The organism is Enterococcus sp. AZ077 (assembly GCF_051714965.1).
Lineage (GTDB): Bacteria > Bacillota > Bacilli > Lactobacillales > Enterococcaceae > Enterococcus_B > Enterococcus_B hirae.
The window spans coordinates 288357-345000 of sequence record NZ_JBIOSX010000001.1 but is presented as its reverse complement, the minus strand read 5'-3'; the positions used below and the strand labels follow the sequence as shown (position 1 = coordinate 345000).

Here is a 56644-nt window from a genome sequence, read left to right as displayed (position 1 = left end):
GCGGGACTTAACCCAACATCTCACGACACGAGCTGACGACAACCATGCACCACCTGTCACTTTGCCCCCGAAGGGGAAGCTCTATCTCTAGAGTGGTCAAAGGATGTCAAGACCTGGTAAGGTTCTTCGCGTTGCTTCGAATTAAACCACATGCTCCACCGCTTGTGCGGGCCCCCGTCAATTCCTTTGAGTTTCAACCTTGCGGTCGTACTCCCCAGGCGGAGTGCTTAATGCGTTAGCTGCAGCACTGAAGGGCGGAAACCCTCCAACACTTAGCACTCATCGTTTACGGCGTGGACTACCAGGGTATCTAATCCTGTTTGCTCCCCACGCTTTCGAGCCTCAGCGTCAGTTACAGACCAGAGAGCCGCCTTCGCCACTGGTGTTCCTCCATATATCTACGCATTTCACCGCTACACATGGAATTCCACTCTCCTCTTCTGCACTCAAGTCTCCCAGTTTCCAATGACCCTCCCCGGTTGAGCCGGGGGCTTTCACATCAGACTTAAGAAACCGCCTGCGCTCGCTTTACGCCCAATAAATCCGGACAACGCTTGCCACCTACGTATTACCGCGGCTGCTGGCACGTAGTTAGCCGTGGCTTTCTGGTTAGATACCGTCAAGGGATGAACAGTTACTCTCATCCTTGTTCTTCTCTAACAACAGAGTTTTACGATCCGAAAACCTTCTTCACTCACGCGGCGTTGCTCGGTCAGACTTTCGTCCATTGCCGAAGATTCCCTACTGCTGCCTCCCGTAGGAGTTTGGGCCGTGTCTCAGTCCCAATGTGGCCGATCACCCTCTCAGGTCGGCTATGCATCGTCGCCTTGGTGAGCCGTTACCTCACCAACTAGCTAATGCACCGCGGGTCCATCCATCAGCGACACCCGAAAGCGCCTTTCAAATCAAAACCATGCGGTTTCGATTGTTATACGGTATTAGCACCTGTTTCCAAGTGTTATCCCCTTCTGATGGGCAGGTTACCCACGTGTTACTCACCCGTTCGCCACTCCTCTTTTTCCGGTGGAGCAAGCTCCGGTGGAAAAAGAAGCGTTCGACTTGCATGTATTAGGCACGCCGCCAGCGTTCGTCCTGAGCCAGGATCAAACTCTCATAAAAAGTTCGAACAATCTTGCGATTGTTAAGCTCAATTGTTTGCTAGCATATTGCTTGCTTGTTAAAAATGTTTGTTGTCTTGAATCAATCAAGACGCCCTACACATTTGGTTTGTCTTTGCTTTGTTCAGTTTTCAAAGGTCTACTTGATTAATGCTACTTGAATGCTACTTGATTTAAAGTTGAAACTTCTTAACGAGCTAGCGATTAATCATTCGATATTGCCGTAGCAACTTTTATATCATAACAGATCGACATTTGTTTGTCAACTATTTTTTAAAAGTTTTTTTCACTTCGTTTTTCAGAAACGCTTCAGCAACTCATTTATCATAACTCATCGTTTGTTATTTGTCAACAACTTTTTTGAAGTTTTTTTCGATGAAATCAAGCTTCATAAGCTGTCGGTTTTTAACGACTCAGTTATCTTATCATGTGATAACTCACACGTCAAGAACTTTTTGAATCTTTTTTATTACTTCATTTTTTTAAAACGAGTAACTAAAAACAACAAAAAAGAATATACCATGTAATTTTACACATGTCAATAAGTATTTAAACCTTTGGTATAGGTTATACTTCAAGTTTCAGCTTTTCTATATTAAATAAGCCATAGTCATTCTACTGATTCTGGCTATCCAGATAATCGAACTGTAAGACTTCTTTCAGCTGTTGTCCATTTATGACATCTTTGGTTACTCCACACGGTTGCCCCATTGATGAACGTTCATCGTTTTTCCGTTGATCAATGAGGTTGTGAAAAGAGTGTCTTGACCTAAGCGTTAAGGATGAAAATCTCGAAACAGCTCCTCATGTTTTGAGATTTTTTGACTTATCGCCGAAGGTCAGCTCTTTGAACACCGTGAATCAGAGGTCGTGAAAACATCGGGTAGCTCTGTTGACAATAAGAAAGAATTTTTTGAAACAGCTTCTCATGTTTTGAAAAATTCAGGCTTATTTCAAGGAGCTGATGTTTGAACACCGTTTAGCAAGAGGCTGTGAAAGAAGCGTTCAGCTCCGAGCGATTAAGAGAGAATTTTTTTAAATAGCTCCTCATGTTTTGAGATTTTTTGACTTATCGCCGAAGGTCAGCTCTTTGAACACCGTTTATTCGTTTTTAGAGATACTAGAAGAGACCGAGACAAGTTTCTTTTAGAAAAGATCACTCACAAAAAAAGGAAATGAATAGCCATCCATCTCCTCTAACCGACTATTTCGTTTTTTTGCCACTGAGGTCATCCTGTATTTATTGGCTTGCAATTAATTTCTCCATTAATTCCTCATTAAACCCAACAAATAAAACATTATCAAAAATAATCAGCGGACGTCTGATTAGTTCTCCATGTGTTCTACACAAAACAATCAATTGTTGTTCATTAATAGTAGATAAATCAATTTCCAGATTTTTGAAACCTTGTGACCAAGTGGCGAACAGTCGTTCCGCGTGAACATTCTCAAACCCACACAATTCTTTTGCTTCCTTAACGGTTAGCTCTCTCTGATCTAAATCAATAAACTGATAAGAGAGATGATGTTCTTCTAACCACTGCTTTGCTTTTAGACACGTCACACAATGCGCCGACCCGTATACCTTCACAAGATTCCTCCTTTTTTAAATTTAACTGAAGATACTGTTTTGCATATAAATCATTCTTCTTGCAACTGAACGAATTTCTCTTGGAACAAACGAACGAATTTCATCTTCATTAAAACCGATCAATATTCTTTTTTCATCAATTAAGATCGGACGTCTTAGTAAAGAAGGATATTGTTTAAAAAGGACGATCATTTGCTTTAATGTGAGCTCGTTGAAGTCAATAGCTAATTTTTCGTATATTTTTGAGCGAGTAGAGATAATGTCTTCAACGCCTCCGTTAGTGGCTGCTAAAATTTCACGTATTTCATTTTCTGATATCGGCTCTGCAAAAATATTTTTTTCTTCAAAATCTAAACGATTTTCTTGCAACCATGCTCTTGCCTTTCTACAAGAAGTACAGCTAGGGGAAGTATATACTTTTATCATTCTCTCACTCCTTTTTAATTATAATCCCATTCTAACTGAAAGTTATAAAAAACACCAATTATTAGCTATTAAAATTCAGAAAATTTATTCTTCTTTGCTATTAAACCCTTTTAATCCTGTGTTTATATGAAAAAAATTAATTTATTTTGTATAAAAAAAAGAAGAAAAATACATAAAAAAAACGATATTATTAGTATTTTTTACCTAATAATATCGTTTTTTATGTGATCAAACATGTATTTTTTTAATTTTACAACCTGTTTCTCTAATAAATCTAGAAGTTTTCAATTTTCTCGTCCCCTTCATCAAAGGTATACACAAATAGAGACGATTCCTTGCTCGGGTCATTGCTACATAAAAAAGACGGCGTTCTTCTTCGACTGTTGTCACATGCTCTGCCTTGACCTTATCCAAACTAATGGCTGCTTTATCAGAGGCACCATTGTAAGGAATAGCTCCTTCATTACAACCAACTAAAAAAACATTGCGATAGCTTAAGCCTTTACTTCTATGAATACTTTGAATGCATAAAGCATCAAGTTTTCCTTGCCGGTAAGCGATTAAACGAGTTTTTAGTTGTTTCGCAACTGCTTGGATGTCTTTTTCTAAATGGTTGATTTTTTCTAATGTTGGAAATTGTTTGAGCGTTCCTAACAACCATTCACGCTCACTACCGTCTATTTCTTTAGTTGGTCGACTTAATTTAAGGTAGCTTTGAATTAAACGATCAAAACCTTTTCCGCCATTTTTATCAAAAGTATGAAGGTCCTTTACAAACCGATGAATCTCTTTTTCTTTTGTTTTTAAATGCGGCTTTACAGAAAGGATATATTCCACAATATCTGTTACTTTATTTCGTTGGGAAAAATAGTCCTCACATTCAGCCTTCTTGAAATAGCAATTAATCATTAACTGATAGAGTACTTGTTGATAACCCTGTGTCTTTTTTTGATAAGTAGTTGCATTTTGCCAGTAAAGGATCCTTTGATAGAACTGTTGAAATAGTTTTATCCCAAATATCCCTTCGTATGGGCCATCTGCTTCTAGTACAAAGGGGATATCCGTCTGTAACAAGTCTTGGACTAATTGCTGGGTTTGCGTTAACGACCGATATAAAACGATTGATTCTTTGTATTTTCCTTTATGTTTAATCAATGTTTTGATTTGCTCAATGATCCAGCGACTTTCAGCTTGTATGTCATCAAAAGCTAGCGCCTGCATGATCCCCGCCTCTTTCTTAGCTGGAATCATTGCTTTTTGGATACGATCATTTTTATTAAAAGTAATTAAGCGATTCGCTCCTTGAACAATGGTGGCACGTGAACGATAGTTGGTTAATAAAAAAAGCGTCTTCGTTGCGTACTCTTGGTCAAAATTTTTAATATAAGAAGGTTCCGAACCTCGAAACCCATAGATACTTTGATCATCGTCACCGACCACAATAAGTTTCATTGGTGTTTCCTTCGTGATCAGGCGAACAATTTCCCACTGTAAAGGATTCGTGTCTTGAAATTCATCAATAAATAAATAATCATATTTTTGTCCCACGAAGTTTCTGATTTCTTCGTTCTGCAAGGCTTGTTTTAAATTACTTAGAACATCATTGAATTCAAAAAGATGTTGCTCTTTCTTTTGTGCTTGCAGTTCTCGCATGAAGTGGGTCATTCTTTCGGAAATCGGCATAGTTGCATTCGGTTCAATAAAGTCAAAGTTTTCTTTTATCAACACTCGCGTTTCTTCTATTGATAAGTTCATATTCTGCCAATAATCAAGACGTGCCGCCAAATTTTTTTCTCCATATTGATCAAAAGCATATAAATTATACTTACGAATAAGTTGTTGTATTAGTCCACTGACTTTGTATGAGGTCTCTTTTGAAAATTCTCCCTGTATCCCTTCAGTGACTACTTCTGGGAATTGGCGACAAATATCATTGTACAAACGAAAAAAGATACTATGAAAAGTTCCTATATGAACATTGGTCTTTCGTTGGCTAAAATTATCTACTCGCTTTTTCAATTCATTCGCAGCATTTCTCGTAAAAGTGATCATCAATATCCGTTGCTCATCTACCTGATTTTCAGTCATTAAATAGACAGCTTTTGCACAAATTGTTTGGGTCTTCCCACTTCCCGCTCCTGCAATGATCCTTAGATTTTTTTCCATATTGTAAGTAATCGCTGCTTTTTGCTCGTAATTAAAACGATTGTAGGAGCGCTTTTCCATCATATCGAAAAATGAATGACTATTATTCGTTTCTTTTTCTTCCTCAATCAGCCCAGGTGCTTCACCATAAGCTGCTTCATAGCTTGCAATGATCTCTTCTTGCATCCGGAAAATTTGTTGGAGCTTCTCATATCTTTTTTCCCAATGACTGATTTCTCTTTGTAAGCGAAGTATTTCTTTTTCATTCCCTTGATTGATTGTTTTCACATCTTTCTATATATAAATGGTCAATATTTTTCTTTTATACTAACAGACCTTTCTAAAAATTAAAATGACTTTAGCAAACACTGACCTTTTCTGAAAATTATCTATAAAATATCAAAAACATATAACCAATATGATAGAATAAAAAAGACAAATATATTAATTTGAAGGTGAATATAAATGAGTACTTCATTTCATGAAGGACGGACAATCGGACTTTTATTATCCTTTATCGGTGGCGCAATGGACAGTTATACATATATTCAATATAACGCATTTGCTTCAGCACAAACGGGTAATATTATCTTAGCAATCATCCAAGCTTTCGATGGTGAATGGATTAGCGTTGGAAAAAAAATACTTTCTACTGTCTTCTTTTTTTTAGGGATTTTACTGACAAAATTTTTGATTGATTATTTCAAAAAGAAAGAAAAACACTATTGGCGTTTGTATGTTCTTTACTACGAAGCAATTATCTTTTTCTTAGTCAGTCTGACTCCAATCAGTATCCACCCAGCCATCGTAACCATCATGATTGCATTTACAGCAGCTATTCAATGGGTCGCTTTTGATAAAATCGATGGACGAGCTTATACTAATCTTTTTACTACGGGGAATCTAAAAGGAGTTGCTACTAACTTATACGATTCACTTGTCACAAAAGAAAAAGCAGCGTTCGATCGTTTTTTCCATTTTCTGACAGTTGTTCTGGCTTTCATCAGTGGTGCAGGCGTTCTCGTTTTTTGCCACCATTTATTTGGGCATTTTGCTATTTTATTAGTGGCTGTTTTATTTTTAATCATAGCAATTGTTCAAAGCATTCAAGTATGGAAATTTTACCAACGTCATATAGTCTTATCCAAAAAATAAGGACAAGCGTGTTCACTTTAATGACCAACTAAAAAAATCACTATACTAAAACACAACAAATAGACTGATTTACAGGATACTCGGACAGTACCTCAGCCTATTTGTTGTGTTTATGTTTATTTTTATTCATTCCATTATCGCACTTGATTTTCGAACAACAAGCTGCCAATGCAAACTGTCGGCAGTTTCATTATCTTCTACTGCACATTTGATGACCCGGATCATCACGCTGTTTTCATAAACTTTTTCAATTTCTCCTTTGATAGGTGCTTCAAATAAATCTGAAACAAAAGCACCTGTTTCACCAACTTCAAATAATTGCTCATCCATTTTCTCCATTACTTGTTCATTCCCCATGATAGTTCCTCCAATATTTTTTAAGTCAATCAATTTTTAACACACTTCTAGGCAGAGAACACATAAAAATCATAAAAAGCCCTTTTCATGTCAAAACCGTTCACTTTTTTTATCTGCCATTTATAAAATACTCAAAAAAGAAAGATCTAACTGAATTTTTTGATCTTTTTTTTACGGTTTTGATGTCAAAACAACCTTTTATGAATCGAAACACTATTTTTAACAAATTTAGAATAAAATCGTTATTGGAGGTACGTTGGATGAAAAATAAAGTTGTAAATAGAATATTAGACACATTATTCAGTGGTGAAAAAATAGAAGATGAAATGGTTTATCTCCAAGTAAAATTTGCCCTTGATGTATTAATGAATAACCTTGGCAAATTGGCCGTTGTTTTAGTATTTTCTTTAATAACCGGTTCTTGGGTCGAAACAGGATTGACCTTTCTTTCTTATATTTGTATCCGTCGCTATGCTTACGGACTTCATTCTGATTCTGAATTTGTTTGTTTACTATGGACTTTGCTTTATTTGTGGGGCGTTCCCCTCTTAATGAAACACTTTGATGTGACCATCTCTTCCCCACTGAAGGTCATTTCATTGATCATCTGTTTCTTATTGTTGCTTCGCTATGGATCAAAAGGTACAGCAATCAATCCCATTGAACCTGAAAAACGCCCACCACTGTTAAAAAAAGCAATTTTCATGTTTCTTCTATTTGCAATAACTATTTTATTTTTCGCTAATTCTTACTTTTCTACTTACTTGCTTCTCGGGATTATTTTAGAAATAGCTACGCTGCTTCCAATTACGAATTATATAATGAATCTTGGAGGAATTTTCTATGAAAAAAACAATCATTAAACAACTTACTAATTTGTCTGACTTCTTTGTGTCTGGATGCTGCTTTGGTATGAGTTCAGAGTTTAAAATCCCTGAAAAATTAAAAAAATAATTCAATAAATATGCTATAATTTGGTAAAAATCAATGGGAGCTGTACTTTATGTTTTTGTGGTCCATAGCCTTGCAATATTTAATTTACACAATTTGTGTATTACTCATTGAACACCAAATTAAAAAGAAATACTTATTCGTTACCACTATTTTAATCTCTTGTGTCTTGTTAGGTTTTATGTATCCTTTATTTGGGATATTTACTGCTTTATTTGCTATAGGTATGCTGATGCTAACATTCTTCTTCTTTTCTACTTCCCCGCAAAAACTGGTTTATGCTCTTCCTTGGGGATTGCTTACTTCGCTTTTAGGAGACCATTTGACGAGCATCAGCGATTTTTTTATTTTGAAATCTGCTGTCATTGAACCAGGAGATTCCTTGCAGTATATTCATATCGTCATTTCTGCGACGTTATCGATCTTACTTGCTTTAGCTTTTAAAAAAGCCTTAGAAAATTTCCATGGGTTGGATCGCCGAATGATTGGAACCGTTGGCGCGTTGATGTTATTTACCTATTATATCGTTATCTTTTATACACGTTTTTCTGGCGAGACTCCCCAAATTTTAACTATCAACACTGGCTTTTTCATTCTTTATCTCTGTGGCGGGCTGTTTATCCTCATTTATTATTGGAAAATTTCAAAGAGAAAAATGGCAGACCAATTGTTAGAACAGCGTATGCAAATGCAACAAGATTACATCCGTGATCTAGAAAAAAACTATCAAGACCTTAGAGAATTCAAGCATGATTATCAAAACTTGCTTTTTTCAATGAATAGTTATCTTGCTGAAGGTGACCTGGAGGGATTACGTAAGTACTACAATCAAAATATCTTACCCACTCGTCAAATGATGGATCTTTTCCCAGCAAACCTTAGTCTGTTAGATAACATAAAAATTCCTGAAATAAGAAGCTTATTGTCTTTGAAATTAATGATGGCACAAGAAAAAGGATTATCCGTGCATCTTGTTATTCCAGAAGAGATCACTTTAAAGAAAAAACACACAGTAAACATCGTCCGAATGTTAGGTATTATTTTAGATAATGCGATTGAAGGAGCTTTAATTACTAAAAAGAAGAAAATTGAACTCTTTGTTTTAAAAAAGAAAAACTCAGTGATTATTCGTGTCATCAATACAACGATGAATACACTTCCGTTAAATCAATTAAAACAAAAAGGTTTTTCAACAAAAAAAGATCCTAAAAACGAAGGACTCGGTTTATTCATTTTGGATGAGCTGTCAAAGGCCAATCCTTATATCTTTTTAGAGACATCTATTGAGAATCAACGTTTTTCTCAGACAATCTATATACAAACAAAATAAAGGAGTATTCGTATGATTCCAATTTATATTTGCGAAGATGACACGAAACAGTTGGAAGTAATTTCAGCAGTGATCAAAAATCGAATTATGATTGAGAATTTGGATAGTTATGTCCATATCGCCACTTCTGATCCAATTGAACTTCTTCAAGCAGCTAGAGTACGAACCTCATCTTTTGGTATTTATTTTTTAGACATTGAATTAAAAGATAGCGATCTAGATGGTATTATGATCGGAAAACGTGTAAGAGATCTAGATCCTTTAGGAAAAATTATTTATGTTACTTCTCATACGGATCTTTCAATGTCTATCTTAAAGAGTAATATTGAACCGACTGATTATATTATCAAAGAAGATATTTTTGATTTAAAAGAAAATGTGGAACGTATTTTAAGTAAGATCTTTGAAGATGTCAAAGCGACTCCTTTACAAAAAGATATTTTTAAAATCGAATTTAACGATGAAATAAAATTTCTTCCGATCAAAGATATCCAGTATTTCTCTACTTCCCCAGGAACGCCACATAAATTAGAGGTTCATTTGACTCATGCGCAAATGCAGTTCTATGATAAAATCAAAGAAATAGAGAAAATGAACCGTCATTTTATCCGCTGCCATAAATCATACGTGATCAATACTCAAAATGTCCGTACGATCAACAAAAAAACTCGTGAAATCACGTTAGCAAATGGCGAAGTGATTCCGGCTTCTGTACGTGGTTTAAAAAAATTGATCTCGTAAATCTCAGACTTCTCCCCAAAAACAAACAAAAAAATGAGCAAAACTCGTCTGTTTGTTTTGCTCATTTTTTCTTATTTATCTTTTCTTGTTCCTATTTTGTAGTTTAATGTAACAGCATTTCTTGCGCAATTTCTTGCCCACTCATCTCCACTGGATAAAAAGTTGGCCAATGATCCATTTCTGCCAGTAAACTTTCTTGACTTTCATTCCCTAAATAGATATGAAAATGTTCCGAATCTGTTGGTGCAATCGAATGATCACTGAATTGTACATATCGATAAGCGCCACTTTCTGGCTCTACTGCTTCAAATAAGTAGCGTACGCCTCGATTTCCTGCAGCGTAATTCAAAACTCTTTTACCTGCATATCGGTAAGATGATTGCTTCGTCTCACCATTTTTAAAAGTAAATGCCATTCGATCTCCGTCAATCTTGATCTTTTCGACATCCGTCTGGTATCCGACGGTATAATAATCCTTGTACTCTTTTGCTGATTTTTTTGGATCGATTTTTGCCTTATACTCAAATACGGGATCTAAGGTTCCATCAGCTAAATAGTTATCGACCGTTTGCCATTGCCCTTTCCAATCGGACAATTTGCGGTCTTTCACAGCTGAATCTTCAAAGTAACCATTATATACATTTTTTTCTTTTTCTGGTTTCAGTGTGGCTTCCAGTGGATTCACTGTATCTGTCGTTTTTTGTAACGACTTGAGGTTTTCTTTCATTATGGTTACGTAGTTTTCACCATTTGCAAGTTGTTCTTTCGTTAAACCTTCTAGAGGATTCAAGACAGCCAAAGAAACGCCGGCTTCATTTGCTAGAGTTCTAGCGATACTGTCTTTAGCATTTTCTTCGAAATAAATATATTTGATCCCATGATCTTTTACAAACTGTTTTAATTCAGCAATTCTTGCGGCTGAAGGCTCCTCACTTGAGGATAAGCCAGCTATTGACACTTGATTCAGTCCATACTCTAATGCCAAATAGTTGAATGCGGCATGTTGGGTAACAAAAGATTTTTGTTTTGCTTTACTTAAGGTATCCTGATAACTCTGATGAAGTTCTTGTAATTTTTCTAAATAATTCTCCGCATTTTTAGTAAAGGCTTCTTTTTTATCGGGGTATTTTGTGATCAGTTGATCCCTTATACTTTTTACTTGTTTCATTGCTAAACTTGGAGCTAACCAAACATGCGGGTCCAATTCATGAGAATGCCCTGCTTCGCCATGACTATGGTCATGTCCTTCTTCACTACCTGGTAACAACAACATCCCTTCAGTCGCTTTGACTGCTAACACATTCCCCTCTTTCAATGTGTTTTGGATTGCTGGTACCCAGGTTTCCATATTTTCGTTGTTATAGACAAAGACATCCGCATTTTGAATTTTTGCCATATCTTTTGCTGACGGCTCATAGTCGTGTGAATCTGTCCCAGCAGGAATCAATAACTCAACTTCTCCTTCATCTCCCACTACTTCTTTCGTGAAATCATACATTGGATAAAAAGTCGTCATCACCTGCAATTTTTCTTTTTTGTTCGCGGCTTCTTGTTGATTGCCACAACTGGCAAGTATACAAACAGTAACTACTATCCCTAATAAATAAACCAAACGCTTCATTTGACGACACTCCTTCATCTTCTTTCATTTTACGATTAAAGTTACCAAATCGTAATCTTTACGTTTTAGCAACAGGATTTAATTTATCATATCGCTAAATAAATAGTCAAGCGTTTTCTTAAAACTATTTCTTTTTATTTTCTAGCCATTTCTGAACAGTATCATTTTCTTTTTGTCACTAGTTCCGACTATAATAAGATAAATCAGCTTGACGTTCCCGATAGGTAAAAAACAATTTCCTTTTACTTTTATCTTGAACTTAGAGCGATTTAGTACATTGAAAGGAGTAACAAATTGAAGAATAATTCTAAAGATCAGTCACGTCTGATACGTTTTCTAGGAGGAACGACTTCTTATTATGTATTAGGGTTGTTGATTATGTTAGCTTTAGTGATCTACTTTTTTCAGCAGATCGGTTTTATTTTTAAACCATTTTTTGTGATTTTTGCGACGACACTCGCCCCAGTACTATTTGCGTTAGTTTTATATTATTTACTAGATCCGTTGATCAAACGTTTGAGCCGAAAACTATCTAGAAATTTATCTGTTACTATCGTTTATGTCATTATTTTATTTTTGATCGGCTTAGGGAGTGTTTGGTTAGTTCCTTTCTTGGAGCAACAAGCCAAAACACTAATGACTAGTTTTCCTGATTTGTTCAACGATTTTATACAAACTTTGAAAAACTTCCTAGCGCAAACACCTTTTGCGGACACATTCGATCAATTCTTTTCATCGATTGATGATTGGACGTCTAATTTTGCCTCGTTTATTGGCGATTATTGGGAAAGTGGCGCACAAAGTATCGGGAATATCTTTTCAGCAGTAACATCTACCTTTATTACATTGTTTACTGGTCCAATCATTGCGTTCTTCTTATTAAGAGATCCTCAGAAATTTTATCAAGCTGTGTTAGGGATCGTACCACCCAAGTTCCGTACAGATTTTCGGACATTGACTAAAATCGCCAATCAACAATTAGGTGATTTCTTAAAAGGGCAAATCATTGCTTCTTTCATCTTAGGGGCTGTTTATTGGGTCACATTTTTATTGATCGGCTTAGAATTTGCAAGCATACTAGCAATCGCAGCTGGGATTTTATGTATCATTCCTTACATTGGACCATTTATTGCCTTCTTTCCTGGATTGTTTATTGCTTTCCAAGATTCGACATTCATGGCAATTAAGTTTGTTTTGGTCTGGTTCATCGTCCAATTACTTCATGGGGACTTAGTTATCCCTCGAGTTATGGGCAATCGCCTTCAAGTCCATCCAATCACTATTTTGATTGTTTTATTAGTGATGGGTGATTTACTAGGACTCATGGGTGTAATTTTTGGGATCCCCATCTACACATTGATCAAATTATTGGTTGTCTTTACTTTTAAAAAGTTCAAACAACGCTACAACAAGTATTATGGCGATCAGGGTGTCTACCAAAAAGCAGAATTTTCGGAAAAAGACTACTTTGAAAAAGAGTAAAGAAAGTCTGGAACATCTCTCAAAAAACGAGGGACTAGGACGATCAAGTTTATTTTTCTTACTGAAGAAGACTATTGTCCCAGTCTCTACTAAACAGACCTTTGTTCCTGTTTCTATGTAAAACAACAAGAGCTGCAATCCACATTTAGGAGTGCAGCTCTTCTTTTGTATGCTCATCAATCGCATAAAATGATTGGGGTTTTTAATTTATATCGATTCAATGACTAAGTGATTCCGTTTATTGAAGTGACCTGTTACTGAAATAGTATAATTGCCTTCTTCCAAAATAAGCAATTTATCCGTTATTTCTATATTGACCACTGATTGATTGGTTCAGGGCTCATTGGTAATATAAATCGCACAAGCAATGGCTGTGTCTTGATTTCCTGAATTTTACCGAGTAAAACAATAGATTATTCCATCACGATCACCTCGCTAAAATTATAGAAAAAACAACTAAAATCGAGAATTTTTAATCGATTTTAGATATGCTAATAATAATCAAGACAGTAAAGTTTGTGACGGTGGCTATCCGATTGAAAGTGAGGTGGTGCGTATGTGCGTACTTCCAAAATCTTACAGAAAGGAGAAGCCTTTTGCCTGTTGAAACGGCGTTAGGATTAATGATTGGTTTCGGTTCTTTAATCGCAACAATCATTTTTGGAATCTTGGCAGTTGTAAATAACAATCAAAAAAAATAACCGTCAGCTTTAGCCGGTCGACGATTATTTTTCAAAAATAATATTAAACTGGTCACCGTCTTAAACGGTGCTGTTAAGGGAGTTGTTAGCGCAACTCCTCTTTTCGTATTCATTATATCAACTTTATTGATCTTTTACAATCAGAATGGGAAATCATCATTGCTAATATCATTGTCCATCAAATGGATTTTGTGAAGCGTTAAATCCATTGTTATTAGTCATCGTTGTTTCATGTTGTTCAAAGGTGGTTGTGATTGGACTCGTGGCAGGTTGATTAGTGTAATTACTACACAACACTAAGTAACACATAATTTTACATCATATTTATTTTTAGATATTAATGTCCAGAAAATGGAGATTTGATCGACACAATGACAATAGATATTTTTAAACTAAAAAGTAAGAATAGAAAGGGAAAAGATAGCTAAGTTCACAAGTTAAAAAAAGAAGAAACCCCTGATATAATGTATTTTTTGTATGTCACTTTTCTTTTGAAATGGCATAAATTTTTAATTTTATTTGACACAAAATATAAACCTCTGTACACATTACGGTATTCATCATTTAGCTCAACCTGTTTGAATTTTGAGCGTATCTTAAATCAAGAAAACTGAGACATTGATCAGATTTTTTCTAATCAATGCCCCAGTTTTTAGACTTACATAAATTTATTTTTCCTTAGTTTACAGAAACTGTTTGGTTTTCAGCCAATAAGTTGCCACTGCCATCATAGAAATTCATTGTTACTTGATCATCAGCTTTGATTAGGTCTGGCTTCACATAATAACTGATTGCCCCATCCTTAAAGCTCCCACCTTTACTGATCAGTTTACCATTGACAAACAAGTGTCCTTGGTGAACCTGGGTATCAGAACCATAGGCTCCTTTGATCGTTTGTGTGCCGATTTTATAAGTCAATTCGTTGATTTCAGCTGTTGGTGTTTGAATAGTGACATCAATCTCTGATCCTGGAATTTGCTGTCCTCGATTGTTGGCACCCATCAAGACTACTTGATCATCTTCTGACACTTTAAGGTTTCCTACATAATAACTGAACTTGCCATCTTTGAAGCTGCCGCCTTGACTAACTTTTTCGCCATTGACCAACAAGATTCCTTGGTAAACATCGCCTGTGTAGTTTCCTTCGATCACTGTACTGATTCCCACACGATGGGCTTCTGTTAATTGACCCAGTTGTTCTCCTATAGTCACTGGTTGTGGGTCCCCTAGTGGTGTATCGAATTTATCATAGCCTTGAATCGTTGCTTGATCCCCTGCTTTGATAATTTGAGAGTTCACATAATAGCTAAACTTACCATCTTTATAGGTTCCGCCCCAGCTGATTACTTCCCCATTCACTACTAGTTTTCCTTTATGGATATCCCCCATATAAGTTCCAGTAATGGTTGAATCACCTAGCTTATAAGTGTCCACCTGATCAATTGATCCTGAAGATTCGGAAATCACTTCAATCTCTTTGGAATCTATCAATTCCTTCTCTTTGTTGTAGCCATCTAATACGACTTTGTCGCCGACTTTTAATTTGCCAGCACCGACATAATAGCTGAATTGACCATCTTTGAAGCTACCGCCCCAGCTAACAACTTTGCCATTAACGGTTAATCGGCCGAGAGACATATCCCCTGTGTAGGTTCCAGTAATATTGACATCTCCTACATGATATTCTTGTGGTTTCAACTCACTTTTCACTAGTTCTGCCACATAAGTTCCTGCCGTTAAATCCCCAGTTCCGTAATTTGTCATAAAGTCAGCAGGTGAATAGCCTTTGGACTGACCATCTTCACGAATCCAATTTCCTGTCAGCTGATCTCCATCGTTCAGTGCTTTCGGTGCTGATAAACCAGTGTCTCCAATCGCCTTAAAGTGATCGCCTAGTGTTAATTTAGCAAGAGGTGTATTCTTAAACATACTTCTCATCGTTGTTACTTTGCTAGTGTCAAAGCTACTTACATCTAGACTTGTTACGCTGCTTATATTGTAAAACATATTCTCCATAGTTGTTACATTACTGGTATCAAAACCACTTACATCTAAACTTGTTACGCTACTCAGACCATAAAACATAGATTGCATAGCTGTTACGTTGCTGGTATCCAGTTGACTTAACCCTTCGATTTCAGTTACATTCATAAGGTTACCTTTACTGATACTTCCAGTAAATAATAAATTAGCATTTTCTGGAGCAACTACTTTTCCAGACAAGACAATTTTCTTGATGGCTTTAATATCTACTTTGTCGCTGTTCCATGGTGATTCTTCATAGCCACTTAACTCACCTGCTTCGATCGTCAATACTCCTGTGTTTTCATCAAACGTATACGGACTGGTACCCCACGTGCCTGTTTCAACGGAAACATACGTGCCCGCAGTCAAGTCACCAGTGCCATAGTTTTTCATGAAATCTGCTGCTGAATAAAACGTCCCTGTGCCATCTTCTCTCATCCACGCAGAAGTAAGACTTGCGTTTTTTCCATCTGTTTCTACAAATTTAAATGTATCTCCTAGAATTAATTTCTTAAGTGGAGTACCAGCAAACATATTACCCATATCTGTTACTTTGCTAGTGTCAAAGCTGCTTACATCTAGACTTGTTACGCTACTCATATTGCGAAACATATTACTCATATCTTTTACGTTACTGGTATCAAAGCCACTTACATCTAGACTTGTTACACTACTTAGTCCGCAAAACATCCAACTCATATTTTTTACTTTACTGGTATCCAGTTGACTTAACCCTTCGATTTCAGTTACATTTGTAAGTTCATGATTAGTGTCATTTCCACTAAATAAGATTAAAGACTCTTCTGGAGCAACTACTTTTCCAGACAAGACAATTTTCTTGATGGCTTCACTATCTACTTTATTACTGCTCCATGGCGATTCTTTATAGCCACTTAACTCACCTGCTCCGATTGTTAACGTTCCTGTATCTTCATCAAACATATACGGACTAGTACCCCACGTGTCTGTTTCAACGGAAACATACGTGCCAGCAGTCAAATCACCAGTGCCATAGTTGTTCATGAAATCTGCTGCTGAATAAAACGTCCCTGTGCCATCTTCTCTCATCCACGCAGAAGTAAGAGCTCCTTGTCCTCCTACAAATTTAAAGGTATCTCCTAGAATTAATTTCTTAAGTGGAGTCTTATAAAACATATTACTCATAGATGTTACTTTGCTAGTGTCAAAATTGCTTAAATCTAGACTTGTTACGCTACTCAGACCGTAAAATGCAGCATTCATATTTGTTACGTTACTGGTATCCAGTTGACTTAACCCTTCAATTTCAGTTACATTCGTAAGGTCCTTACCAACGGTATTTGTAGTAAATAAGTATTTAGAATTTTCTGGAGCAACTACTTTTCCCGACAAGACAATTTTTTTGATTACTTCAAGACCCACTGTTCCGCTGTTCCATGGTGATTCTTCATAGCCACTTAACTCACCTGCTTCGATCGTCAATGTCCCTGTGTTTTTATCAAAATTATACGGACTGGTGCCCCACCATCCTGTAGCAGAAACATACGCGCCAGCAGTCAAATCACCGGTGCCATAGTTTTTTATGAAATCATCTGCTGTATAAGCCTTTCCTTTGCCATCTTCTCTCTTCCAAGCAGAAGTAAGAGCTCCAGTTCCATTTACAAATTTAAATGTATCTCCTAGAATTAATTTCTTAAGTGGAGTATCAGCAAACATATAAGACATAGATGTTACTTTTCTAGTGTCAAAATTGCTTACATCTAGACTTGTTACGCTACCCATACCTCTAAACATATAACCCATATCTTTTACTTTACTGGTATCAAAGCCACTTACATCTAAACTTGTTACACTGCTCATATTACGAAACATATAACCCATATCTGTAGCTTTACTAGTATCAAAGCTACTTACATCTAAACTTGTTACACTGCTCATACCATAAAACATATACCTCATAGTTGTTACGTTACTGGTATCCAGTTGACTTAACCCTTCAATTTCAGTTACATTCGTAAGGTCCTTACCAGGGGTACTTGTACTAAATAAGTATCTAGAATCTTCCGGAGCAACTACTTTTCCAGACAAAACAATTTTCTTGATTGCTTCAAGATCCACTGTTCCGCTGTTCCAAGGTGATTCTTCATAGCCACTTAACTCACCTGCTCCGATCGTCAACGTTCCTGTGTTTTCATCAAAATTATACGGACTGGTACCCCACCATCCTGTAGCAGAAACATACGTGCCAGCAGTCAAGTCACCAGTGCCATAGTTGTTCATGAAATCTGCTGCTGAATAAAACGTCCCTTTGCCATCTTCTCTCATCCACGCAGAAGTAAGGCCTGCTGGTCCGTTGGCTGATTTTACAAATTTAAAGGTATCTCCTAGAATTAATTTCTTAAGTGGAGTATCACCAAACATATTCCACCTATCTGTTACTTTGCTAGTGTCAAAGTTGCTTAAATCTAGACTTGTTACGCTACTCAGACCGTTAAACATATAAATCATAGTTGTTACGTTACTGGTATCAAAGCCACTTACATCTAAACTTGTTACGCTGCTCATACCCCAAAACATATCATTCATATTTGTTACGTTACTGGTATCAAATCCACTTACATCTAAACTTGTTATGCTACTCAAAGCTCTAAACATATTCCCCATAGTTGTTACTTTACTGGTATCCAGTTGACTTAACCCTTCGATTTCAGTTACATTCTGCAATTGACTACCACCAAATAAGGCCCAAGAATTTTCCGGAGCAACTACTTTTCCAGATAAGACAATTTTCTTGATTGCTTCCGCTGATACTTTTTTGCTATTCCATGGGGATTCTGTATATCCACTTAACTCACCTGCTCCGATCGTCAATACCCCTGTATCTTCATCAAACGTATACGAGCTGGTACCCCATGTTCCTGTTATCTCGGAGGCAGCTACCACGTTCGCTTTTTGCGCTACTTTTGGCGCTTCCGCTGTTGGATTAGTTGCATCCCCTTCACTTTCGGCAGTCGCTGCTGTTGCTTGTTCTTGTTCTGTTGCTTGGTCTTGGGTGTCATCCGTTGTTTCATCAGTTTGTGCTAATGAATCACTAGTTGTAGTGGTTGAATCCGTTGGGTTTACTAACGGCTCTGTGACGTTTTGTATCGTTTGATCGATGGCTTCTTTTGCTTCATTCGCCTGTGTTTGTTCAGTAGCAGTTTCAGCTGTTGGTGTCAAAGTATCCGCTAATGCCATCGTTGGTGCGATCCCGGTATTTCCCATCACACCAGCCACCGCAAACATCGTTAATAGCTGTTTTTTACGTTTTGCTGTTAATTTTTTCTTACTCATATTTACTCCTTTTTTGCTCTTATTTTTGATCATTATTTTCTCGTCAATACCACTTCATCAGCTTTAGGTGTTTCCCCTGTTTTCAATTGATGTCTCTTTCCAATGTCCATTTTGTTACCGAAGCTGACAAAATCGTATGGATCATCTCCCCTGCAACATTTATTTTACTTGTTCTAATTAAGCATAAACGCTCAATATTCCCAATTAATATTCTTGAATTTTGAGCGTTTACCATAACGTTTATATATATTTCTTTCATTGATCGAGGAAATCAATCAAGCTTCTTCTACTACTTATCATCTGAAGAAATATTTCACCTACATGTTACGCTTTATGTAAAAGTTAATGGGTAAAAGAAAAAGAGAGTGGGACAATAGTCAGAAAAAAATCTGATTATTGCTCTACTCTCTTTTTTATTACATTTTTAAAGCTACTTTCAAATGTTGTTTGCTATAATTAAAAAAAGGTCTTTAAGGAGAACTAAATAATGCTTTTAATTAAATTTATGTTTACTTTAATATATTATGGTAGTTTTATTTATACAGTCTACAAAGTCAGGCAGATCCAACAGGAGTATTCAGATATCATGGCTCTATATAAACAAGAAAGAGAGCGTACTTTTCCAAACCTAACTGAACAAGAACAAAAGAAACGAAAAAAAGCAATCTCACAACATTATGAAAAAAAGGACCCTTCTTTTGCTCTAAAAAGAAAATTTTCATTTATCATTTATGTTATTGTCTTTTTTATTTTGGAACGTGTTATTCGCTGCTTTTTCCCTATTGAAGACGTTCCTAAAAATTTGAATTATATAATTCCCTATTTAGGAATAGCCCTTACTATCAGTGCTGTTACAGGTTTTTACTTAATTAAATCCAAAAAAAAGGAACGCGAAATATTTAAACAGTATTTAATAGACCATCCCAAAAACGAATTACAATTTGTTTGGGTTTCAGAAAAACTTCAGGCAAGTTTTATGCAAAATACAAATAAAAGATTTATAGTCCATCTTACACTAGGTCTATTAATGATATTGTATCCTCTTTTTTCTTAGATGAGAGCATACATTAAATGGTTATTGCTTCCATCATATTCTTTGATTTGCGATACTCAATTTTATCATTACTCAATCGATTTTTTCATGATTCTTTCTTCTTATCTCACATTTGTTTTTAGACAAAATAAAAACGACCTTAATCCAATAACTCATGGATTAAGCGTCGAATGTTTTACCACCAGCTGATGGTTCATTAAAAATACAATTTTCTTTCGAAATATCTCGTGTAAAATTTTATCTGCAACCGATTCATCGTTTACCAATTTTTTGCTCTTGATCTTTTATTTACTGGATCAACAGGGCGATCGCTTGATAAGGCCTTAGGGTCAATTCCTCTTGAATAAGAGTATTGGCATAATTGCTGATAAGCGGTTGGGCACTAGCAAATTCTTCTGGGATCGTTATGGTCGTTTCATTTTCGTAAAAATTAGTTAAAACCAATAATTTTTGTCCGTCTAATTGTCTTAAATAACCGTATACTTGAGGATGATCGGGTTCATAAGCTTGATAGTCCCCTGATGCGATTACAGGATATTGTTTTCGCAATTGAATCAATTTTTTGTAGTATGCGAAAATCGATTGTTCAGATGTACGTTCTTGTTCTACATTGATGACCTCATGATTTGCTGCTAAACCTAACCAAGGTGTTCCTGTGGTAAAGCCAGCTGTTTCATCGCTTGTCCATTGCATCGGTGTCCGAGCGTTATCTCTGGATTTCGCCTTGATTCGCCGAAAAGCTTCTTCTTCCGAGAAGGATTGGTTCAGCATTTCTTGGTAAGCATTTAAACTTTCTACATCGACGTAATCATCGATATGCTGAAAGTCTGGATCGATCATCCCAATTTCTTCCCCCATATAAATATAAGGCGTCCCACGATTCAAATGGATCATCGTCGCTAACATTTTAGCCCCTTCTGTGCGGTATTTATCAATTGCTACAAAGCGGTTGAGGGCTCTTGGCTGGTCGTGGTTATTTAAGAACAACGCATTCCAGCCATTTCCTTTACTCATCGCTTCGCCCCATGTATGGAACAGACTTTTTAAAGCTTCAAAATCAAAAGGTGGCGTACTCCATTTGTTTCCATTTTCGTAATCAACCTTCAAATGATGAAAATTGAACACCATCGAAAGCTCATTCCGACTTGGTTCCGTATACAAAATACAATTTTCAATCGTCGTTGAACTCATTTCTCCAACTGTGATGATTTCTGGATCTTGACCAAAAGTTTCCCGATTTAATCGTTGAAGATACGTATGAGTAATCGGCTTGTCAGTATATTCTGCTTTTCCTTGGTTCTCTGCATTATTTTTGAGTTCTTCATCTTTCCCGATCACGTTGATCACATCAAAGCGAAAGCCTTTGACCCCTTTAGACATCCAAAAACGAACAACTTTGAACAACTCTGTTTGCACTGCTTCATTTCGCCAATTTAAATCTGCTTGTGTTTGATCATAGAGATGTAAATAATACTTACCCGTATCTCCAAAAGGCGCCCATGCATTACCACCAAATTTAGATACCCAATCGGTTGGCTCATCTCTTAGAATAAAAAAATCTTGGTAAAAACGATCGCCAGCTAAAGCTTTTTTAAACCATTCGTGTTCTATTGAGACATGGTTTAAAACCATATCAAGCATAATCTCTATATTATAGCTCTTTGCTTGTGTGACTAGTTCTTCAAATTCTTCCATCGTTCCAAATAGTGGATCAATCGCTACATAATCAGAAATATCATAGCCATTATCTTTTTGTGGACTCGGATAAATGGGGTTCAACCAAATCATATCGACCCCTAGTTCATGCAGATAAGGTAATTTTTCTTTGATCCCTTTTAAATCTCCAATCCCGTCACCATTACTATCACGATAAGATTTAGGATAAATTTGATAAACTACTTTCTCATTAAACGACATCCTCATTCGCCTCCAATCAGCTATTATTCCAACTTATATATACAAGTTTACAAATCCTATTATAAAGGAAAAGGAAGCGTTTATCAAGGACAGAGCTAAGTCCTCTAATAGGAAGACCTCACCCATTATAAACTGTCGCACATCCAACAAATTGGCATAACAAAACCTGCGTATCATTTTCCCTACACCAAATTTTCTTTTCATCAACCAGTTACCTAATAAAAAAACTTCTTGCAAAAGTCTACTCAACTTTTAACAAGAAGCTTTTTTTATTCGTTTGATTTCAAAGCATCAATCATATTGATATTTTTCAGCTTGAAGTGGGTCGCTATCATAACGATAACTGTAAATTCAATAGTCAAAACAGCAGAAAGAGCATATGCTTTCCAAGTGATCACTAAGGGGAAGATCACCGTCTCCATTGAAGCCTGTTGTAAAATAAAGTCAGTTAGGACGTAGCCGATGCCAAATCCACCTACAATACCAACTAAAGTAAAAATAATATTCTCCCTCACAATATACATCGTTACTTCTTTATCAAAAAAGCCTAGTACTTTGATCGTTGATAATTCCCGCACTCGTTCAGAAATATTGATATTGGTTAAATTATACAACACGATAAACGCTAACAGCCCTGATAAAACGACAAAAATCACAACGATTGAATCGAGGTTCGCAAGTGATTCTTCTTGGGTTTCCATTTGTTTCGAAACAAATGATGTATTTGTTACTGCATTGGTTCCCAATAGCTTTTCTGACAAAGCATTCTCTTGTTTTTTAGACATTGGGTCAGCTTGAACTAAATAAGCATTTGTAGAAGCTTCGTTTCCTGATACTTTTTGATAATAGGCAGGGCTCATATAAACAAAGTTTCCTAAATAGTTTTGAGCAATGGCTTTCACCGTAACCGATAACTCTTTTTGGTCATCCGTGTACAATGAAAGGCGGTCTCCTTCAGATACATCAAACAGTTCGGCAGCTTTTTGTGTGAGGACGATTCCTGAATCATTCAACTCCATGTTACGTCCTTTTAATGAGATCAAGTGAATAAACGGTGATAGACCTTTTGACGTTTCCGGTATGATCATCGTAACGCTTTGAGTCGCTTGTCCTTGTTGCCGAAGCTCGATCGTTTGCATGTTTACTGCTAGCAAATCAGTAATTTTCGGATCGGATTCTAACTGTTCCTTTGCTTTTGTTTCACTGTTTTCTGTTTCTCCATCTAAAGTGACAATTGCTTGGTAATTCGTAATTGGGCCAAATTGTTTATCAGAAACAGAGCTTAAAGAGTCTTTCAATCCTACGCCTGCTACCATTAAACCAGCACAACCAGCAATCCCAACGATTGCCATAAACATTCTGGATTTATAACGGAACAGATTTCGATAACTGATTTTCTGATTAAAGCTTAATCTTGACCACAGTGGTGTGATATATTCCAATAATATTCTTTTGCCTGGTTTTGGCGCTTTGGGTTGTAATAAAGCTGCCGGTCTTTCTCTTAAATCTTTGAATAAGACAATCATCGCTGCACCAAATGCAGCGATAAAAAACGCCACTGCCGCTTGTAAAATCGGAGACCAATCATAAAAAATGACTGCTGATCCGATATCATAGCGTTCATTCGATAGTTCAAAAATAATTCTTGGTAATAGATTGGTTCCTAAGACGGTTCCTAAAATAATTCCTAGACCAGAAGCTAAACTTGCATAAATAGCATATTTTTTTGCAATTTCAAATTTAGTATAGCCTAATGCTTTCAACGTACCGATTTCTCGTCGGTTTTCTTCGACCATCCGTGTCATCGTCGTAAAAGTGATCAATGCTGCAATAAAGAAGAAGAAAACAGGAAAAACATTAGCAATGGCTGCGATCCGTTCAGCTAAATCACCAAATTCTTGAAAGCCCACATTATCGGAACGCTCTTGGAAACGATAGGTTGGTTTTTCCAAACGATTGATCTTTTCTTCATTTTCGGTAATTTGGGCCTGTGCATCATTCAGTTTTTCTTGTTGTTCAGCGACTCGCTTTTCTTGCTCAGCTAGCTGTGCTTCTTGCGTAGCTAGTTCATTAGTTGCTACTGTTCGTTGTACTTCAGGCAATTGTTCGAGCATTGAACGTTGTTGCTCTAGTTGGGCTCTGGCAGCTGCCAATTGACTTTGTGCCAGACTAATTTGTTCTTGACCAGCACTCACCTTTTCTTTTTCTGGTTGTAAAGACTCCTTAGCTTGTTCCCTTAGTTCAGTTAAACGTGCAGCTGGTCGATCTTGAAAAAGTTTCTCCACGCTTTTTTGGTTTTGTGCCATTTTGTCCCGATATTCTTTACTATAAGTATCAAAGGATGAAACATTTTTAAACGTTAAGTAAATAACCGATTGAATGTCTGTGTTAAATTCTGTTTCAGGTAAATAAACAAAATAATCGATCGTGCCGTTCCCGACATTGGCAAAACCACGTTCTAAATTATTGATGAAAAGTGGCGATCGTACAAATCCAACAATTTGATAGTCTTTCTTTTTCACGTTGTCAGAATCGATCGTATACGTTTCGCCTATTTTATAGCCTAGACTTTTTGCTTTTTCATCTAGTACGAGTTCGTCTTTATTCTTTGGTAAATGCCCATCTACTACTTCTAAAAGGTTTTGTTTATTTGATTTTTTATAAGAAAAAACTTGCACAACTTCGTTTTTACTTGAGCTGGAATAATAAAATTGTTTTCCCGTTTCCAGTTGTGCATCAGGGATTTTTTCGGCTCTAGTTACGTCTTGTTCCGTTAAACCACCAGTTGAAATGATTTGTAAATCCGATAGATTGCCTTTTTCAACATAGTGATCCATCGTTTTTTGCATAACCGGCCCCGCCGTTTTAACGCCTACGAATAACAAGGTCCCTAGCAAAATGATCAATACAATGGCAATAAATCTGCCTTTCGATTGTTTGATTTCTCTAGCACTTGCTTTAAGATATGTTTTTGTTTTCATAGCCCCTCCTTACCACACAATCTCATCAATGGTTGAAGGATGATCGTTTGTTTCAATCGAACGGACTTTCGCATCGTTGATATGGATGACACGATCAGCAATCGGTGCTAAGGCAGAATTATGAGTAATGATCAACACCGTATTTCCATGTTCTCTACTCGCATTTTGTAATAACTTCAACACCTGTTTCCCTGTTTCAAAATCCAACGCACCTGTTGGTTCATCACATAGAAGTAATTTCGGATTTTTTGCTAATGCTCGAGCAATGGAAACACGCTGCTGTTCTCCTCCTGAAAGCTGTGAAGGAAAATTGTCCAGCCGATGTGCCAGACCTACTTGTGTCAATACCTCCACTGGATCTAACGCATCTGGTGAAACTTCTGTTGCCAACTCGACATTTTCTTTTGCTGTTAAATTCGGTACCAAATTATAAAATTGAAATACAAATCCGACATCTGTTCGACGATAGGCGGTCAATTGTTTATCGTTGAACTGAGCGATGTCTGTCTGATCAATGATGATTTGCCCTTCATCTGGCTTATCCATCCCGCCTAATATATTAAGAACAGTTGACTTCCCTGCACCACTTGGACCAAGTATAATGACTAGTTCTCCTTTTTTGATCGCAAATGAAATATTATCATTTGCGGTAATCGTTGTTTCTCCCATTTTGTACCGTTTACATTCGTTGATTACTTCTACATAGCTCATCCTTCTTCTCTCATCTCCATCTCTTTACGAATAAAGTCGCTACTTTTTATTTTACCATTGAAATGAATCAGACTAAAGATTTGATAGACGATTCATTGACAAATACAGAAATTATGTTTTACTTACATGGAAAACGATCTATTTATTGAAAGAAGGAAAACCCATGACTACTACAAAATCACCTATTCCACTCGAATTAGCAAAAACAGCTTTTTTACCGATCGATCTCCAAAAAGGAATTGTGAATTCTGGGCAATTATTCCCTTATGATGCAACCACCATCCTCTCAAACAATCAACTGATTGCTGAGCAGTTAAAGCATACACCTGCTTGGAATATACTAGTCAATGTCGATATTACCAGCTTTCAGTATTTGAGTGCTAAAAATGACCGAGCACAAGCAGGTTCTTTTTATACCCCCCCTAAAGAATTTACTGATTTATTACTTGAACCTACCACCAAAGGAACACAAAACACACTCACGATCACTAAACATAATCCAAGTGCTTTTTTTGGAACGTCTTTAGATGCCCAACTTCGTCGAAGAAAGATCGATACGCTCATTCTTTCAGGTGTAGCAACTTCAAACGGTGTCTATGCCACCGCTTTAGATGCTTTTCAACATGGTTACCATGTTATTGTTATCGAAGATGGTTGTAGTGATCGAGATCTAGAACTTCATACGCTCTTTTTTGAAAAAATGTTTCCAAAAACAGCACGGGTGCGTACAACCAAAGAAATCCTTCAAGCAATCGAAGAAGCCAGATAAAGGAACCAAACACGCCTTGTTTTTCATTTACATTGCTGGTTTTCCATGGGAAAATAAAAGTAACCGTTAGATAGGAGTATCAGAATGAAGAAAAAGAAAATAACGATTAAAGACGTGGCAAAACATTCTGGTGTTTCCATTGCCACTGTTTCATTGATTTTAAATGGTAATGAAGAAAAATTCAGCGCTAAAACAGTTGAAAAAGTGCTTGCTTCAAAAGACATTCTCGGCTATCAACCTGACTATGTCGCTCGCCAAATGATTACGAAAGAAACAAAAACGATCGGTGTCCTCGTGCCGGATATCACCAACCCTTTTTTTAATACGCTAATGCGTGGAATTGAAGATGTGTTATACAAACAAAACTTCGTGACGATTTTATGTAACGCTGATTCTGACCATCAAAAAGAAATTGAGTATTTAGCCGAATTAGCACGACGAGGCGTCGATGGGTTTATCATAGCTACTTCCGCTGTTTCGACTACAGCAATCAATGAAAATCTCAAGAAACAAAATCGACCTTTTATTGTGTTGGATCAAAAAAAGGCTGAAGGATTTAGTGATGCGATCAGCACAGATGATTTTCGTGGAGGATACTTGGCTGGTACACACTTACTTCATTTAGGTCACCAATCCATTGCGCTCGTTTATCCACAAAATCCCCCTGAAAACGTCTATCGTAGGATCGAGGGTTTTAAACATGCACTAGATTTTTATCAGCTCTCGCACGACAATTTATTGTTACTACCTACTCATTTTTCTAAAAATGGTGGGTACCAGGTCGTTCCAACGATTCTTAATTCCTCTGCGACCGCAATCTTTGCCTTAAACGACGAGCTCGCTTTTGGTATTTATCGTGGGTTGGAAGAACATGGAAAGAAAATCCCCGAAGATTATAGTGTGATTGGATACGATAATGTGGATATGTGTGAATATGTCAAACCAAAATTAACGACGATCGCTCAACCAATTTTTGAATTAGGTCAATCTGCTGCTCAATTATTATTAGCCCGTATCCAGTCGCCTGAAAAAGAATGGAGCGAAAAATTATTACCAGTAGAATTGAAAAAAAGAGCTTCAACTAAGCGTGTAAGTAGCATTTGTGAATAAATTATGAAGAAAAAAATAAAACATGATGAAGTATTTTTGTGTTTTATTTTTTTTTGTTTTTTACGGTCGTTATTTTTACAAATATTTTGTAGAAATCTATCTCCTTTGGTACAATTTAAGTAGTATGACCATTTCCCCCAAATTTGTTCTCCCCCAACAAATTAATGGCATGCAGAATAATTAAAATGTTAAAGCGAAGCGACTTATTAGAAAAAAGAATCGTAGCTTATTAATCAAAAAAATCAGATCTTTGTTATGTATTAACAACAGTTGCATGAGCATAGAGACTCGTCACAAGCAAAAAGAAAAGGAGTACCGCATATGAACAAAAATAAAGCAATACGCCTACTTGCTGCATCTTGGCTGATTGCTCCAACGATTTTATCGACTCAAGCTGTTTTTGCAACAGAAAACCAACCAACAACTACAAGTAGCTCACTTGTTTCGGGAAGTGATTCTGTAACTTCAACAGCCTCAAGTACAGACACAACTGAATCGTCCACCACAGATTCATCAGCCACAACTGGCTCAACGGGCGAATCATCAACCACTGATTCATCAACGACTGAAACAGGTGAATCAACTGAGAAACCTGCGGAAGAAGTTGCGACACATACACTGACAGTTAATCCCGAATTACTGGGGAAAATTAAGCTGTCTGTTATCAGTAACGCCCCTCGAGAAGAAAAAGAGTTGACCATCCAACCTAATGGCACGGTCAGTGGGTTGAAAGAAGGAACGAAAGTGTTCTATGAAATCACCCCTCCTAAAGGTGAAAAATTACTTTCTTTCCAAGTAAATGGTGCCCAAGAAGTGAATTATCAAAAAAGATTCTTTGTTGTTGGTGTAATGGATCTATCATTGACTGCTTCATTCAACACACCAACTGTTCCATCTGAAGACTCTTCTACTCAGGATACGACTAATTCAGCCGGAAATACCCAAGATTCTTCTCAAACGACAAAGCCTAATGATACAACGAAACCTAGCACAGACAAAAATAAACCAACTGATAGTTCAAAAGAACAATCGAAACCGTCAACGTCAACCAGTAACGATTCAGTTGTTTCAGCGAATACCAATAATTCTTCCAATCACCAAACAAATGACAAAAATAAAGGTCAACAGTCAGGAATTGAAAATCCTGTAGACGGGTCCTCCGATTTTGTCAGCAAAACACCGATTGAAACAACTTTACCAACAAACACGACAGCAGTTCAAAAAGAAATCGTGAAAGAAGCCTATAAATATTTAGGCAGACCCTACGTTTGGGGAGCAAAAGGACCAAGTACATTTGACTGTTCGGGTTTAGCTTATTATGTTTACATGAAGGCCACTGGTCATTATATCGGTGGATGGACAGGTGAACAACAATACGCTGGAACACAGATTCCAATAGATCAAGCACAACCAGGTGACTTAGTATTCTGGGGACCTTCCTCAGGTGTCACTCATCACGTTGGGATTTATATTGGTAATGGACAATTTATTCATGCCCCTCAACCAGGTGACAAAGTTCGGATTACTTCAATTGCTGATTTCAGACCAGATTTTGCAGTACGTGTCAATATCGCAGGTCTACCAAGCGTGACTGACCAACTGAAAAACCAGTCGATTTTAGATGGTTTAAATGATTCATTCAACTTTACAAAAAATCAAACAACGGATCAGTTTTTGAAAAAAATTGCTACAAGCGCGCAAGAAATTGGTCAAAAAGAAGGCATTTACGCTTCTGTTATGATGGCTCAAGCGATTTTAGAAAGTGGTTCTGGCAATAGTTTGTTGGCAAGTGAACCAAACTATAATCTGTTTGGCATAAAAGGAACTTATGAAGGAAAAAGTGTTTTGTTCAATACTTTGGAACAAGACAGCAACGGTGCAAATTACCAAATCCATGCAACCTTCCGTAAATACCCTTCTTATAAAGAAAGCTTAGAAGACTATGCGAAATTGATCAAAGGCGGGTTGTCCAATAACAAAGATTTCTACAAACCAACTTGGAAATCTGAAGCCAAAAGTTATAAAGAGGCAACGAAGTATCTGGAAGGCCGCTATGCTACAGATAAACAATACGCCAAAAAATTGAATGCGATCATTGAATCGTATGATTTAACTAAATACGATGAACCGAAAAAAGAAGATAATAAAGAAACCAAAGTTAAAAATGTTTCAAAACCTTTGGTAGTACCTGTGTCTTGGGATAAAAATGAGATGTCGCTAGTTGATGTAGACACTTGGTCTTTAAAAACAATTAGGAAAAAACCAGAATATCTTTCTACAATGAAAACACCAAATTACTGGGAATTGTACTTGCAACTATCTGCCAGAGAAATTCCAAAAACGACTGTCATTAAAGTCAAAGCCGATACCATTCCTTTATTGAAAAACTTAGCGATCATCCATCCATCGTGGAGTAGATTAACTTAAAAAAAGCTATGACAGAAGTGTCTAGCTCTGAAAACAAGCCGGAGAAGAGGTTGAGACAAGTTTTGTCTCAGTCTCTTCTCCGGCTTATTCATGTTTAGAGTGAACGTGTGATGTCTCAGATGTTTTTTGTTTTAGCGTACACAAAAAGCACACAACCTTGTAAGATTCAAGTAACGAACAAAAATCAAAGGAGTGTGCCTTTTGTTAAACTATTGGATCGTCCATCAAACCACTTCAGTAACCCATATGGAACAATTTATTCCAGAAGCTGATATTACCTAGTCAATACCTCAGATGAACCAATGCTTCTTTTTCGTCTCTTTAACAAGTGCTATCGATGAAACCAACCAATTTCACTTATTTAGAGTATTTTTATTTCTCTCTTTTCAAAACAATACTTGTATATAACCAAACAGTCAATACATAGTAAATAAAGTACATGACAAAGAAAATTCCGAACGGTATCAACACATCACGATATGGATCATTCATTAAAAATTCAAATAGTCTTAAACCAAATAAGACATGGATCGCTCCTAAAATACCAGGTGCTAAGAATAAAACACCAATTTCTCGTCGAATCGATTGTCTTAATAAGCCACGAGTCGCACCGATTTTTTCTAACATCGTATATCGACCAATATCGCTCTTACTACCTGAAAGAATCTTAAACATCAAGCAACTTGCTAACATCGCTAAGAACGCAATTCCTAGGAAGAAGCCCATAAATTCCATCCCTGAGAAAATACCATTCACTTGTTGATACATTTCATATTTTTGTCCACTCATGGCTTGGTAATCTTTCAACTCTGGATTGACTTGATTATTTTCTTTTACTAATGTTTCGATACCTGGTAAACTTGCTTCAAAATCTTTGACTGTAATTAATTGTAGCGTTGTTTCTGGCAGCGCTAATTGATCGAATTCACTCGCACGAACTAATTTTATTCCCTTCGCTTGTTGCGTAGGTAATTCGTTTTGTCTTAATGTCTCTTGCAACTCACTTGAATTTGCGATTTCTTCACCAGTTGCTGTCTTTACTTTGTTATCCGCAAAAGTGTTCCCACTATATGCAATATATCTAAGCGGCTCTTTTTCCCATTCATCATAATTGTAATAAACGTATTGTTCATCTTCTTTTTGAGCATAGATGTTATTTGACGTTGGATTTAGTTCTCTGACTTTTCCTTGGTCAATCTTTTGTGCATTGTTTAGAACTAAATCATAAGCGTTTGATGAATTGGTCAATGCGGAGATTTGATTTCTGAATCCTAAACCAACCGTTAACGCTCCTAAAGCTAAAGCAAATAAGATCGCTACCATTGAAAGCATTTGCGTATAGTCCCGAATCCTAAAGCTTAATTGTGATAAGGTAAAGTTGTTCAACTTTTTCAATGAGATACCTTCTGATTTTTTCAGTAAAGACAAGAAGAAAATAATCACTGAATGGAAAATGAAATAGGTTCCCAGACAAATCGTTACGAGAGAAATCCCTAAACCAGACAATCCAATACGTGCAATTTCTGATAGAACGTAATAACCAACGCCTAATAAAACAACCCCTAATACAACTTCAAGTAAAAATAAAAATTTATTTTGTTTCATTCGTGTTGGTGTAGCTTCCGCACGAATCAATGTAAGAATTGGCTTTTTCACAATTGAAAAAGCATTGGTGATTGCTGCTAATAAAAACAAAACAGCAAAAAAGAAAAGAGTGATCAGAATACCCTTTACACTAAATGGTGTAAAATGTGTAATTGAAATGTTTAATTGTTCAACGAGTATTCGTTCCACAATACTTGTTAGCCCTACACCAATCGCAGAGCCAACGACGGTCGCCGTTGCACCCACAACAAATGTTTCGGTAAAAATCATTTGTGCAATTTTTCTGCCCTTAGCCCCTAACATCATAAACATTGCATAATCTTTCTGACGCATCGCCATTAAAAATGAATTAGCATAAAGGATGTATACAAAAGTAATGATTGCTAATAATACCGAGCCAAAATGAAAAATTAAAACAGTTGATCCAACGGTAGAATTACTTTCTAAAAACGCTTCATTGCTTGCGATTGACTCGAACATATAAAAAATAGCTGAAGTCATAACCAAACCTGAAAATAAAACAATATAATCTCTTAAACGCCCTTTAATCCCAGTAAGCGATAATTTCCAAAGCATGTTTTTTCCTCCCCTTACTGTTCTAGATTTCCTAAGATCGTTAGAATATGACGATAAAACTCATCACGGCTTTGTTCGCCACGTTTGACTTCTTCGTGGATACCGCCATCTTTGATAAATAAGATTCGTTCACAGTAGCTAGCAGAAAACGGATCATGTGTTACTAATAGAATTGAAACATCATCTTTTTGATTCAATTCTTTCATCGTATCTAGCAAATCACGCGCACTCTTAGAATCTAAAGCTCCAGTCGGTTCATCACCTAATAAGATCGTTGGTTGTGTAACCAAGGCACGAGCTGCTGCTACCCGTTGTTTTTGACCACCTGAAATTTCAGAAGGATAACTTCCCATGATATGAGAAATCGATAAACGTTCTGCTACTGCTTTGACCCGTCGCTTGATTTCTTTAGGTTTAACACCTTGTAAGGAAAGTGGTACTGCAATGTTTTCTTGTGCAGTTAAGTTTTCTAGTAAATTAAAATCTTGGAAAATAAAGCCAATCTCTTTCGCACGAAAGTCTGCTAATTGGTTTCCTTTTAACTTTGTTACATCGTTTTGATTGATTCGGATATTTCCGTCTGTGGGTTTGTCTAATGTAGATAAAATATTTAACAAGGTTGATTTACCAGATCCAGAAGCCCCCATGATTCCGATAAATTCTCCTTTTTCTACTGTAAAGCTGATCCCACTTAAGGCTTGTGTTTTCTTCTCATTATTCTTACCGTAGATTTTTGTTACATTTTGAACCTCAACAATTTTTTCCATTTTCATCTATCCTTTACTTAGTTTTTCTTGTGCTAACTTAGGTATATCGTTTTGTTTGACTTCTTCATAAGAAGTGACACCTTTGCTTTTATTCCATGTAATCTCTAAATAGGCTCCTTTTCTTAAAGGACGCGGTTTTTGTCCATTAAATGTTAATATTTTTTCACTTCCCTTTTCATCATATCCGGGAAGAGTATATTTATATTGGATGGTTATTTCATTACGATTATCTTTTATTTCCTCTTTTTCTCCATCTGTCGTAATTTTGACATAGTAGCTATCGCCACCCATGATCATTCGATCCGCAATTTTTAGGCCCCCAAAGATAAAAACTACCGAACCTAATACCAACGCTGCAATGGAAATGCCAATCCCGACCAGTAGTTTCTTCATTTCCTCTCCTTCTTTCACATATGATAGGGCAATTATAAAAAAAAAGACCGTATTTTACCTTTGATTTAACTGTCAAATATCTTTCAATATTGTCATTTATCTATCACAAAGCAAAAGAGTGATTCGCAAGCTTGAATCGAATTGTTTTTTATTTAGATGATAGTTTGATGAATTTTATAAAAAGAAGTTGAGATAAAAGTGTTTAGCATCAAGAAATAAGAAGGAATTTCCGAAAACTGCTTCTCAAATTTTTTTAAGATGCTGCTTTGATTTTACCGTGAACAAGAGGTCAGCTCTTTGAACGCCGTTTATTCGTTTTTAGAAATACTAAAAAAGACTGAGTTTTGGCTCAGTCTCTGACTACTCTACTGTTCTATTATAGAAAAAATACAGTTGAAAAATTCGTTACAATCATACGATATTTACTCAATAATGGCTATTTTTCTTTCACTGTCCCTGTATTAATGACTGGTTGTGTTCCTTTATCTGTAATAATCGAAACAAGTAGGTTATTGATCAATTGGACTTTCCGATCATCTGTGAAATTGATTTCTTGTCCTGTTTCAATTTGTTCCAATGCCATTTGTGTCATCGTAACTGCTCCTTCAACGATCGTTTGCCGAGCAGATAAAATAGCTTTTGCTTGTTGTCTTTGTAACATTGCACTAGCAATTTCAGTCGCATACGCTAGATGATTCAATCTCGTTTCAATCACCTCGACCCCAGCAACAGATAACCGCTCCTGAAGCTCGTTTGCTAATTCATCAGAAATGGCAGTCGTATTGCCACGCAAAGTCAAATCTTCTTCATTGAAAGTATCATAAGGGTATTGGCTGGCAATATGACGAATCGCTGTCTCACTTTGAATCTCAACAAAATCTTGGTAATACGCCACATCGAACAACGCCTTAGCCGTGTCAACAACTTTAAAAACTACGACGGCAGATATTTCGATGGGATTGCCATCTAAATCGTTCACCTTTAAAACCGAACTGTTAAAATTTCGTACTTTTAAAGATAAGTTGATTTTTTGTGCAAACGGAACCGTTAAGAAAAACCCACTTTCTCGTATCGTCCCAATGTACTGTCCAAAAAACAAAATAACTTTTGCTTGGTTGGGACTAACAACCGTTGCGGAGCTTAGTAGTGCAATAGCAATCAACCAACAAACGAAACCCATGACCGTCTGGAAGATCGCTCCACTTGTCATGCCAAAATAGAATAAGAAGCCGCCGATACCAACTAATAACACCAAACCGATCAATCCAATATACCCATTTACATAAACCGCTTTCTTTTCACTCATCACTTAGTTCCTTTCTTAGACCATTCCTACATGATTGGTTTCTTTCTAATCCGTGCCATCACTCCCTCTAATTCTAATTCCTTATCTTCTGTGATATACCAACCGCTCACTTGTGGTCCTCCGGAAGTTTGGGGTAGATATTCTAACCTTGTGCGTACCCAATGTTTTTCTTCGGTAAAATAATCTTCCACTAAAATCTCTAAATCAATTCCTGCAGAAAGAATCAAATTCTCTCGAACTGATTTGAACACAAAACGCTCTTTTTCTTCGTCGTACTTTAAGATCCCTGTATCTAAAATCGGCAAAGAGTAATAGTCTAATTCCCTCTTTACTTTCAATAAATGATGGAATACTTCATTGTAAACTTGTTCTAATTGCCGACCTTCTGAGTTATTCGGGTAATCGATCATCACACGTTCTTTTTTTGTATCATAATATTTATGATTAAGTTCCGTGAGATAATTATGTAATTTTGTTATTTCTAACTGTAGCTCTTCTCGTTTCGCTTCATCTATTCTCATCTATTTTTCCACCTTATTATCTCAGCTGTGTTTTCTCTATTTTCTCTTATTTTACTACAGATTTGTAAGTTAAGCGATGAAAAAAATCGTTCTTCCCCATGATACTGACCGATGTCTTAGCATCCTAACAGTCATGTCTGTTATATTAGCTAACCTATCTGAGAAACTATCTATCAAACACCTACCTGAGATAAAAGATGTAAAATCGTTATCTAAATGTGAATAATCCGTTATTCGAAAAAAATTTTACGTGGATCATCATCCATAATCAACGACCGTCATTCAAAATCTTTTGAAAAAAATCGCTTAATCAAAAAATCGAAAAGTTCCAAAAATAGTTGCACCTATCTTTGAACCTCTTCGATTTATTTCTCTTTACTTCCTCTTAATGACAGACTTTATCCTTTTTAAACATCATACTGATGGTTTTCGTCAGCTATAACCACACTGCTATCATAACCAGTGATTTTTATATTGTTTTCTCCTTTGATCACTGTTTTGATTGGTAATTCTTCATTATTTTTTGTGACAGTTGACATCCCTAATAGATCAATATCTAATCCAATCTCTCCATTATCAAGAAAGTCTACATAGCAATTTTCTAACATAACTGTTCCTTGAGTATTTTTGAATCCATTTAAGAATAGATTCCCATACTTGGCATTCAATTCGATGTTTGAAATATCTGAATTATCAATATTTACATAACTTTGCACAGAATTTACTTTAACTTTTTTTCCATCAACTTTATTAAATGTAATGTATCCACCATTATTTGTAACGGAAACATTCTCACTCACTACGTCATTTAATAAAAGTTGTCCTTGCTCTCCTTCTAACACAAGTTGATCTAAAGGAAGTTCGCTAGGAACTGTCAGGGTGATTTTGGATGTGTTATTCATTACATGAAACAAGACGTTTTGTTCACGACCATTTCCGTTAATCGTCAAAGTATCGCCTTTAGTAGTGACTTGAGGTTTACTTGCTTTTTCATACGTAGAGTTAACTTCAAAATTTTTGCCACGTTTGATCTCAACTTGTTGGTATTGCGCATTGACCACTATTTTGTTGATTTTTTCTTTTGTCGATATCACTTGTGAGTCATGGTTCATTTCGACCAATTGAGGGCCATTTTCCCAAGCAAGGCTTCGGTGCGTCCCAAACGCATAGGTTGTCCCAGCAAGTAAGCCACCACTAACCATCAAGCCTAGACCAGCCATTAAAAAATATTTTAATTTCATCTTCACACCTCTTTTTCTTATAACTTCGACGAATGAATCGCACGTCTCGTTACAAAACGACGTCCAACCCACTTCACAAAATTCATCATCATTTTAAATATCCATTTTGTCATTTTCAGAAGGAGCGGCGCACAGAAGACGACGGTTCCAGTAGCGAATAGCCCTAATCCAACGTAAAATAATCCACTTTCTATCGACTGCCCCAACACACCAATACCCGAAACAACTGAAAATAATCCAAGCCCTAAAACAGTAATACAACCGACATAACCACCTACCAGCAAAGCGACTAATAGACATAATAACCCCACGATCACTGCAACAAAACCAATCGCCAAAGGAATCAACAGAGGGGAGGCACATAAGCCAATCACGATCATCCAAATCAACCGAATTTGTCGTTTAGAACTTCTTGGGTTGACTTCATCTGTTGCTGAATCATCTTGTTCAGAGAAATAATTGATTTTCAATTTAAGCGCAAACTGTTTAGGCGTACCATATTCTTCAATGATTTGATCAATTGTTTTGCCAGAATCTAAAAAATATTCTTCATAATATTGAATCAAATCGAATCGGTCATCTTCAGGAATCTCTTGGATTTCCTCTATTACCTCATCTAAATATTCATTCATGTTTATTATCCTCCAATAATCGATTTAAGGAATCTCGAAAGACGATCCACTCATCAATAATATCTTCTAACCGATTATACCCCGCTGGTGTTAATTGATAATATCGACGATTTCTTCCTTCAAAGGGTTCATCATAAGTATCTAAAAATCCTTCTTTTTTTAACCTTCTTAAGACGGGATACATCGTTGACTCACTTACCGACAGGCTTTCCTGTACGATTTTAGTCAACGCATAGCCATACATATCTTCTTTACTCAATGCAGCTAATACCGTGCCATCAAGTAATATCGTTGGAACTTGGATGTGCATTCCTTCACCTTCTTTTATACAATATCTTCTTTCACAACATATTATACTACATATAATATTGTTTTAAAATATAAATGTTGATTATTTTTAAATAAAACAGCATAATAGTCAGATCTAAAATCTATAAATAACGCTCCGAAATCAATTGCTGCTTCAGATTATTAGAGTTGAGCCATTTGAGAAAGACAAAAACATACTAAGATTAGTCGACGGAATACCTTACCCACTCATCTTAGTATGTTTCTTTTATCACGTAATTGATCTGGTTCTGGTTCATAATAAAACAATTGAACAGATCAACTACTTCATCATTAAAGTTTAGCTTTTTATTTTTTCAAGCTGATCACAGCTGTGGTTCCTACCTCAGGAATGCTGTTATAGCGTATCGTACCCTCATGCAATTCAAGGATTTTTTTTACCAAAGACAATCCCAAGCCATTGCCAGCCATCTGACGGCTTGTGTCTCCTTGATAAAATTTTTCAAAAATGCGATTTTGAGTTTCTTCGTTCATCCCTACACCTGAATCCGTTACTTCCAATAAAATATCTGTAGCATTTTGAGTCAAACGAATTTCGATCTTGCCATCAGGTTGATTATACTTGATCGCATTATCCATGATATTCAACCACACCTGGTATAAAAATTCTTCGTTTCCCTCATAAAAGACCGTATCCAAATCGATATGCAACTTCAACCCTTCCCATTTAGGTTGCAAAAACACGATGACTTCTCGTATTTGTTCATCTAAACGAAATTTATGCTTTTCGATTTTGACACTTTGGTTTTCTAACTTATTTAGTTTCAAGATATTTTCAGTCAACTGTGAGAGCTGAGTAATATTTTCAATCAATCGTTGCAAAAACACTTGCTTCTCTTCTTCTGGAATATCTGGTGCTTGTAACAATTGGACATAGCCTTGGATCGTCGCTAGTGGTGTTTTAAACTCATGTGAAACACTCGAAACAAAATCATTTCTTAGCGTTTCGATGCTATTGAGTTCTTGGACCATCACGTTGAAATCTTTATATAACTGTTGGACTTCTGCGACTTTGGGAGGTTCCTCCATTCGAATAGAAAAATCACCTGTAGCTACTTTACTCATATTTTTACGTAGTTCACTGATTGGCTTCAAGATCCTATGACCGACAAAGCCAGAGATTACCGTGCCGACGATCATGCTAAAAAAAGCAAAAACGAATAACGGATAGAGTGTTGGTCGTTCAGACGGCGTAACGTTTTGATGAGAAAGCAAAAAAATAAAGCCTAAGAAGCACAGTAGAGTCACTAATATTGAAACAAACACAATGCTAGCAAAGTAGATCCACAGTTGAGAGTATAATTTCTTTTTCATCTTTTGACCTCCGCTTTATACCCGAGTCCTCTAACGGTGATGAGCTGGAAATCTTCACTTGCTTCAAAACGTGTCCTTAATCGTTTGATATGTACATCGATCGTTCGTTCTTCTGTATTTGTATCCAGCCCCCAAATATCGTCCATCAATTGTTGTCTCGTAAAAATCTTATTCGGATAAGCTAACAGTTTGTAAAGCAAAAGAAATTCTTTCTGAGGCAGCACACTGACCTTTTCATTTTGTCTTACTTCATACGTTTCCTGATCTAAGGTAGTATTTCCAATATTCAATTGATTACTATGATTGATTTTTGCTCGCCTTAATAACGCTTCCACACGTAAAACCATTTCATTGACATCTACGGGTTTCGTCATGTAATCATCCGTTCCTAACTGGAAACCACGTTTTTTATCTTCAAAATCGGCTTTAGCCGTGATCATCAGCACAGGAAGCTCTATTTTTCCATCTCGTAAACTTTCCAACAATTCATAACCATCCATCTCAGGCATCATGATATCGGTAATAATCAATTCTACATGAAAATTTTCCAATCGTGCTAGTGCTTCTGTTCCACTACTAGCTGTGACTACCGAAAAACCAGCATGTTCTAATACTGAACGATAAAGCAATTGTAAATTTTCATCATCTTCTACTACTAATATACGGTTCATTTTATTCCCTCGATTTTTTGAAAAATTTCTTGTTTCTTTCTGATTGTTCATATTGAGTTAACATTCATTGATTATACTGCGTTTATTGTTCTGATATACTTTTAAGTATACCGAATATTCTAATAAGAAAGAAGGACGAATATGCTACAACTTAAAGATATAAAGAAATATTATAAAGTTGGCGAAACAACGACTAAAGCATTAGATGGCGTATCTGTTGCCTTTAGAAAAAAAGAATTTGTTGCCATTCTTGGTCCAAGTGGTTCAGGAAAAACAACGATGTTGAATGTCATCGGTGGCTTAGACAACTATGATTCCGGAGATATGGTGATCAACGGAAAGTCCACAAAAGACTTTAAAGATAGTGATTGGGATGCTTACCGAAATAATTCGATTGGTTTTATTTTTCAAAGTTATAACTTGATTGGACATTTAGGAATCATCGAAAATGTTGAATTAGGGATGACACTTAGCGGTGTGGCAAAAGAAGAAAAACGCCAAAAGGCTGAGGAAGCCTTACGCCGTGTCGGTTTAACGGACCATATGCACAAAAAACCAAACCAATTATCTGGCGGACAAATGCAACGGGTCGCAATTGCTCGTGCTTTAGCCAACGATCCAGATATCCTCTTATGCGATGAACCAACTGGAGCACTAGATACCGAAACAAGTATCCAAATCATGGAATTGATCCAAGAACTATCTAATGAGAAGCTAGTAATCATGGTTACCCATAACCCTGATCTTGCTCATCAATATGCAGATCGAATCATTGAATTTTCAGATGGTAAAATCTTGGCAGATTCACATCCGCATATCGAACGACCAAAAGATGATCAATTCAATCTACGTCGGACAAAAATGAGTTTCTGGACAGCCTTGAAACTTTCATTTAATAATATCCGCACGAAAAAGGGACGAACATTTTTGACGTCCTTTGCTTCCAGTATTGGGATCATCGGGATTGCGATCGTCTTGGCATTATCTTCAGGTTTCCAAAAACAAATTGATAAAACACAGTCTGAAACGATGGCAAAATTCCCGATCACTATCTCCAAAGTGACAACCAATCGTTCAACAGATTCTGCTTCATTGGGTACTAGTAAAGCGGATTATCCAAATACAAAACAGGTAACTGCTAAAATCAGTGATGAAGATAAAGCACAGCACACTAATAAAATCGACCAATCTTATGTAGATTATGTCAAAGATATCGATCCTAATTTAAGTAATAATATTGGCTTTACTCGTGCTACTGGTATCAATATGCTTCGCCAAGTTGATGGTAAAGTGCAACCAGTAAGTTTCTCTAACCAAAACCCTGAAAACGAATCATTATCATTATCAAGCACGATGTCTGCTATGACGGGTGTCGGTGTTTCCAGTTTTCCAACACAGTTAGACAATCAAAAAGAAAACTTTTTAAAAGCGAACTATTCACTGCTTTCAGGAAGTTATCCTGATTCTGCAAATGACGTGGTCTTAATCGTAGATGGTAACAACAATACAAATATCAATGCCTTGAAAAACCTGGGCTTTGATGTAAAAGACGGTCAAAAATTAGACTTTGATCGCATTGTTGGGACAACTTTCAAAGTGATCAACAACAATGATTACTACACGAAATTACCTACTGGAAACTTTATTCCAAATACTGATTATGATACGATGTATGCTAATTCAACGAACGAAGTAAAAATTGCAGGGATTTTACGAGTGAAATCTTCTTCAACAATGAATCTTCTTTCCCCTGGAATCGCATATAGTGATCAATTAACGACACAAATCGTTAACGAAAATAAAGATTCTGAGATTGTAAAAGCGCAAAAAGATAGTGATACGAATGTGATGTCCAACGAAAAAGTGGATGAGACAGCTAAACAATCACTGATCAGCTATTTAGGCGGTGATAGCATTCCAACTAGCATCATGATCTATCCAAATAACTTTGGTGACAAAGAAAAAATCCTTGATTACTTAGATGCTTACAACAAAGGAAAAGCAGAAGAAGATAAAATCATTTACTCTGACTTAGCAGGAACAATGACTGAATTGACTGGTGGATTGATGGATGCCATCACTTATGTATTGGTTGCTTTTGCTGGTATCTCACTAGTGACAAGTATGATCATGATCAGTATTATCACGTATACTTCAGTCATCGAACGTACCAAAGAAATCGGGGTGTTAAAAGCATTAGGGGCTCGTAAAAAAGATATCACTCGTGTCTTTGATGCAGAAACTTGTATCTTAGGAATCTCTTCGGGCTTATTAGGTGTTTTGATTGCTTGGTTAGCAACGTTCCCAATCAATCATTTACTCTATCAAATGACTGATTTAAAAAATGTGGCTCAATTGAACCCACTCCATGCACTGATCCTCGTGATCGTCTCTACGATCTTAACGATGTTAGGTGGGCACATCCCAGCAAGAATGGCTGCTAAAAAAGATGCAGCGATTGCTTTGCGGGCAGAATAAACGATTGATATTGTTTGAAAGAGCTTGAGAAGTCCTTAGCAGCAAGAAATAAGAAGGAATTTCCGTCAATTGACAAGAAACACAAATACTTGTTTTCCCTGTTAATTGTCGTCTACTTGGTTCTTCTCAAATTTTTGGACAATTTCGGCTTATTGCCGAAGGTCAGACTTTGAACACTATTTATTCTTTTTTAGAGATACTAGAAGAAACTGAGACAAGTTTTAGCTCAGTTTCTTCTTTATTTTTTAGTCAGTAATATTATGTGTTAGAAACAACATAGCATGCACTGTTGACTGGATTGTAAGAATAGTAGATGTACCACTCTTGCGTGTAGACCCCCCCAGCACATATTGCTTCTCCAATTGCAACTTTAGAGCTGTAGGTATTCCCTATTTCTGTACCTATGTTTTTTACAGTTAAATGATAGAATATGCATCTTTTAGAAAACGCTTAAATAGCCAAAATTATTTTTATGTATTTGAAACTTTTTCCTATTTATTTGACTCTAATAGATGTAAGAGAAAAAATCTTTATGAAGTGGGAGGAAAATCGTGTGCCCAGTGATTTATTTTTAGTAAAAAAAGCAAAGGAGGGAGATAAAGAGGCATTTGTCCAATTGTTTAAAAGTTATGAAGCTGTTCTCTATAATACAGCGCGTAAGTTTTTGAACAATTCAGAAGACATTGCAGATTGTTTACAAGAAACAGCATTGACGGCCTACAAAAATATCCAAAGCGTGCAAAAACCAGAATATTTTAACACCTGGTTATGCAAAATTCTCATTAATAATTGCAAAAAAATTCTCAAAAAATCAAAGAAAGAAACTTTTTATGTAGAATACGAGGAAGAAAAAAATACAACGATACGTTCAATGGAATTAAAACACATGCTACAAAAATTAGATTTGAAATATCGAATTCCGTTGGTGCTCTATTACTATAATGGGTTTTCCATCACAGAAATCAGCACGATATTATCTGAACCAGTCAATACAGTGAAGACACACCTTGCTCGAGGGAAAAAACTACTAAAAATAGAGGAGAGCTAGGAGGAGAAAAAATGACTATTTCTGAAAAGAAATTTATGGAAGAACTCAAAAAAGAGGAACGCTTACCCTCAGAAGTACGAACCAAATTAGAAGCCACCTATGACTCTATACGAAAGGAGAAACAGGTTCCACTTAAAAACTACATAAAAAAACGGGTTTATTTGATAGCTGTTGCCGTATTTCTCATAAGTATCTGTTTGTATGCTTACTCACCCTTAGGCACTGCAACTGCTAATTTTTTACGGTTTGGGAAATTTACTTCTGAAACATTGAATCATGAAGGGTTTATTTCCAGCCAACAACTTACAGCTTATGATAAAAAAGCAGATATACAGTTAACAGAACTCTATGTAGATAAAAATGAACTAGGGTTACATTTTACTGTTCATCTTCCAAAAAACTCGGAGCTTTTAAACAAAAAATGGGAGAAATATGGATTAAATTTTGGGATCAAAAATGGGCAAGATCAGTATTTGATTGATTTTCGTTCAGGACTAGCAGAAGAAAAAGAAGACTTGTCGCTATTCCGTTCGATCAATGAGGAACAGAGCATTGATCGAGAAACAAACACATTGGAATTTATTTACAATCTACATCCTACAAAAACGGGCTCGGTTCCCTCTCTTGAAGAGACAACCATACAAATCAATGGCATCACAGCCTATAAAGCAAGTGACCCAAAAGTATATTCTATTTTTAAAGGCGAATGGGAACTACCTATTGATACAAGTAAGATCAACTATTTTGACGAAATAAATTTTACTCCAAAAAATAATCACCTTTTACCGATTGAGCGAGCAATGGCATATCCTACTAATTTTGTCATTCGTTTTAAAGATGAACAAGACTTTTTGAAAAAGTTGCCAAAACCAAAAAGTAATGCCGACAACAATATTCAATTAAAAATAGTAACTAAAAAGACGACAACCTATTACCCATATTCTAAATTTACTTCTGTTACTGAAGGGTCAAATAACTATTGGGATATGACTTTTGACTATTCTGGATATGATCAACAAGCCTCGATTTATCTCGAATTGAAAGGAATCGGAGAAATTGAGTTAGAAAAATAGATCGGATTGTGGCAAATCCATCATGGTAGTTAATAAAAAATGAGCAGAAGACAACTATCTTCTGCTTTAATTTTTTGGAATCACTTCTACAGAAACGATATCACCGATGTCTTTCTCAATTTTTTTACGAATATCTTTACGTATCCCTAAGATGTAGCAAATTGTTCCATCTTCGTTTTTTACCCCCATATTCACAATACTTCCCTCATATGCTACTCCATCAAATGTCGCTTGAACTTTGACTCGGCCTACACCAAACTCTTCTCTGAGATCATAAGGAAAAATGATATATGCGCCACCCTTACCTATTTCAGAAGCATAAATTTTTGACTGGAAAGAATATTTTTTTTGCATTTCCCCACCCCTTTTTTGTTCAGTATAACAAAAAAAAGGACTCTCCACAGCTGATCGTTCAACTGTATGGAGGAGCCCTTTTTGAAATTAACTGATTCTTGCACTTACTTGATTAGCTGACTATTTATTTGCTTTGACTTCTTCAACTAATTTCGTTAATGCTTGTTGTTGGAATTGCGTTGCTAATTCTTTTGACAATGTTGCTTGTTCTTCTGGCGTCATGGCTGGATTTTCAGTCATAGCTTTCATCAGACCTTCTTGTACAAAAGCCTTTGCGTCGCTTTCCATCGTACTTTGTTGTTCTTTTACTCGTTGCGCTAATGTTTTTGCTTGATCCGTACTTAATTCGATCCAATCAGCTGGAATTTTAAAGGTGTTCACACGACTTGCATACTCGTGGTTATTGTCCGCTAGATTGAACCAGAATTTATACATATCATTTTTATAGACCCAATAAGTTGTTTTTGCTACTTTTTGCGCTTGACCAGTCGTACGTTCTACTTTATTGGTTTCATTATCAGTACCGGTAGCTTTTGGTTTCTTTTGGTCTTCATTCGTACGGTAAAGGTAGACTTTTTCAGTCCCGTCACCTAATGCTTGATATAAAAGCATATTTGCACTATCTGAATCAGCACTTGATACGATGTTAGTGGTTTTCGTTTCAGTTACTTTTTCCATACCAAAATGGTTGGATAAATTAGCCACGATCAACCCTAAGGATGCCACAAAGACTAACCCAAAAAGTAATGATACAATTGTTTGCCAAGCTTTTTTTGCAAAGATATTCATTAGGGCAAAAGCCACTAAACTAATGATCAATACGAAAATAATCATGCTTTATCCCCCGCTTTCGCTAGAACAGGTTCTTTTCTCTTCAATAAGAAGGCAATCACAAAACCAATCACACCAAAGACGATCGCCACAAAGAATGCTGCGTGGTAACCAGATAATGTCGCATTGATCGCTTGGTCTTTATAAGTTAAAGGCGTGCTTTCTAAGACTGATTTTGCAGGTAGATTATCTTTTGTTACATTGGTCAATACACTGATCAAAATAGCTGTCCCAATCGAACTAGCAATTTGTCGGAAGGTATTGTTTACTGCAGTCCCATGACTGATCAGTTTGTTTGGTAAAGCATTCATACCAGATGTTGTTACTGGCATCATAACCATAGAGATCCCAAACATCCGAATCGCATAGAGAACAACAATATATAAAATAGGCGTTGTTTTTGTTAAGAAAGCAAATGGTGCTGTTGCAGCGGTTAGCACGAACATCCCGACAATCGCTAAACGTTTTGCACCGTGTTTATCAAAGATCGCACCTGTGATCGGCATCATCGCCCCCATAATCAAGGCACCGGGTAGTAACATCAAGCCAGAATGAAAAGCTGATTCGCCACGGATATTTTGGATATATAGAGGAACAACCATTTCAGCACCGACCATCGCCATATTCGTTACACCAGCTAAAACTGCTGCAATCGTAAAGGTTGATGATTTAAATACACGCAGTTCCAAGAATGGATTTTCCAAACGAAGTTGGCGCCATGCAAATAAGGCAATAAATATTACCCCTACGATCAAGAAGCCGATCACTTTCGCACTGCCCCATCCAGCATCACCGACACTTGAAAATCCATAAAGCAAACTACCAAATCCAATTGTTGAAAGGATAGCAGATAGAATATCGATACTTGGATTTGATAACGGAATAACGCTTCGCATCAAGAAAAAGGCTAAGACCAAAACTAAGACGACAATTGGTAAGACCATACCAAATAGATCACGCCAATGATAGTTATCAATAATATAACCTGATAATGTTGGTCCTAAAGCTGGAGCCAATCCAATAACGATTCCTGACATCCCCATGGCAGATCCTCTTTTTTCTGGTGGGAAAATCGATAACATAATATTTTGTAATAAAGGCATTGAAACACCCACACCACAGGCTTGGATCAAACGTCCAATCAATAAAGTACTAAAGTTAGGGGCAACAAAACAGGTAATTGTTCCGATTAAAAAGACTGACATTGCTGATAAATATAAACTTCTTGAACTAAATTTATTGATCAGCCAAGCAGTAATCGGAATCATGATTCCGTTAACCAATAAGAACCCTGTTGTTAGCCATTGAACACTTGATGCAGAGATATCAAAATCTTTCATCAGCGTAGGAAAAGCTGTAGTTAATAAGGTTTGATTTAATACCGTACAAAAGGTACCAATCAATAAAACGACAACTAATAGTGTCCGATTATATGGTTTGCCGTAAATATCTACGGGTTGATTTTTATTCATATTTCTCCTTCTTTCTGAATTCTTTCTGAAACCACTTGAATACTTTAGTCCTATTTCGGTCATTTGTCAATCTACTTGACACATAAGTTATCCCAAGTATAATTAAGGAAAGTTAGACAACAAAAGGAGGGACAAAAATGGTAGGAGCATCCCTGAAACGTTTATTAGAAAATGATCATTTACTGGTAGGAATCAGTGAACTAAGTGAAATTGTCGGTGTGTCTCCACGTCAGTTACGATATTGGGAACAAAAAGAATTCATTCGTTCCGTTTCTACTGGTGTGAATTGTCCTCGAAAATATCAATTACCTACTGTTATCAAGGTTGAGATTATCAAAAAATATTTAGATGAAGGCTATACGTTGAACAAATCAGCTGAAAAAGCCGAAGAACGTCTAAAAAAAATGAAGCATGTCCGCAAAGTTTTTTCCAAAGCAATCAAAGAAATCGAATTGATTGATGAAAGATATACTGTTTTATTGATCGGTGATTTCAAAGAGACAACTGAAGATTCAAAACTTTATATCATCCACGATGAAGCAACAGATGAACTCACGTATAAAATTGTCCCCGTAAGCGAAAAAATTGATTTCGAACAATTATTGAAAAATCTTTAAGCAATGAAAAATAAAATGTAGTCAATTCTCCCAATTTCTCTTGTGTTTTACCAAAACAGTTTAAGAAATTGACGATAATCGACTACATTTTTTGCTTCTTTTCTATCTTTTTCAGTTTGCTACTATCAATAAAATAAAAAATAAAATTTATTTTCTATTCTCTATTCCATTTATTATTTCTGTCTTTTTTGCTCTTCTAATACGCTCGTCAACCAATTCGCATATTCTGTTTCTCGATTGATCGCATGGGATAAAATCAAATAGTGCCCATAATTTTCTTCTTGTTCTTTTCTTGTTGGAAATATCCTCTCTTGACGTGCCAATAGATGCGCTCGCTTTTCTTCATGGAGATCCCTTTGCTGCTCAATGATCTCTCTCAACATCGGATCATTCACATCTTTCACAAAATATAATTTCAACACAAACTCGTCTCGATTGACTGGTAATTCATTCGTTGGCGTCCGAATCCATTCGTTTAACAATGCCTTTCCTTCATCCGTTAATTGATAGACTTTCTTCTCTAATTTCATCCCTGTAATTTCAACTTCATGTTTGATGATCCCTCGTTCTTCCATTCTTGCTAATTCAGGATAAATTTGACTATGCTTCGCTTGCCAAAACTCACCGATTTCATTTTTGAACGATTGGTTTAATTCATAGCCTGTCATTTTTTTTTTACTCAACAATCCTAACAAAATATAGCGTAGCGTATTTTTTCTCGCCATGCTCTCTCCTCCTTGACAAATCCTTTTATTCATTCTATCATAATCACGTAATCAAAAACATGTACTTTATTACATGTTTTAATTTAAAAGGAGCTGTTGTTTCATGAAAGAATTTAAAGAACTAGAAGATTTTATTGGTACACACTTTATTTATACGTACGATAATGGTTGGGAATATGAATGGTATGCTAAAAATGACCATACTGTCGACTATCGAATTCACGGTGGAATGGTCAAAGGCCGTTGGGTCAAAGATCAAGAAGCAGATATCGTTAAGTTAACAGATGGCGTCTTCAAAATTACTTGGACTGAACCAACTGGTACTGACGTGGCCTTGGATTTCATGCCCAATGAAAAAAAATTACATGGAACGATTTTCTTTCCTAAATGGGTTGAAGAACATCCTGAGATCACAGTTACTTTTCAAAATGAACATATAGCTGAGATGGAAGCAGCACGTGAAAAATATGAAACTTATCCAAAATTGTTAGTACCAGAGTTCGCTAACATTACTTATATGGGCGATGCTGGTCTCAATAATGAAGATGTCATTAGTGAAGCTCCTTATGAAGGAATGCCTAGTGATATCCGAGAAGGTCGTTATTTTGATAAAAACTATAAACGGATAAAATAAGGATCATTCGTAGATTTGACTATTAGTCTTATACGAATAGAGAAAAACAACCATAGCATCTCATACTATGGCTGTTTTTTTAATTAACTATTGATCTAAATAAAGCGAGCAACAAAGGATGTATTTTGAAAATTTCCTGTAATAATGATAATTTTTTTCATATTTTTTCGAATTTCTTGCCACTCTTTTAGGTAAGCTTTATGATTAAATAAGTTACACTATCAAAAAAGGAGTATGACAATTGAAAAAATATGTTCCGTATTTGACAATTTTACTATTTGCATTCTTATTTGTTATGCCAAATATCCTAACACATGACCTTATCATTGGAGCAGATGCACCATTTCATTATAACCGTTTTTACGATGCCGCTGAACAATTCGCTAATTGGGATTTCCATTATTTCCCTTCCATGTATGGATTTCAGCAAAGCGGGCGTATCGTCAATGCGATCTATGGTCCGTTGTTTGCTTATTTTCAAGGCTTGATCGTTTTAGTTTCAGGCAGTTGGTTCCACTATCAAATCTTATCAAACTTTATTCTCTTTGTGATCTCTGGTTGGTCGATGTTGACACTATTGAATTATGTACAGGTGAAAAAATGGGTCAGCATACCAATCTCGGTATTATTTATGACGACTTATTCCATTCAATATTGGGCAATCAATCAGGGCTTTACCAGTTGGGGCACCTGTTTTTATCCCTTATGCATGATTCCATTAGTGGACTTTGTTGTTCATAAAAAATTTCCTGTCTTGAAAGTTACCTTTTCAATTGCACTGATGACTCAGATCCACTTACTGTCCACCGTTATGTTGGTACTGATGTATATCCCTTTTTATCTTTATTATTTCTTTACTCAGACAGAAAAAGGCAAAGCAATCGGGCAACTGATCAAATCTGTCCTCTTTTATTTTGTACTAACAGCAAATATTTGGGCAGGATTAGCTATCGTCTATGGTGGAAATAAGATTTTGCCACCTTTTGTCAACCGAGAAATGAGCCAAAAAGCAATCAATCTGGATGGCAGCTATTGGCTAGCATATCCCAAGATTTTCCCAATTTTTTTATTGATCGGACTGATACTGTATCTTCTTTTCCGCCGTCACTACAAGATTTTTACAAAGTTACTTTTACGCACAAGTCTTGGATTCTTCCTACTTTCAACCAGTTTGATCCCTTGGACAACACTAGTGGAAAAAGAGGTACCTTTCGTAAGCTTGATCCAGTTTCCTTTTCGTTTCTTTGTCCCATTTACCTTGCTCTTTCTACTCTTTTTAGCACTTGCGCTAAATCAATGGGAAAAGAAAAATTGGTATCGTGCGTTGAGTGTCCTATTTCTCTTTGTCGCTTCTGCACAAACGATCCAAAACCTCTATCAGCATCTGGATAAATGGCAAGACGAAACATTTGTCAGCCGTCACACGTATCTCTTTGATACACCAGCAGAGGCAAGAAAAACATTTTATGACCATGATATGTCGACTAGTTTATTCGTTTTTCAAAAGACAACACCCGATTATCTACCAATCTATCATGAAACTAAAGCAAATAAATATGATCGCTATAATGAAGAAATCTTGGAAGGAGAAACCACGTTCATTAAATCTCATCCTGGAGGACGTTTAACGATCAAATGGAAAAACACTGGGGAAGAAACTGTCCATTTACCAGTCATTGTCTATGACCGCACAGTGTTACTGCAACACGGTAAAAAATTGACAGATTATCAATTAACAGATATCGGTACTCCTATCGTCAAACAGCACAATGGAATCAATGAGATCACTCTCTATTATGATTTACCAATTTTCTTTTACTTTGTGATGGCATTCTTCCTGATTGGTTGGTTCGTTTTGATCGGACTCTTTGTCAAAAATCGTTACCAGGTTTGGAGAATAACTAAAAAATAAGGGACTTGCTTCTGTGGATCAAAAAGAGAATATCTCAACACGGAAGCTGTCTCTTTTTTATACCTTTTTATAAAATAGCAAACAAATCGTCAAATATAGTAGTCCTAATAAACGAATCGTGTTAGTAGCTACTTTTTTTTTCTAAACATAAGAAAAAATATTTATTTACTCTCTTCTTTTATAAACTATACTAGAATACAGAAAAGAAGGAGTGATACATATGCCTCAAACAACGAATCGACAATTGACTTTGAAAAAAAAAATCAGACATGCTTTTGTTCATCAATCTACGAATACTCCCCTTAATACTGAGTCTCACCTTAAAATGATACTTAAAGATCTACCTGAGGATTCGCTATCAATTAAAGAATCAACTAATGAACAGCTGTATGAGCTGCCAAATAGTAAGACTGAGCCGCTATATGTAACTGTAATTGGTGATCGATCACCTACGCCCATTTCAAATGTTCGGTCAACGAGTGAATCAACTTGTATTAATGACCAAGATTATTCTAAAAGAAATACCATTTTAGACATTTTAAAAAAAACTGCAAACTCTCCTGAAGAGGTAAAAGAGCTGACCAGCATCATAGAGCAGTTAATTAATGAACTGCCACATCGTGAGCCTAGCGGTGAAGATCTGCAACCTCATGAGCCTAAAATCAAAGATTCCCTCGTTGTACTTTTGAATCTTTTAGATAACTTGCCAATTCTAACCGATTCCGATAAAGATCGATTTATAGACCATTTTGATATTTTACATGAGGAAGTACTACATAGTACCAATTTACAAAAAAATACACCGGTAACTAAAGAGTCCAACTCCTTGAAAAAAGTTCGAGACCTCATTTCTGCCCCGCGGAAAAAAAGTCCAGCCGAGTTAAAAAAACAATGCAGAGGCCAAAGAAACAGAGAATTTTATTGCCTTCCTCCTTGGTGCTTCCCATCGCACTAACAGTCATTTCATTATCTAATCAAATTTCTGCACGTAGCTGAAGCTGTTGCAATCAAAAAGACCCATGGAAAGAAAGGATTTATCCATTTTTCTTTCCACGGGTCTTTTTGATCATTTTTATTGAATGGGGCTGACCGTTATCTCTACTCCATAATGGTCACTTACAATGATTTCTTGTTTTCCATCAAAAATACTACGATAAGAAGGAACTGAGAATTCCTGTGGTACATAGATATAATCGATTCGTAACTGCTCTGTATTCGTTTCCCATCCATCGATTTTCTGTTCAATGGTTGCCTGACCATGAACTTCTTGGGCAACAGTATAGGAATCGACAATCGCAAGAGGGCTTTTTTCAACCAAGCGATAGCCTGCCTCTCCTGCTGGATTGTTAAAATCCCCCATTAAAAACAGCGGATTTGAGAGATTAGCTAAGTGTTCCATCAAGCGATGCCATTCAAAAGCAAAGCCCTTCGTTTCATCTATCCACCAAGAAAAATGACAGCTTGCTAGAGTGATTGTTTGGTCATCGATCATCGTCTGACAGATCAAAATTTTCCGAGTGTGGTAATCCTCTTTTTGCTTTGTTTCAGAAACATAGATTGCTTCACTGGTTAGTGGTGTCTTAGAAAGCAGCGCATTCCCCTCTTCATAAATCCCATAACCGACATGACTCATTTCCCAACTCCAATAATAGTCTTTCCCTTGTTTGGCTAAGTAGCGCACCAAACAATAAGCAAAATTATCGACATGGACGGGCGATTGTTCTATAACTGGACAAAATTTGTTTAATTCTTCATTCACGATACTTTCGGAAGTGATTAATTGATTGACTTCTTGTAAAGCAATCACATCATAATCTGCTTGACAGATTTTATCTACGATCTGGCGCATCTTTTCTTCTGGTGATTCTTCTAACCAGCTATGTGTATTCAAAGTCATCATCTTCATCTTCAATTCTCCTTATTGATTAAAACTTACTTCATTTCTTTTATGATAGGACAGCCATGGATTATTAGTTGTGATTGTTTACCCGCTCGCAGATATTCAAAAAAATAAGTCTGAGAACTCAAAAACGAAGTATAGCGTTTTCGTGTTTTCAGACTTATTTGAGAAACAGAAAAACTGACTATCGGAAACCAAATAAGGAATTAAATTTGGTACTGGTCATCTTACTCATTATTGTTGGGTGTCTTTTATAATGATCACAGTTTTATTTCGCCAATTACTGTTCCTAATTCCGTTGGTCCTAAATGTTTGAGAATCATTTCATTGACTTTCCCATCCGTAAATACCACCATAATCGTTATATCTTTTCCTTCATTTTTGATTTCGGTTAGATTCATTTGTGCCAGTTTTGCTCCTGCTTCAACGGTTTGACCTTCTGTTACCAGGATTTCAAAAGCTGGTTGATCCATTTGGACTGTGTCGATTCCCATATGGATTAGTACTTCTGCACCTTCTTCTGTTTCCATTCCAATAGCATGTTTGGTTGGAAAAATACTAACTACTTTCCCAGTAACAGGTGCCACAACTTCACCAGTCGTCGGAATAACAGCAAAGCCATCCCCCATCATTTTCTTTGAAAAAACAGGATCATTGACTGTTGCCAAGTCTATCACTTCACCAGCTGCTACAGTCTGCAACTCTTTTCGTATACCTAACGTTTGGTTATTAACTGTGTCTTTTTCAACGACCACTTCTTCTACTGGAGCAGGAATAGGCGCCCCCGATTGAAGCAAATCTTCGATATCTGATTTTAATACATCGGCTTTTGGACCATAGACAGCTTGTACACCATTATCTTTGACGATTAGCCCCATAGCGCCTGCACGTTTCCATTCTTCTTCTGAACCTACTTTCTCACGATCAGCTACACTCACACGTAACCGTGTCATACAGGCATCTACATCTTTGATATTATCTTTCCCGCCTAATAAGTGAATGATTTTGATGATTTGTGGGTCTGACGTGCCAGCTTGAACTGTCGTTTGTTCTCCATTCCCACTGCTATCGTTACTGTCACTATCATAATTACCATTACGCCCTGGTGTAGCAAAATTGAATTTTTTGATCATGAAGTTTGCCACAAAGTACGTAACAACTCCAAACAAAATGACGCAAATGACGAAGTTAAGCAAATCGCCACCAAGTCCAGCTTTCATCGCTAGAGGAGTTCTAGTTAACAATTCGATGTTTCCAAAGGAATGAACACGTAACGGTAATAAATCTGCCATTGCAAATGCTGCCCCTTGGATCACAGAATAAACAATATAAAGTGGAACTGCAGCAAACATAAACATAAATTCTAATGGTTCAGTAACCCCTGTTAGAAAAACAGCTAATGCAGCTGAGAAATACATGGAACGATAGCGTGCTTTTTTATCAAGATCAACATTTCGATACATCGCTAAAGCTAACCCCATTAAAATACCAGAAGAACCAATCATTTGCCCCACTTTAAAACGAGCTGGTGTCCAGTTGTTCAACACAAATTCATACTGTGACAAATCCCCCGCACCTTTTAAATTCACCAAATCAGTAGCCCAAGCTAACCATAAAGGATCTTGCCCAAAGACTTGCGTTCCTGCTTGTGCACCAGATAAGATTTCATACGTGCCCCCTAATTGCGTATAATTGATCGGAATCGTCAACATATGATGCAAACCAAAAGGTAACAATAATCTTTCTAAGGTACCATAAAGAAATGGCGCTAAAACCGGTGCACTTTCTTGTGACTGAGCGATCCAAAGACCAAAATTATTAATACCTGCTTGGACATTTGGCCAGACAACAGCCAATACTAAAGCTACAATCGTTGACCAAAGAATCACTACAAATGGAACAAATCGTTTTCCATTAAAGAAAGATAACGCATCAGGCAATTTACGATAATTGTAATATTTATTATAGGCCATTGCACCAACAAAACCAGCAATAATCCCTACAAACACGCCCATATTCAACGCAGGTGCCTCTAATACGCTGGTAAAAAATCCTTTGACCATGATCTTCGTGCCAAATAATGTATGGGTAAAGGCATCTTCATTTGCTAGCATCTCACTCGTCACTCCGAAAATCGCTCCCGTGATCCGGTTGATCAAAACAAATGAGATCCCTGCTGCAAAAGCACCACCCGCACGCTCTTTTGCCCAACTTCCACCTATTGCTAAAGCAAACAACAGATGTAAATTCCCGATGATCGCCCAACCAATATTTTCAATGACACCACCCGTTGTTACTAAAAAAGCTAAGTTAGGGTCAATCAACGGGATAGATTTCCCGATACTGATCATCAAACCCGCAGCTGGCATCACTGCCACAACAACCATTAAAGCTTTCCCAAATTTTTGCCAAAACTCAAAATTAAATAATTTCTTCATAACTCCTACTCTCCTTTATGCAATCGGTTTCGTTGTTAGTTATTATAGCCTTTGTTTCTTTTTTTGTAAATGCTTTATTTTTGATTTTATTCACTTTCTACCCAAACAGTCGCTATCAGAAGAATCATTTTCTTTTCGCATTTAGTAGTAACTTATTATCAAAACAGTTAATGTTTTCCAGGAAAATTATCTTTTCCTTTCTTTGTTTTAAATCCCCGCTAAAAAATTCTGCTTTATTTATATTGACTTACGCAATCGGTTGCGTTTATTATAAACGTATCAATGAAATTATCTAGGAGGAGTACAATGAAACAAATCAAGCGCCTATTTCAAATTGATCCTTGGAAGATCAGCACCAACACATTAGATCGGGAAAATCTCCGTTTACAGGAATCTTTAACTAGTATTGGTAACGGATACATGGGCATGCGAGGGAATTTTGAAGAAGCCTATTCAGGTGATCATCATCAAGGAACTTATTTAGCTGGGGTTTGGTACCCCGATAAGACTCGTGTTGGCTGGTGGAAAAATGGCTATCCCGAATATTTTGGCAAAGTGATTAATGCAATCAATTTTATTGCCATGGATATCTATATCGATGAGCAATTATTAGACCTTGCTACAATCGAACCAGAAGACTTTTATTGGGAATTGAATATGAAAAACGGTGTGTTATCACGTAGTTACACAGTAACGACTGCAACTAACAAACTAAAGATCACCTTTGAACGTTTTTTAAGTATCGTCAAAAGCGAAGCTGCTTATATTCGTTTAACAGTTACGATGCTCGAAGGAAATGGCACGGTCAAAGTCATCTCTAAATTGGATAGTAACGTTCAAAATGAAGATAGTAACTATGATGAACATTTTTGGAATGAAATCGGTCGAGGTACTTCTGATGAAACGGCCTACTTAATGACCAAAACGATTCCAAATAATTTTGCGATCGAACAATTTACCGTAACAGCTGCCATGAGACATTTCGTGAATGAAGAATTAGCGCAACCAATTTACCACGAAGATACATTAGCAGTCCTTGGGGAATTTTCTTTCGACTTAACAACGAATCAATCCGTGACACTTGATAAAGAAGTGCTTGTATTGACGAGCCGTGACATCCCCGAAGCACAGCAAGTCCAACAGATTCTCCAAGAATTTAGTGACTTACAAAGTCATTATCTGCAAGCAAAAGCAGAACAAACCACTGCTTGGAGCAAACGCTGGGCACTGGCTGATGTGGTGATCGAAGGTGACGAGGAAGCACAGCAAGGGATTCGTTTCAATCTTTTCCAACTATTTTCTACTTATTATGGCGAAGATGAACGTTTGAATATTGGACCCAAAGGCTTTACAGGAGAAAAATACGGTGGTGCTACTTATTGGGATACGGAAGCTTACGCTGTCCCCTTATATCTTGCTTTGGCAAAACCCGAAGTGACAAAAAATCTCCTTAAATATCGCCATAATCAATTGCCTCAAGCTATTCATAATGCCCAACAACAAGGTTTAAAAGGCGCCTTGTACCCAATGGTTACTTTTACAGGGGTCGAATGCCACAACGAATGGGAAATTACCTTTGAAGAGATCCATCGTAACGGTGCGATCGCTTATGCGATTTACAACTATACGAACTATACAGGTGACACCGATTATTTGAAAAAAGAAGGGTTAGAAGTATTAGTTGAGATTGCTCGTTTTTGGGCAGATCGGGTTCATTTTTCAAAACGTCATAACAAATATATGATCCATGGTGTGACTGGTCCGAATGAATATGAAAACAACATCAATAACAACTGGTATACCAATACGATAGCTTGCTGGGTATTAACGTATACCCGGGAAAACTATTTAAAATTCCAAACAG

Annotated in this window: 43 protein-coding genes and 1 rRNA gene (2 of these 44 only partly in view); 18 read left to right on the top strand and 26 right to left on the bottom strand. The window is 36.5% G+C overall.

Features of this window, described 5'->3' with window-relative positions; translation table 11 throughout:
• From IGL28_RS01565 to IGL28_RS01550, 4 genes are all read right to left on the bottom strand, one after another.
• Positions 1-1119 (bottom strand): 16S ribosomal RNA (locus IGL28_RS01565) (it extends 441 nt beyond the left edge of the window).
• Positions 1120-2358: 1239 nt separating this feature from the next.
• Complete coding sequence (locus IGL28_RS01560) at positions 2359-2709, bottom strand: Spx/MgsR family RNA polymerase-binding regulatory protein (RefSeq protein WP_010720213.1); 351 nt, start codon at positions 2707-2709, stop codon at positions 2359-2361.
• Positions 2710-2730: 21 nt separating this feature from the next.
• A complete protein-coding gene (locus IGL28_RS01555; protein WP_010720214.1) occupies positions 2731-3135 on the bottom strand; it encodes a Spx/MgsR family RNA polymerase-binding regulatory protein in 405 nt (134 codons plus the stop codon).
• A 228-nt stretch (positions 3136-3363) separates the two neighbouring features.
• The gene (locus tag IGL28_RS01550; protein ID WP_034699220.1) at positions 3364-5568 is read right to left on the bottom strand and encodes an ATP-dependent helicase; all 2205 of its coding nucleotides are present in this window, start codon (positions 5566-5568) and stop codon (positions 3364-3366) included.
• Positions 5569-5745: 177 nt separating this feature from the next.
• Between IGL28_RS01550 and IGL28_RS01545 the strand changes: the two genes are divergently transcribed.
• On the top strand, positions 5746-6435 hold the full coding sequence (locus IGL28_RS01545; protein WP_081128197.1) for a YoaK family protein: 690 nt from the start codon (positions 5746-5748) through the stop codon (positions 6433-6435).
• Between the two features lie 126 nt (positions 6436-6561).
• Here the strand turns inward: IGL28_RS01545 and IGL28_RS01540 are convergent, their stop codons facing one another.
• Entirely contained in the window at positions 6562-6792 is a 231-nt protein-coding gene (locus IGL28_RS01540) for a hypothetical protein (RefSeq protein ID WP_010720217.1), read from the bottom strand.
• A gap of 260 nt (positions 6793-7052) precedes the next feature.
• Here IGL28_RS01540 and IGL28_RS01535 point away from each other — a divergent pair, with 260 nt between their 5' ends.
• The 3 genes from IGL28_RS01535 to IGL28_RS01525 all read left to right on the top strand — a co-directional run bounded on the left by IGL28_RS01535 (position 7053) and on the right by IGL28_RS01525 (position 9814).
• Positions 7053-7655: an accessory gene regulator B family protein gene (locus IGL28_RS01535; protein ID WP_010736952.1), complete on the top strand. Its 603-nt coding sequence runs from the start codon at positions 7053-7055 to the stop codon at positions 7653-7655.
• A gap of 140 nt (positions 7656-7795) precedes the next feature.
• The gene (locus tag IGL28_RS01530; protein ID WP_010736951.1) at positions 7796-9073 is read left to right on the top strand and encodes a sensor histidine kinase; all 1278 of its coding nucleotides are present in this window, start codon (positions 7796-7798) and stop codon (positions 9071-9073) included.
• A gap of 12 nt (positions 9074-9085) precedes the next feature.
• Positions 9086-9814, top strand: a complete 729-nt coding sequence (locus IGL28_RS01525; protein ID WP_010720220.1) for a LytR/AlgR family response regulator transcription factor — start codon at positions 9086-9088, stop codon at positions 9812-9814.
• Between the two features lie 103 nt (positions 9815-9917).
• Here the strand turns inward: IGL28_RS01525 and IGL28_RS01520 are convergent, their stop codons facing one another.
• Positions 9918-11435: a zinc ABC transporter substrate-binding protein AdcA gene (locus tag IGL28_RS01520; RefSeq protein WP_081128199.1), complete on the bottom strand. Its 1518-nt coding sequence runs from the start codon at positions 11433-11435 to the stop codon at positions 9918-9920.
• Positions 11436-11729: 294 nt separating this feature from the next.
• Here IGL28_RS01520 and IGL28_RS01515 point away from each other — a divergent pair, with 294 nt between their 5' ends.
• Both IGL28_RS01515 and IGL28_RS01510 read left to right on the top strand, forming a co-directional pair.
• Positions 11730-12917, top strand: coding sequence for an AI-2E family transporter (locus IGL28_RS01515; RefSeq protein WP_010720222.1), 1188 nt, complete (start codon positions 11730-11732; stop codon positions 12915-12917).
• 596 nt (positions 12918-13513) lie between these two features.
• Positions 13514-13618, top strand: a complete 105-nt coding sequence (locus tag IGL28_RS01510; protein ID WP_223603620.1) for a competence inhibitor ComI — start codon at positions 13514-13516, stop codon at positions 13616-13618.
• A 678-nt stretch (positions 13619-14296) separates the two neighbouring features.
• Here IGL28_RS01510 and IGL28_RS01505 read toward each other — a convergent pair.
• On the bottom strand, positions 14297-18955 hold the full coding sequence (locus IGL28_RS01505; RefSeq protein ID WP_232088552.1) for a DUF285 domain-containing protein: 4659 nt from the start codon (positions 18953-18955) through the stop codon (positions 14297-14299).
• A gap of 487 nt (positions 18956-19442) precedes the next feature.
• On the opposite strand from IGL28_RS01505, the gene IGL28_RS01500 reads away from it, so the two are divergent.
• A complete protein-coding gene (locus IGL28_RS01500) occupies positions 19443-20009 on the top strand; it encodes a hypothetical protein (RefSeq protein ID WP_081128201.1) in 567 nt (188 codons plus the stop codon).
• Between the two features lie 288 nt (positions 20010-20297).
• On the opposite strand, the gene treC is transcribed toward IGL28_RS01500, so the two are convergent.
• The 3 genes from treC to IGL28_RS01485 form a co-directional block, all read right to left on the bottom strand.
• The gene (treC, locus tag IGL28_RS01495) at positions 20298-21926 is read right to left on the bottom strand and encodes an alpha,alpha-phosphotrehalase (protein WP_081128203.1); all 1629 of its coding nucleotides are present in this window, start codon (positions 21924-21926) and stop codon (positions 20298-20300) included.
• Positions 21927-22195: 269 nt separating this feature from the next.
• Complete coding sequence (locus IGL28_RS01490) at positions 22196-24907, bottom strand: ABC transporter permease (protein ID WP_081128205.1); 2712 nt, start codon at positions 24905-24907, stop codon at positions 22196-22198.
• 9 nt (positions 24908-24916) lie between these two features.
• Positions 24917-25618, bottom strand: coding sequence for an ABC transporter ATP-binding protein (locus IGL28_RS01485; RefSeq protein ID WP_010720230.1), 702 nt, complete (start codon positions 25616-25618; stop codon positions 24917-24919).
• 163 nt (positions 25619-25781) lie between these two features.
• Here IGL28_RS01485 and IGL28_RS01480 point away from each other — a divergent pair, with 163 nt between their 5' ends.
• The 3 genes from IGL28_RS01480 (at position 25782) to IGL28_RS01470 (ending at position 29924) form a co-directional block, all read left to right on the top strand.
• Positions 25782-26387 (top strand): cysteine hydrolase, encoded by a 606-nt coding sequence (locus IGL28_RS01480; protein ID WP_010720231.1) that lies wholly within the window; start codon positions 25782-25784, stop codon positions 26385-26387.
• A gap of 84 nt (positions 26388-26471) precedes the next feature.
• The gene (gene rbsR, locus IGL28_RS01475; RefSeq protein ID WP_010720232.1) at positions 26472-27497 is read left to right on the top strand and encodes a ribose utilization transcriptional repressor RbsR; all 1026 of its coding nucleotides are present in this window, start codon (positions 26472-26474) and stop codon (positions 27495-27497) included.
• A 321-nt stretch (positions 27498-27818) separates the two neighbouring features.
• The gene (locus IGL28_RS01470; protein ID WP_081204163.1) at positions 27819-29924 is read left to right on the top strand and encodes a glucosaminidase domain-containing protein; all 2106 of its coding nucleotides are present in this window, start codon (positions 27819-27821) and stop codon (positions 29922-29924) included.
• A 372-nt stretch (positions 29925-30296) separates the two neighbouring features.
• Here the strand turns inward: IGL28_RS01470 and IGL28_RS01465 are convergent, their stop codons facing one another.
• The 10 genes from IGL28_RS01465 to IGL28_RS01420 all read right to left on the bottom strand — a co-directional run bounded on the left by IGL28_RS01465 (position 30297) and on the right by IGL28_RS01420 (position 39298).
• Complete coding sequence (locus IGL28_RS01465; RefSeq protein ID WP_081128209.1) at positions 30297-32105, bottom strand: FtsX-like permease family protein; 1809 nt, start codon at positions 32103-32105, stop codon at positions 30297-30299.
• A gap of 14 nt (positions 32106-32119) precedes the next feature.
• Complete coding sequence (locus IGL28_RS01460; RefSeq protein ID WP_010720235.1) at positions 32120-32872, bottom strand: ABC transporter ATP-binding protein; 753 nt, start codon at positions 32870-32872, stop codon at positions 32120-32122.
• Between the two features lie 6 nt (positions 32873-32878).
• Positions 32879-33265 (bottom strand): YxeA family protein, encoded by a 387-nt coding sequence (locus IGL28_RS01455; protein ID WP_034699252.1) that lies wholly within the window; start codon positions 33263-33265, stop codon positions 32879-32881.
• Between the two features lie 436 nt (positions 33266-33701).
• Positions 33702-34571, bottom strand: coding sequence for an SPFH domain-containing protein (locus IGL28_RS01450; protein ID WP_034699254.1), 870 nt, complete (start codon positions 34569-34571; stop codon positions 33702-33704).
• 26 nt (positions 34572-34597) lie between these two features.
• Positions 34598-35092: a DUF5348 domain-containing protein gene (locus IGL28_RS01445; protein ID WP_010720238.1), complete on the bottom strand. Its 495-nt coding sequence runs from the start codon at positions 35090-35092 to the stop codon at positions 34598-34600.
• A 407-nt stretch (positions 35093-35499) separates the two neighbouring features.
• A complete protein-coding gene (locus IGL28_RS01440; RefSeq protein ID WP_010736937.1) occupies positions 35500-36333 on the bottom strand; it encodes a DUF4097 family beta strand repeat-containing protein in 834 nt (277 codons plus the stop codon).
• Positions 36334-36350: 17 nt separating this feature from the next.
• Complete coding sequence (locus IGL28_RS01435) at positions 36351-36965, bottom strand: DUF1700 domain-containing protein (RefSeq protein WP_010720241.1); 615 nt, start codon at positions 36963-36965, stop codon at positions 36351-36353.
• A complete protein-coding gene (locus IGL28_RS01430) occupies positions 36958-37275 on the bottom strand; it encodes a PadR family transcriptional regulator (protein WP_010736935.1) in 318 nt (105 codons plus the stop codon). The genes IGL28_RS01435 and IGL28_RS01430 overlap by 8 nt, the downstream gene beginning before the upstream one ends.
• 326 nt (positions 37276-37601) lie before the next feature.
• Entirely contained in the window at positions 37602-38627 is a 1026-nt protein-coding gene (locus tag IGL28_RS01425; RefSeq protein WP_010736934.1) for a HAMP domain-containing sensor histidine kinase, read from the bottom strand.
• A complete protein-coding gene (locus IGL28_RS01420; RefSeq protein WP_010720244.1) occupies positions 38624-39298 on the bottom strand; it encodes a response regulator transcription factor in 675 nt (224 codons plus the stop codon). Before IGL28_RS01420 ends, IGL28_RS01425 begins: the two co-directional genes overlap by 4 nt.
• Before the next feature lie 141 nt (positions 39299-39439).
• Between IGL28_RS01420 and IGL28_RS01415 the strand changes: the two genes are divergently transcribed.
• The 3 genes from IGL28_RS01415 (at position 39440) to IGL28_RS01405 (ending at position 43897) form a co-directional block, all read left to right on the top strand.
• Positions 39440-41776 (top strand): ABC transporter ATP-binding protein/permease, encoded by a 2337-nt coding sequence (locus IGL28_RS01415; protein WP_081128211.1) that lies wholly within the window; start codon positions 39440-39442, stop codon positions 41774-41776.
• Positions 41777-42248: 472 nt separating this feature from the next.
• Complete coding sequence (locus IGL28_RS01410) at positions 42249-42824, top strand: RNA polymerase sigma factor (protein WP_251850032.1); 576 nt, start codon at positions 42249-42251, stop codon at positions 42822-42824.
• An 11-nt stretch (positions 42825-42835) separates the two neighbouring features.
• Complete coding sequence (locus IGL28_RS01405) at positions 42836-43897, top strand: hypothetical protein (protein ID WP_081128215.1); 1062 nt, start codon at positions 42836-42838, stop codon at positions 43895-43897.
• Between the two features lie 66 nt (positions 43898-43963).
• Here the strand turns inward: IGL28_RS01405 and IGL28_RS01400 are convergent, their stop codons facing one another.
• From IGL28_RS01400 to IGL28_RS01390, 3 genes are all read right to left on the bottom strand, one after another.
• Positions 43964-44251, bottom strand: coding sequence for a DUF1905 domain-containing protein (locus IGL28_RS01400; RefSeq protein ID WP_034699260.1), 288 nt, complete (start codon positions 44249-44251; stop codon positions 43964-43966).
• A gap of 120 nt (positions 44252-44371) precedes the next feature.
• A complete protein-coding gene (locus IGL28_RS01395; protein ID WP_081128217.1) occupies positions 44372-45085 on the bottom strand; it encodes a DUF4811 domain-containing protein in 714 nt (237 codons plus the stop codon).
• Positions 45082-46554, bottom strand: coding sequence for an MDR family MFS transporter (locus tag IGL28_RS01390; RefSeq protein ID WP_034699264.1), 1473 nt, complete (start codon positions 46552-46554; stop codon positions 45082-45084). The genes IGL28_RS01395 and IGL28_RS01390 overlap by 4 nt, the downstream gene beginning before the upstream one ends.
• A gap of 137 nt (positions 46555-46691) precedes the next feature.
• Here IGL28_RS01390 and IGL28_RS01385 point away from each other — a divergent pair, with 137 nt between their 5' ends.
• Positions 46692-47171 (top strand): MerR family transcriptional regulator, encoded by a 480-nt coding sequence (locus IGL28_RS01385; RefSeq protein WP_010720251.1) that lies wholly within the window; start codon positions 46692-46694, stop codon positions 47169-47171.
• A gap of 173 nt (positions 47172-47344) precedes the next feature.
• Here IGL28_RS01385 and IGL28_RS01380 read toward each other — a convergent pair whose 3' ends face one another.
• A complete protein-coding gene (locus IGL28_RS01380; protein ID WP_010720252.1) occupies positions 47345-47896 on the bottom strand; it encodes a PadR family transcriptional regulator in 552 nt (183 codons plus the stop codon).
• A 103-nt stretch (positions 47897-47999) separates the two neighbouring features.
• Here IGL28_RS01380 and IGL28_RS01375 point away from each other — a divergent pair, with 103 nt between their 5' ends.
• The 3 genes from IGL28_RS01375 to IGL28_RS01365 all read left to right on the top strand — a co-directional run bounded on the left by IGL28_RS01375 (position 48000) and on the right by IGL28_RS01365 (position 51397).
• A complete protein-coding gene (locus IGL28_RS01375) occupies positions 48000-48530 on the top strand; it encodes a phenolic acid decarboxylase (RefSeq protein ID WP_034699269.1) in 531 nt (176 codons plus the stop codon).
• A 295-nt stretch (positions 48531-48825) separates the two neighbouring features.
• Positions 48826-50442 carry a hypothetical protein gene (locus IGL28_RS01370; protein ID WP_438843971.1) on the top strand — a complete coding sequence of 539 codons (1617 nt, stop codon included), beginning with the start codon at positions 48826-48828 and terminating at the stop codon, positions 50440-50442.
• A 220-nt stretch (positions 50443-50662) separates the two neighbouring features.
• Positions 50663-51397 (top strand): hypothetical protein, encoded by a 735-nt coding sequence (locus IGL28_RS01365; RefSeq protein WP_232088551.1) that lies wholly within the window; start codon positions 50663-50665, stop codon positions 51395-51397.
• Between the two features lie 117 nt (positions 51398-51514).
• On the opposite strand, the gene IGL28_RS01360 is transcribed toward IGL28_RS01365, so the two are convergent.
• On the bottom strand, positions 51515-52348 hold the full coding sequence (locus IGL28_RS01360; protein ID WP_081128220.1) for an endonuclease/exonuclease/phosphatase family protein: 834 nt from the start codon (positions 52346-52348) through the stop codon (positions 51515-51517).
• A 254-nt stretch (positions 52349-52602) separates the two neighbouring features.
• A complete protein-coding gene (locus IGL28_RS01355) occupies positions 52603-54780 on the bottom strand; it encodes a PTS transporter subunit IIBC (RefSeq protein ID WP_081128221.1) in 2178 nt (725 codons plus the stop codon).
• A gap of 306 nt (positions 54781-55086) precedes the next feature.
• Between IGL28_RS01355 and IGL28_RS01350 the strand changes: the two genes are divergently transcribed.
• Positions 55087-56644, top strand: partial view of a glycoside hydrolase family 65 protein gene (locus IGL28_RS01350; protein ID WP_081128223.1) — the 5' portion only. Its footprint extends 737 nt past the window's final position; 1558 of the gene's 2295 nt are visible here — the first part of the coding sequence; the start codon lies at positions 55087-55089; the stop codon falls past the right edge of the window.

Excerpts from the sequence above, each read along its gene's own strand:
- IGL28_RS01555 (WP_010720214.1), bottom strand. The coding sequence starts at position 3,135 with ATGATAAAAGTATATACTTCCCCTAGCTGTACTTCTTGTAGAAAGGCA.
- IGL28_RS01545 (WP_081128197.1), top strand. The coding sequence starts at position 5,746 with ATGAGTACTTCATTTCATGAAGGACGGACAATCGGACTTTTATTATCC.
- IGL28_RS01540 (WP_010720217.1), bottom strand. The coding sequence starts at position 6,792 with ATGGGGAATGAACAAGTAATGGAGAAAATGGATGAGCAATTATTTGAA.
- IGL28_RS01535 (WP_010736952.1), top strand. The coding sequence starts at position 7,053 with ATGAAAAATAAAGTTGTAAATAGAATATTAGACACATTATTCAGTGGT.
- IGL28_RS01530 (WP_010736951.1), top strand. The coding sequence starts at position 7,796 with ATGTTTTTGTGGTCCATAGCCTTGCAATATTTAATTTACACAATTTGT.
- IGL28_RS01525 (WP_010720220.1), top strand. The coding sequence starts at position 9,086 with ATGATTCCAATTTATATTTGCGAAGATGACACGAAACAGTTGGAAGTA.
- IGL28_RS01520 (WP_081128199.1), bottom strand. The coding sequence starts at position 11,435 with ATGAAGCGTTTGGTTTATTTATTAGGGATAGTAGTTACTGTTTGTATA.
- IGL28_RS01505 (WP_232088552.1), bottom strand. The coding sequence starts at position 18,955 with ATGAGTAAGAAAAAATTAACAGCAAAACGTAAAAAACAGCTATTAACG.
- IGL28_RS01500 (WP_081128201.1), top strand. The coding sequence starts at position 19,443 with ATGCTTTTAATTAAATTTATGTTTACTTTAATATATTATGGTAGTTTT.
- treC (WP_081128203.1), bottom strand. The coding sequence starts at position 21,926 with ATGTCGTTTAATGAGAAAGTAGTTTATCAAATTTATCCTAAATCTTAT.
- IGL28_RS01490 (WP_081128205.1), bottom strand. The coding sequence starts at position 24,907 with ATGAAAACAAAAACATATCTTAAAGCAAGTGCTAGAGAAATCAAACAA.
- IGL28_RS01485 (WP_010720230.1), bottom strand. The coding sequence starts at position 25,618 with ATGAGCTATGTAGAAGTAATCAACGAATGTAAACGGTACAAAATGGGA.
- IGL28_RS01480 (WP_010720231.1), top strand. The coding sequence starts at position 25,782 with ATGACTACTACAAAATCACCTATTCCACTCGAATTAGCAAAAACAGCT.
- rbsR (WP_010720232.1), top strand. The coding sequence starts at position 26,472 with ATGAAGAAAAAGAAAATAACGATTAAAGACGTGGCAAAACATTCTGGT.
- IGL28_RS01470 (WP_081204163.1), top strand. The coding sequence starts at position 27,819 with ATGAACAAAAATAAAGCAATACGCCTACTTGCTGCATCTTGGCTGATT.
- IGL28_RS01465 (WP_081128209.1), bottom strand. The coding sequence starts at position 32,105 with ATGCTTTGGAAATTATCGCTTACTGGGATTAAAGGGCGTTTAAGAGAT.
- IGL28_RS01460 (WP_010720235.1), bottom strand. The coding sequence starts at position 32,872 with ATGGAAAAAATTGTTGAGGTTCAAAATGTAACAAAAATCTACGGTAAG.
- IGL28_RS01455 (WP_034699252.1), bottom strand. The coding sequence starts at position 33,265 with ATGAAGAAACTACTGGTCGGGATTGGCATTTCCATTGCAGCGTTGGTA.
- IGL28_RS01450 (WP_034699254.1), bottom strand. The coding sequence starts at position 34,571 with ATGAGTGAAAAGAAAGCGGTTTATGTAAATGGGTATATTGGATTGATC.
- IGL28_RS01445 (WP_010720238.1), bottom strand. The coding sequence starts at position 35,092 with ATGAGAATAGATGAAGCGAAACGAGAAGAGCTACAGTTAGAAATAACA.
- IGL28_RS01440 (WP_010736937.1), bottom strand. The coding sequence starts at position 36,333 with ATGAAATTAAAATATTTTTTAATGGCTGGTCTAGGCTTGATGGTTAGT.
- IGL28_RS01435 (WP_010720241.1), bottom strand. The coding sequence starts at position 36,965 with ATGAATGAATATTTAGATGAGGTAATAGAGGAAATCCAAGAGATTCCT.
- IGL28_RS01430 (WP_010736935.1), bottom strand. The coding sequence starts at position 37,275 with ATGCACATCCAAGTTCCAACGATATTACTTGATGGCACGGTATTAGCT.
- IGL28_RS01425 (WP_010736934.1), bottom strand. The coding sequence starts at position 38,627 with ATGAAAAAGAAATTATACTCTCAACTGTGGATCTACTTTGCTAGCATT.
- IGL28_RS01420 (WP_010720244.1), bottom strand. The coding sequence starts at position 39,298 with ATGAACCGTATATTAGTAGTAGAAGATGATGAAAATTTACAATTGCTT.
- IGL28_RS01415 (WP_081128211.1), top strand. The coding sequence starts at position 39,440 with ATGCTACAACTTAAAGATATAAAGAAATATTATAAAGTTGGCGAAACA.
- IGL28_RS01410 (WP_251850032.1), top strand. The coding sequence starts at position 42,249 with ATGTATTTGAAACTTTTTCCTATTTATTTGACTCTAATAGATGTAAGA.
- IGL28_RS01405 (WP_081128215.1), top strand. The coding sequence starts at position 42,836 with ATGACTATTTCTGAAAAGAAATTTATGGAAGAACTCAAAAAAGAGGAA.
- IGL28_RS01400 (WP_034699260.1), bottom strand. The coding sequence starts at position 44,251 with ATGCAAAAAAAATATTCTTTCCAGTCAAAAATTTATGCTTCTGAAATA.
- IGL28_RS01395 (WP_081128217.1), bottom strand. The coding sequence starts at position 45,085 with ATGATTATTTTCGTATTGATCATTAGTTTAGTGGCTTTTGCCCTAATG.
- IGL28_RS01390 (WP_034699264.1), bottom strand. The coding sequence starts at position 46,554 with ATGAATAAAAATCAACCCGTAGATATTTACGGCAAACCATATAATCGG.
- IGL28_RS01385 (WP_010720251.1), top strand. The coding sequence starts at position 46,692 with ATGGTAGGAGCATCCCTGAAACGTTTATTAGAAAATGATCATTTACTG.
- IGL28_RS01380 (WP_010720252.1), bottom strand. The coding sequence starts at position 47,896 with ATGGCGAGAAAAAATACGCTACGCTATATTTTGTTAGGATTGTTGAGT.
- IGL28_RS01375 (WP_034699269.1), top strand. The coding sequence starts at position 48,000 with ATGAAAGAATTTAAAGAACTAGAAGATTTTATTGGTACACACTTTATT.
- IGL28_RS01370 (WP_438843971.1), top strand. The coding sequence starts at position 48,826 with ATGCCAAATATCCTAACACATGACCTTATCATTGGAGCAGATGCACCA.
- IGL28_RS01365 (WP_232088551.1), top strand. The coding sequence starts at position 50,663 with ATGCCTCAAACAACGAATCGACAATTGACTTTGAAAAAAAAAATCAGA.
- IGL28_RS01360 (WP_081128220.1), bottom strand. The coding sequence starts at position 52,348 with ATGAAGATGATGACTTTGAATACACATAGCTGGTTAGAAGAATCACCA.
- IGL28_RS01355 (WP_081128221.1), bottom strand. The coding sequence starts at position 54,780 with ATGAAGAAATTATTTAATTTTGAGTTTTGGCAAAAATTTGGGAAAGCT.